We start from the raw sequence: 54,956 nt of genomic DNA, 5'->3' as shown, positions 1-54,956 counted from the left end.
CGGCCCGGTTTGCCACGGCGCTGGCCCGCACCGGGGTCTCACTCCACTTTCCGGCAGGGCGAGGGGCAGGGCGGGGCGCGCCTCCCGGCCTGCCCCTCGCCCTGGGGGGCGTGGGGATGACCCTGGAGGACCTCACGGCACTCTACGCAGGGCTTGCGCGGGACGGCGAGGTGGTGCCGCTGCGGGCCGGGGCGGAACGCCCGCCGCCGGGGGGTGGCAGGCTCCTCTCGCCCGAATCGGCGCGCCGGGTGCGCGACATCCTGCGCGAGGCCGCGCCCGCGCCGGGCTGGGTGCAGGCTGCGGACCGGCGCACGCGGGCACCCCTCGCGGTCAAGACGGGGACGAGCTACGGGTATCGTGACGCCTGGGCGTTTGGCGTCGGCGAGCGGTATACGGTTGGCGTGTGGGTCGGGCGCCCCGATGGGACGCCCATCCCCGAGCAGACCGGCCGCACAGCCGCGCTGCCGCTCCTCTACGAGGTCTTCGACCTCCTGCCCTCCGACCCGGGTGCCCCGACGGGGGTCGCCGGCCCGTCGGGCGCGACGGCGCCCCTGCTGCGCCGTCTGGAGGCCCGCGCCCCCGGCGGGGGGCTCGACCTGCCCGATGCGCACCACCTGCGGCTGGTGTTTCCGCAACCCGGCATCCGCCTGGACGTTGCCGAGGAGGGGGGGGCGATCGCTCCGGTGACCCTGATGGCCGAGGGCGGGCGGCGTCCCCTCGTCTGGCTGGTGGACGGCCGTCCGGTGGCGCAGGGTCAGGAGCGGGAGGTGTTGTGGCAACCGCTGCGGACTGGGAGCGTGCGGGTCAGCGTGGTCGATTCCGACGGACGCAGCGACGCGGCGAGCGTCACCCTGCGCTAGCCTTGGAAGGGCTTGCAGGGTTCGCCGGGTTCGCCGGGTTCGCAGGGCTTGCGGCGGCCGGCAGGGCTTGCCGGCTCGTCGGGCGAGCAGGGAGTAAGGGCCGTGCGGGACGTGCCGCTATCGAAAACCGAGGCGCGGTAGGGAGGGGAGGGAGCGAGTCATGCGGGAAAGGCTCTACGTAGTGCACGGCGCCGGGCGCGACGCGGTGGGGTTGGTGCAGCAGCTCACGCGGCCGATTGCGGAGGTCCGGGGCAACGTCGTGGACCTGCGCCAGGACGTCGTCCACGGGCTGTTCACGGTCGTGATGGTGGTGGACCTCGCGGAGAGCGACTTGCGCGCGGAGCAGTTCCGCGGCCTCGTCGCACGCATCGCCGAGGATGCCAACCTCACCCTCGACGTCCAGAAGTACACCCCCGTCCCGCGCAGCCCCGACCGCAAGAGCCTCCTGATCGTGCTCGTGGGCAGGGACCGGCCGGGGATCGTCTCCCGCATCTCCCAGCAACTCTCCGGCTACCACGTCAACATCGAGTTCTCCCGGATGGTGGCGCGCGCCGGGGTCTTCCTGATGGAGCTCCACGCGGACGTGACCCAGGCCGCATTGCCCCTGCCGAACCTGCTCGGCGTGCTGCGCGAGGAGATGAGCGCGGTCGGGATCCGCTCGATGTTCCAGGCCGAGGACGTCTTCAACAAGAAGAAACGGGCCGTGTGCTTCGATATCGGCACCAGCTTCATCGACACCCGCACGCTGACGGAGGTCCTGCGGCAGGCGGGGATCGACCGTGAGGCGGTGCGCCGGGCCTACGACCCCGCGCGGCCGGTGGACGCCGTGCGTCACGCCGCGCGGCTGCTGGAGGGGCTGCCAGCCGAGGTGGCCGCTCGGGCGTGCGGGGCGACCGAGGTCACGCCGGCCACGACCGAGCTGGTCGAGACGCTCAAGGTCATGGGCTACAAGGTAATCGCCATCACCCGCGCATTCGACTTCTTCACCGAGGTGCTCGCGCGCAAGGCGGCCCTCGACCACTGCTACGGTTTCCGGCTGCCGGTCAACGACGACACCCGCTCCCTCACCGGAGAGCCCGACCCCGGGGTCGACCCGCTCGACCGCCGACGGGTGCTCGCGGGCCTTCTCGCCGAGGAGGGTCTCGCCGAATCGGACGTGACCGTCATCGGGGAGGAGCCGGGCGAAGGGGTGGCGCCGGTCGGGATCCAGGTGGAGTTCAACATGAAGCTCGCCCTCGACTTCCTCAACCAGCGGGTGCTCAGCCGGGACCAGCTCCTCGGCCTTCTGGGTGGTTTCGGCGTCCCGCGCCTCTGAGCCCCGCAACCGGAGCCCGAAACTTGGTCATGCGCTCCGACCTCGAGATTGCCCGGGAGGCCACCCTGCGGCCCATCACGGAGGTGGCTGCAGTCCTCGGCCTCGAGCCCGACGACCTGCTCCCCTACGGGCGCTACATCGCGAAGGTGCCGGCTCCCGCCCTGGCCAACCGGCTGGGGGAACGCCCCGAGGGGCGGCTGGTGCTGGTCACCGCCATGACGCCGACCTCCTTCGGCGAGGGCAAGACCACCACCACCATCGGGCTGGGCCAAGCCCTGACAGCCATCGGCCGGCGGGCCGTGATCGCCATCCGCGAGCCCTCCCTCGGCCCTTGCATGGGGTTGAAGGGCGGGGCGGCCGGCGGCGGCTACTCCCAGGTCCTGCCCATGGAGGAGATCAACCTGCACTTCACGGGCGACCTCCACGCCGTGTCCACTGCCCACAATCTCCTGTCCGCCGTGGTGGACAATCACCTGCACCAGGGCGCGACCCCCGAGATCCACCCGCGCAAGGTCGTCTGGAAGCGGGTGATGGACATGAACGACCGGTCCCTGCGCAGCATCCTGGTGGGGCTGGAGGGACAGGGTGGCAACGGGGTGATGCGCGAGGACGGCTTCGAGATCACCGCCGCATCCGAGGTCATGGCGGTGCTCTGCCTCGCCGAGGACCTGGCCGACCTGAAGAGGCGGCTCGGCGAGGTCGTGGTGGGCTACGACAGCCTGGGCCGGCCGGTGCGCGCGGGCGACATCGGTGTGCACGGCGCGATGGCGGCCTTGCTGAAGCAGGCTATCCACCCGAACCTCGTGCAGTCGATCGAGGGCACCCCGGCCTTCGTGCACGGTGGGCCTTTCGCCAACATCGCTCACGGGTGCAACACCCTGATCGCGACGCGGCTCGCGTTGAAGCTCGGCGAGTACGTGGTGACCGAGGCGGGTTTCGCCGCGGACCTGGGGGCGGAGAAGTTCTTCGACATCAAGTGCCGCGCGGGGGGACTGAAGCCCGCGGCGGCCGTGCTCGTGGTGACGCGCCGGGCCTACGCCCGCCACGGCATCGAGAACGTGGCCAAGCACGTGGAGAACCTGGGCGAGTTCGGTTTGCCGGTGGTCGTCTCGATCAACCGGTTCCTGGACGACGAGCCGGCCGAGCTCGAGGAGATGCGTGCCCGCTGCGCGGACCTGGGGGTGCCGGCGGCGATCACGGATTTCCGGGAGGGGGGCAGCGCCGGTGGTCTCGAGCTCGCGGAGCTGGTTTGCGCGGCGAGCGACTCGCCCTCGTCGTTCCACCCCCTGTATCCCCTGGAACTGGGGATCCGTGAGAAGGCCGAATGGGTGGCACGGCGCATCTACGGTGCGGCGGGAGTGGAGCTCTCCCAGGGCGCACGCGCCGAGATGAAGCGCATCGAAGACCTGGGCTACGGGGGGTTGCCCGTGTGCATGGCAAAGACACCCGCCTCGCTCAGCGACGACCCCAAGCTCGCCGGTCGGCCGCGGGATTTCGTGCTGAGCGTCAACGGCGCGAAGGTTTCCGCCGGGGCCGGGTTCGTGGTCGTCTACACTGGCAAGGTCATGACCATGCCGGGCCTTCCGCGCCAGCCCGCGGCGCTCTCGATCGACGTGGACTCCGAAGGGAACGTCAGCGGGTTGTTCTGACGGGAGTGGGCCAGAGGCCCCGCGGGCTTTCGCTGCGCTGAAGGGGGGCACCTGTGCGCAGGTGCCTTCCGGCCCTGCGCGGCCACGGGATGGCGGGGCCGGTCGGACGATGCGCGGGTGGGATGATGCGCGGGCTGCTCTGGACAGTGGTGCAGGTTCTCGGCCTGGTGCTGCTGGCCGTCTTCGGTGTGTCCCGGGTGTTGCCGGAGCTCCTCGGAGCCTCGGCGTCGTCGGCGATACGGGGCGCCGGTTTCCCCGAGGCGGTGCTCACGGTGGAGCGCATCGGCTGGGGGGCGCTGGACGCCCGGCTTCGGCTCGGAGCCGACACCGGGGAGGGCGAGGGTGGCCAGGGCGTCGAAGGCATCCGGCTCGAGTACTCCCCGGCGGGCCTGGCCATGGGACGGGTCGACCGGGTCGCCCTCACCGGTGCGCGTCTCTCGCTGCGCGTGGGTCCCGAGGGTGTGGAGCTCCTGGGCCGGGAGGCGCACGGCGGTCCTCCCGCGGCCGTGCCCGGTTGGCTCTCGGCGCTCCGGCTACCGGTCGCAGAGCTCGCGGTCGATGACGCCGTGCTCTCGCTGACCAGCCCTCTCGGCGCTGCCACGGTCCCCTTCTCGGGCCACCTGACGAGCCCCGGCGAGGGCCGTCTCGACGGGCGTCTGGAGCTGAGCCTCGTTCCCATCGGGCCCCGGGCCACTGCGGAGTTGCGTGCCCGTTCCGGCCCCTCCGGGCTCACGGTGGACCTCGACTCGAGGGCAGGGCTTGCCGGGGCCCTGACGCTCGGGGGGGAGCCCTTCGCCCTGGACGGGGAGGCCCGGCTGAAGGCGCGCGTGCGCCACGACGGCAAGGGGCTCGACGGCAGCGCGGAGGTGCGGGTGGCGGGGCTGTCGCTCCGCGGGCTGGCCCTCACGGTGGGCGGGGTGAACGGTCTCGTCGCCCTCTCGTCCCTGGACCCGATCCTGACGCCTCCGGGTCAGTGGCTCTCCGCGAATTCCATCGACGTGGGCTTGCCCCTGACCGACGCGCTCGTCTCGTTCCAGGTCAAGCGGGGTGAGCGTCTCGCGGTTGAGCAGGCCGAGGTCCGCTGGGCGGGTGGTCGCCTGCGGATGTTGCCGGCCAGCTTCGCGGTGGGGGAGCGCCGCCGGAACCTGACCCTGGAGGCGGACGGGCTCGACCTCGACCAGGTGCTCGCCCAGTTCGAGGTGCAGGGCCTCGAAGCGACGGGGACCCTCGGGGGGCGCATCCCGGTCGAGATCGAGGGCAGCCGGGTTCGGGTCGAGGGCGGGCGCCTCGAGGCGGCCGGAACCGGGCGTGTGCGCTACGACCCGGCCGATCCCCCGGCCTTCCTGGGCGGGGGTGGCGACTCCGGCACGGCGGTGCTCCGGGAGGCCCTGCGGAACTTCCATTACGAGGAGCTTGCGCTCACGATCGACGGGGTCCTCGGGGAGGAGACGGTCGTGGGGCTGAAGTTGAAGGGGGCCAATCCCGACTTCCAGGGGGGGCGCCCGGTGGCCCTGAACGTCCGCCTGAGCGGAGCCCTGGACCGCATCCTGCGCAGCGGTCTGCGCAGTTACCAGATCCCCGACTCGGTACGGGAACGGATCGAGCAGTTGGGGACTCCAAACGTGGGTAACGCAACGCCGGGAAAGCGAAAGCGATGAACGAGCGAGAGACCTTCCGGCCGGTGCGCCTCGGCGCCCTGGCAGCAGTCGTGCTGATGGCGGGCGGGTGTAACCCGACCGTGAAGCTCGAGGCCCCGGACAAGCCCATCGAGATCAATCTCAACGTCCGTATCGAGCAGGAGGTCCGGGTGAAGATCGACCGCGAGCTCGACCAAGTCTTCGACAAGAACCCGGAGCTCTTCGGCTTGCCCAAGGAGAAGAAGCCATGACCACGCGCCGCCGCTTCGTCGCCCTGATCGGGGTGTTGCCCCTGCTCGCTGCGCACAGCCTGCCGGCATTCGCGCAGGATGGTTTGACCGGCGCCAAGGCGTCGGGCCTCGTGGGGGAGCGCACGGACGGTCTGCTCGGCCTCGTTTCCGCCAAGGCGCCGGCCGACGTGCGCGAGCTCGTCAACCGGGTGAACGAGGAACGGCGCAAGCAGTACGAGCAGGTCGCCCGGAGTACGGGCCGCGCCCTCCAGGAGGTTCAGGCCGTGGCCGGTCAACGCCTCGTCAGCGCCACCCCCTCCGGCCAGTTCGTGATGGACTCCGGGGGGCGCTGGGTCAAGCGCTAGGGGCGGCGGGGTGACGCGGCGGTGGGTCTCCTTGGCGCTGCTCGCAGCGGCGACCGTGGGGGTGCTCGTGTGGAGGGGCCAGGACGCCCCGTCCCCGCAGCGCTACCGCACCCAGCCGGTCGACCGGGGTGACGTCGTCCAGGCGATCACTGCGAACGGAACGTTGAGTCCGGTGACCCTGGTGCAGGTGGGGACCCAGGTCTCGGGGACGGTCCAGAAGATCTACGCCGATTACAACGACCAGGTCACCGAGGGGCAGGTCCTGGCCGAGCTCGACCCCTCGCTGCTGTCGGCCAAGGTCAAGCAGGGCGAGGCGACCCTGCAGAACGCCCAGGCGACGCTCGCCCTCGCGCGGAGCACGCTGCGGCGCAACCAGTCCCTCTTCGAGAAGAAGCTCCTCTCGGGGGCAGAGCTCGAGACCGCCGAGGAGCGGGTGAACGTGGCCGCCGCGGAGGTGAAGCTGGCGGAGGCGCAGCTCGAGCACGACCGCACCAATCTGCGCTACTCGGTGATCCGCTCGCCCATCTCCGGCGTGGTGGTGGCCCGCAACGTGGATATCGGGCAGACGGTGGCGGCCAGTTTCCAGACACCGACCCTCTTTCACATCGCCCAGGACCTGCGGGAGATGCAGATCGACACCAGCGTCGCCGAGGCCGATGTGGGCGGCCTGCGCGTGGGGCAGCCGGTGCGCTTTACGGTGGACGCCTTCCCCGGTCAGGGTTACCAGGGCCAGATCCGGCAGGTCCGGCTGAACCCCACCATCCAGCAGAACGTCGTCACCTACAACGTGGTGGTCGCGGCGGACAACCGGGAGGGGCGGCTGATGCCCGGCATGACCGCCCACGTGGTCATCCCCATTGCCGAGCGCCGGGACGTCCTCCGGTTGCCGAACGCGGCCCTCGGTTTCCGGCCAAAGCCCGAGGACGTCTCCCCGGGGGGGGTGGGCGTGGAGGCCCGCCAGAACGGTGAGGGGACGACGGTCTACGTCCTGGAGCGCGGGAGCCTGCGGCCCGTGCGGGTGCGCGCCGGCATCACCGACAACACCTTCACCGAGGTGGTCGACGGCACCCTGAAGGCTGGAGACGCCGTCGTCACGCGGGCCATCGCGCCCAGGCAGGAGAGCGGCGGGTCCGGCTTCCGGATCCGGATCATGTGATGCCGGCCGGCCCCCTGGTCCGGGTCGAGCGCCTCTGCAAGTCCTACGAGGTACCGGGGGGACGGAGCACGCCGGTCCTCTTCGACGTGGACCTCCAGATCCAGGCCGGCGAGCACGTGAGCGTCATGGGGCCCTCCGGCTCCGGCAAGTCGACCTTCATGAATCTCCTCGGGGGCCTCGACAGCCCCACGAGCGGCCGGTACGTCCTCGAGGGTCGTGACGTGGGCGGCCTCTCGGAGGACGAGCTCGCGGGGCTGCGCAACCGGCTCATCGGGTTCGTCTTCCAGGGCTTCAACCTGCTGAAGCGCGTGAGCGCGGCGGAGAACGTGGGTCTGCCGCTGCTCTACGCGGGCGTTGGGCGGGCGGAGCGCCGCGAGCGTGCCCTGGAGCTCCTGGCACAGCTCGGTCTGGGGGAGTACGGGGACTCGCTGCCGAACCAGCTCTCCGGTGGCCAGCAGCAGCGCGTGGCGATTGCCCGGGCGCTGGCGGCGAGCCCTTCGCTCATCCTGGCCGACGAGCCGACCGGCAACCTCGACAGTCAGACCAGCCGCGACATCATGGACCTCTTCACACGGCTCAACCGGGAGCGCGGGATCACCCTCGTGGTGGTGACCCACGAGCCCGACATCGCCCGCTACGCGGGGCGCCTGGTGCGCTTCGTCGACGGCCGCGTGGTCCACGACGGCGAGGTGGACGCGTGAGCTCCTGGCGCATGCTCCAGGGCGAGGCGTGGCGCGCGATGGTGTTGAACCCGCTGCGCACCGGGCTGACGGTGCTCGGGATCGTGATCGGCGTGGCCGCGGTCGTGCTGATGCTCGCAGTGGGGGAGGGTGCCCGCCTCACGGTGAGCCAATCCATCGCCTCCATGGGCAGCGACCTCTTCATCGTCCTCTCCGGGGCGAGCACCTCGGGGGGGCTGCGCTACGGCTCCGGCACCTCACCCACCCTGACCCTGGGCGACTCGGCGGCGCTGGCCCGCCTGGCGACGGTGAAGAGTGTGGCGCCGGTGTCCTCGAGCACGGCCCAGCTGGCCTACGGGGCGGCCAACTGGAGCACGGTGGTCTACGGCACGACCCCCGAATACCTCGAGGTGCGGGACTGGGGTCTGGAATCGGGGCAATCCTTCACGGCGGTGGACCAGCGCCGGGCCGCCCGTGTCGTCCTGTTGGGGCAGACCGTGGCCCGCAACCTCTTCGGGGGCGAGGACCCGGTCGGACGCACGATCCGGATCAAGAACCAACCCTTCCAGGTCGTGGGGCTCCTCGAGGCCAAGGGCCAGAGCCTGGACGGCAGGGACCAGGACGACAGCGCCTTCATCCCGGTCAGCACGGCCCACAGCAAGCTCTTCGGGAACCCGTTCCCCGGCACCGTCCGCTTCATCATGGTGCGCGCCCTCTCGGCGGCGGAGATGGGCGAGGCGGAGGAGGACATCACGCAGCTGCTGCGCACCCGGCACCGGATCGCCGAGAAGGCGGAAAACGACTTCACCGTGCGCAACCTCTCGGCGGCGGCCCAGACGGCCGCCGCGACCGCTCGGATCCTGTCCCTGATGCTGGGGGCGATCGCCTCCATCTCGCTCCTGGTGGGGGGCATCGGGATCATGAACATCATGCTCGTCTCGGTCACCGAGCGGACGCGGGAGATCGGGATCCGCATGGCGATCGGGGCGCGCCGCCGCGACATCCTGCGTCAGTTCCTGCTGGAGGCGATCGGGGTCTGCACCTTCGGGGGGCTCGTGGGGGTCGCCCTCGGCATCGGCGGCGCGTGGCTTCTCGCGCAGCTCGCGGGGATGGACGCGGTCGTGAGCGGAGCGGCCGTGGCGCTCGCCTTCCTCTTCTCGGCGGCCACGGGGGTCTTCTTCGGCTACTACCCGGCGCGCAAGGCGGCGCGCCTGCGGCCGGTGGAGGCCCTGCGGTACGAGTGATCGGCGCGGCCCCTAGGTCAGCCCCTGGGGGAGCAGGGACTCCGACTTGCGGTAGACGGTGCCCTGGAAGACGGCCACGAGGTCCCCTGCGTCGTCCTTCAGTTCCACGGTGTAGGTCCCGATCTTGCGGCTGCGCGCGACCTCGCGCGCCTCGGCCCAGAGTGTCCCCTCGCGGGTCGCCTTCACGATGGAGAGGGTGGCACTCACCGCCACCGCGACCGTGCCGTGGGAGTTCGACGCCGCGGCGAAGGCGAGGTCGGCCAGCGTGAAGAGCGCGCCTCCGTGGACGGTCCCGATCCCATTGTGGTGAAACGGTGCCAGCGGCATCTTCGCCCGGGCGAAGCCCTCCGAGACCTCGAGGAGCTCGATGCCGCTGTGCCGCGCGAAGCGGTCCCGTGCGAAGAATTCGGTGACGACCCGGGCGCGTTCGGCGGGATCGGTGGCCGGATGCCCGGTGCCTTCTTGCGGGTGATGGGTGGTCATGGTTCTCTTCCCCGGGGCCGTGATGGAGGTCAGCACCGCAAGTGTACTCGCGCCCGCTGTCCCGTTGCGGTCTCCCGACTTTGTTGATCGAGGTCGGTGTCCGTGTCGGGCGCGGAGGGTAGTCTCACCGGCTTTGCGAGCAGGACAGGGGGGACGGGAGCATGGACCTGGTTGCGATCCTGATGGTGATGGTCTACCTGCTGGCCACGGGCTACCTCGGCTACCTCGGGTACCGGCAGACCCGCACCGCCGCGGACTACCTCGTCGCCGGGCGCAACGCCAACCCCATCGTCATGGCCCTGTCCTACGGGGCGACGTTCATCAGCACCTCGGCGATCGTGGGGTTCGGGGGCGTTGCCGCGAACTTCGGGATGGGGCTCCTGTGGCTCGTGTTCCTGAACATCTTCGTGGGCATCTTCATCGCCTTCGTGGTTCTCGGGGACCCCGTGCGGCGCATGGGCCACCACCTGGACGCGCACACCTTTCCGGAGTTGATGGGCAAGCGGTACGACTCGCCGTTCATTCACCTGTTCAGCGCGTTCGTGATCTTCTTCTTCATGCCCCTCTACGCGACGGCGGTGATCGTGGGTGGGGCCGAGGCGTTCGCACCGACCTTCCACACCTCCTACGACGTGGCCCTCATCGTCTTCTCCGTGCTGGTCGCCGCCTACGTGATCGCCGGGGGCTTGAAGGGGGTCATGCTGACGGATGCGCTGCAGGGGGGCATCATGTTCGTCGGCATGCTGGTGCTGCTCGTCGTCACGTACGAGCAGCTCGGCGGGGTGGTGTCGGCCCACGAGCAGTTGACCGCGATGCAGGACCGGGTCCCGGGGTTCCTGCGGGCGATCGGGTCCCAGGGCTGGACCGCGATGCCGGCATTCGGATTCGCGGCCGCGGGCGAGGCGCCGCCCGCCGCCCTGCGGTACCACCTGTGGTGGCTGATGGTCTCCACCATCACGCTCGGTGTGGGTATCGGGGTCCTCGCCCAGCCCCAGCTCATCGTGCGCTTCATGACCGTCAAGTCCCGCCAGGCGCTCAACCGCGCGGTCGGGGCAGGCGGGGTCTTCATCCTCTTCATGGTGGGCGTCGCCTACGTGGTGGGCGCGCTCACCAATGTCTACTACGCGAAGCACGAGTCGGTGCTGGCGCGCGTGGTGGACGACCAGGTCTGGATGGACCCCGGCGCGGACCGCAAGGGCAAGCTCGTGCTGGTGACGCCGGACGCGCCCGCCGAGGCGAAGAATCGCGCGGTGCGCTTCGTCGCATACCAGGAGTGGTCGGCGACCGAGGGGACCGCCCTCGAGTACGTGATGTGGACTCCCAACCTGGAGATCCGGCGCGGGACGGCGGGCGGCCCCGACGAGATCCGCCCGGGACTGGTGGCCATCGAGCGAACGGTGACGCTCGGCACCACGCTGCAGGGCAATACCGACGCCGTCATCCCGCGCTTCGTGCGCGAGGCCATGCCGCGCTGGTTCACGGTGGTCTTCGTGCTGACCCTGATGGCGGCGGCCATGAGCACCCTGTCGAGCCAGTTCCACACCATCGGCACGGCCATCGGCCGGGATGTCTTTGAGCGGATCGGCAGGGTCTCCCACGAGCGATCGGTGCTCGTGACGCGTCTCGGGGTCATCCTGGGGATCGTAGTCGCCGTGGTGCTGGCGCAGACCCTGCGCGGGAACATCATCGCGGTGGCGACGGCCATCTTCTTCGGGCTGTGCGCGACGACCTTCCTGCCATCCTTCGTGCTCGGCGTCTTCTGGCGCCGGATGACGCCCGCCGCGGCCGTGGCGTCGATGCTGGTGGGCTTCGTGACCTCGCTCTTCTGGCTCGTCTTCGTGCACGGGCGGACGGCGGCCGGCCTCGGCATCAGCGAGGCCCTCGTCGGCACCCCGCACATCGTCCCCGCGCACTGGAGCCTCACCTGGACCGTGGTGGACCCGGTGGTGGTCGCGCTGCCTCTCTCCTTCCTCACGGCGGTCGTGGTCGCCCGGGTGTCGCGCCCGATGGACCCGGCCTACGTGCATTACGTCTTCGGTGGGCCAAGGCCCGATTCAGGAGCATCCGGACGATGAAAACGAGCTGGCGTTACGTTCTTGGCTTGGCGGCGGCCCTTCTGGGCGCGCCGACCCTCGCCGCCGGGCCGGCGGACACCCTGGTCCTCGAACTGGCCTCCGGCCCGGTGGTCATCGAGATGCGGCCCGACCTCGCGCCGAAACACGTGGCGCGGATCCGCGAGCTGGTGGGCCAGAAGTTCTACGACGGCCTGACCTTCCATCGGGTCATCGCGGGCTTCATGGCGCAGACCGGGGACCCGAAGGGGAACGGGACCGGCGGCTCGGGGACGAAGCTCGTGGCCGAGTTCTCCCAGGAGTCCTTCGTGCGGGGGAGTGTGGGCATGGCGCGCTCGCGCGACCCCGACAGCGCGGATTCCCAGTTCTTCATCTGCCTCGGGCCCTCGCCCTGGCTCGACGGCCAGTACACGTACTGGGGGCGGGTCGTGACGGGCATGGAGCACGTCGACGCCCTCAAGAAGGGCGACAAGGCGCGCAACGGCGCCGTCGAGAATCCCGACCGGGTCGTGCGCGCCCGTCTGGTGGGGACCCGGGGCGCGGGTGAATAAGTCGCGACTTATTGACGTGGGTCTATGTCCTGGCGTTCCGCAGGCGATACGCTCCGTCGGGTATGCGTGCGCGCCCCTCGATCATGGACCCCAACCCCGCGCCTGCGGCGCGTGGTCCCTGCCTGCGCCAGGTGAGAAAAGACCTGAGCGACCGGCGTATGGCGGCGGACGGGTGAGCGGGAGCGGGGGAGCGGCATGATGCTGGGACTGGCGGATCCCTGGGTGGCAGCGGCGTACTGGCTCTCCATTGCCAGCGCGGTGTTGTGCCTGGGGTACGGTGTCGTCAACTGGAACCGTGGCGACGAGCCAGGGCAGGAAGAAGACGTGCGTTGGGCACGCGAGGAGAAGGAAGACATCGAGTCGACACTCTGACACGCGCGGCGGGTGAGCCGCGTTCGGGGGGAAGAAGATGACGCTCAGGTCAATGGCGGTAGCGGTCGCGGCGGCGCTGGCAGCCACGGGGGTGTGGGCGCAGGGAAGCAAGACGGAGGTGAGCTATCCGTCCTTCAAGGCAGGCGCAGACCTGCGGGTTCGCCAGGAGTACTTCGAACACATCCCCTACCGGCCCGGGGGCTACGCCCGCGTCGTCGGTAGCGAGAACCCCTCCGGAGAGAACAACTACCTTCGGGTGCGCCCGAGGGTCTGGGCCCAGGCCGACCTGAGCCGCGAGGCCCGGATCTACGGCAGGCTCACCAACGAGTTCCGCAAGTTCTGGGAGCCCGATTACGAGGGCCGACAGGCCGGTTACACCTATCCGGACGAGCTGGTCGTCGACAACCTCTACCTGGACCTGAAGGGGCTCTTCAACGACACGCTGGACGTCCGCGCCGGACGCCAGGACCTCATCTACGGCAACGGTCGCGTGCTTTTGGACGGCACCCCGCTGGACGGGTCGCGCACGATCTACTTCGACGCGTTGAAGCTGACCTACCGGGGCATTCCGGACAACACCGTCGACCTGCTGCTCATCTCCAACTCGCCGGAGAACAACCTGGCGCTGCACAAGCCGAAGAACGACCGCTACCTCTCCGGCTACGACCCGACGGAACTCGAGGAGATGGAGGAAAAGGCCGCGGGGATCTACTGGAAGAGCAACAGCTACAAAGAGCTCCCCTTCGAGGCCTACTACCTCTACAAGGAAGAGTCGGAGTGGGAGGACAACTCCCAATACCCGTTCGCGGGCCGCTACAGGGCGGGGAACTGGGTGTACCCCGAGCTGGACCTGAACACCGTGGGCGTGCGCCTGATGCCGAAGTTCAGCGACAGTCTGAGCGCCAACGTGGAGCTCGCCTACCAGTGGGGTGAGCGCGGCTCCGCCGACGTGGAGGGCGGGATGGTCGATGCCGTCCTGAGGTGGTCGCCCCCGGTCCTGGAGTCGATGAAGCCGAGGCTCGGCGTCGGCTGGTACTACCTGAGCGGCGACAAGCAGGGCAGCAGCAACAAGGACGAGGGCTGGAACCCGGTGTTCGCCCGCTGGCCGCAGTACAGCGAGCTGTATGTGTTTGCCTTCGACCGGGACGGCGCCGGGCGCTGGTCGAACATGAGCATGCCCCACGTGGACCTGGAGCTCTCACCCGCCCCCTGGTACAAGGCCGAGCTCATGGCGGGTTACATGAAGGCCCCGGTGGACGACGGCGCGGGCGGCGGCCACAATCGCGGGCTCCTGTTCACCTGGTGGAACAAGTTCAAGCTGGGCGAGAAGCTCCTCACCGGCAGCGATCGGCTGACCGGGCACCTGCTCCTCGAGTGGCTGAACCCCGGCAACTACTACGACGACCTCCCCCACAACGCCGTCTTCGCGCGTTGGGAGTTGATGTACGCCTTCTGAAGGAGATCGCATGTTCTGGGATCGGGAAGTCGAGACGTTACCGAGGCCCGAGCTGGAGGCGTTGCAGCTCGCCCGCCTGCTCCGCACCGTGCGGCGGGTGGGTGAGCACGTCCCCTTCTATCAGGCCCGGTTCCGGGAGATGGGGCTCGATCCCGCCTCCGTCAGGACGCTCGCAGACCTGCGGCGCTTGCCGTTCACGACGAACGCCGACCTGCGCGCGAACTACCCCGCCGGGCTGCTGGTCAAGGGACCCGAACAGGTCGTGCGCCTGCACACCTCGAGCGGCACCACCGGCAAGCCGAAGGCGCTCTTCTTCTCTCGCAAGGACGTGGATCAGGCAGCGGAGCTGACCGCCCGCTGCCTGGTCATGACGGGGGCGTCCCAGCACGACGTGCTGCAGAACATGATGACCTACGGCCTCTTCACCGGGGCCCTGGTCATGCACTACGGCGCGGAGAAGGTGGGGCTGCTCGTCATCCCGGCGGGGCCCGGCAACTCCGAGCGCCAGTTGATGTTGATGCAGGATTTCGGCAGCACCGTCATCCACACCACCCCGAGCTACGCGCTCTACTTCGCGGATTTCCTCGAGCGCAAGGGGATCGACCCGCGCAAGGACCTGCGCTTGCGCACCGGGCTCATCGGCGCCGAGCCCTACACGGAGGAGACCCGCCAGAAGATCGAGGAGGCCCTCGGGATCACGGTGTTCAACTCCTACGGCCTTTCCGAGATGAACGGCCCGGGGGTGGCCTTCGAGTGCTCCGAGCGCGACGGCATGCACATCTGGGAGGACAACTATCTGGTGGAGGTGATCGACCCCAAGACGGGCGAGCCCCTGCCCGATGGGGAGACCGGGGAGATGGTCCTCACCTCGCTCGCGCGCGAGGCGATGCCCATCCTGCGCTACCGCACTCGGGACATCACCTCCATCGATCGGACGCCGTGCGCGTGCGGCCGCACCCACGCCCGCATCCGGCGCATCACCGGACGCTCCGACGACATGTTGATCATCCGGGGCGCGAACGTCTATCCGCAGCAGGTGGAGCGGGTTCTCATGCGCTTCCCCGAAGTCGGCCGGAATTATCTGATCCGGCTGGAAGGACTCGACGAGATGATCGTCCAGGTGGAGCTGTCGGGCGCCACCTTCGACGGGCAGCTCGAGCATCTGGTGAGGCTGCAGGACCAGATCGGCGAGAAGCTGCGCGCCGAGATCATGGTGAGGCCCAAGATCGAGCTGGTAGCGCCCGGATCCTTGCCGGTGAGCGAGGGCAAGGCCAAGCGCGTCGTCGACAACCGAAAACTCTAGGAACGGGTGCCCATGTCATGAGCGCGGTCAAACTCCTCGCCGTGTTCGCGGAGAACAAGCTGGGACAGATGGCTCGGGTGACGAAGGTCCTCGCCGACGCGGGCGTCAACATCCGCTGGATGACGATCTCGACCTCCGAGTCCTTCGGCGTGATCAAGTTCCTGGTCGACCAGTGCGATCGGGGATTCACGGCGCTGAAGGAGGCGGGCTTCACCGCCTCGCTCGTGGAGGTGCTGGCCGTCGAGATCGAGGACAAACCGGGGGCCTTCCACGAGCTCGCCCAGACCCTGACGCGCCAGCAGGTCAATGTGCAGAACTCTTCGGGCCTGGTGGCGAACAACCGGGCGATCCTGCTGATCGAGGTGCGGGACCCCCAGCAGGCGCGTGCCGCGCTGGACGGGCAGGGCCTGCGCTTCCTCAGCCAGGAAGAGGCGATGCGCCTCTGAGGGAAGCAGTGCCTCAGCGGGACTCGAGGGACGCCCACAGGGCGTAGGCCGTCTCCAGCGCCTGCTCCAACTGCTCGAGCTGCGTCTGCACCGCGCGGATCGCGCTGCCCTCACGCTGGTAGAAGGCGGGCTCGCTCATGCCGGCGAGCAACGCGTCCCGCTCACCTTCGAGGGCCTCGATCCGGGCGGGCAGGGCATCGAGCTCCCGCTGGTCCCGATACGAGAGTTTGCGGGGACGCTCGGCATCCGCCGGGCGGGGCGGCGTGCGCTCCCCCGGGGAGGGTTTCCCCTGGCGTGGCTCGGGCCGAGGCGCGGGACGCTGGCGCAGCCAGTCCTGGTATCCCCCCACGTACTCGCGGACCACCCCGGGACCCTCGAAGACGAGTGTGCTGGTGACCACGTGGTCGAGGAAGGCGCGGTCGTGGCTGACCAGCAGCACGGTGCCGGAGTACTCGACGAGCAGGGCCTCCAGGAGCTCCAGGGTCTCGGTGTCGAGGTCGTTGGTGGGCTCGTCCAACACCAGGACGTTGGAGGGCCGGGTGAACAGGCGGGCCAGGAGCAGTCGGTTGCGCTCACCGCCCGAGAGGGCCTTCACGGGCTGACGGGCCCGGTCGGGCGGGAAGAGGAAGTCCTGCAGGTAGCCGAGGACGTGGCGCCGCTGCCCGTCGATGACGACGAACTCGCGGCCCTCGCCCACGTTGTCCTGGACCGTGCGCTCCTCGTCGAGCGCGGCGCGCCGCTGGTCGAAGTAAGCGACCTCCAGATGAGTTCCGCGGCGGATCCGGCCTTCGGTCGGCTCGAGCTCTCCCAGCAGCAGGCGGAGCAGGGTGGTCTTGCCGGCGCCGTTCGGACCGATCACCCCGACCTTGTCGCCCCGCAGGATGGTCGTCGTGAGACCGCGCAGGATGGGCTGGCGGTCGTAGGCGAAGCCCACCCCCTCGGCGTCGGCCACCACCTTGCCGGAGCGCTCCGCCGCCTGGATCGCCATGGTGACCCGCCCCACCTGCGTGCGCCGAGCCGACCGATCCGCGCGCAGGCGCTCGAGGGCCCGGACGCGGCCCTCGTTGCGCGTGCGCCGCGCCTTGATCCCCTGGCGGATCCAGGTCTCCTCCCGCGCGAGTTTGTCGTCGAAAAGCGCGTTGCGGGTCTCTTCGGCGGCGAGCCATTCCGCCTTGCGTGAGAGGTAGGTCGCGTAATCCCCGGGAAAGTCGGTCAGTCGGCCCCGGTCCAGTTCGAGGATCCGGGTGGCGAGCCGCTGCAGGAAGGTGCGGTCGTGGGTGACGAAGAGCAGCGTGCCGTGCCACCCCAGCAGGAACTCCTCGAGCCACGTGATCCCGTCGATGTCCAGATGGTTGGTGGGCTCGTCGAGGAGCAGCAGGTCCGGGTCGCTCACCAGGGCGCGGGCGAGCAGAACCCGTCGCGCCACCCCTCCCGAGAGGCTCGTGAGCGAGGCTGCCGGGTCGAGACCGAGGCGGGAGATCACGGTCTCCACCCGCTGTTCCAGTGCCCAGCCCCCGGCCGCCTCCAGCTCGTGCTGGCAACGGTCGAGGTCGGCGATCCGCGCGGGGTCGCCCTCGGCGACCGCGCGGGCCAGCGTGTGGTAGCGCTCCACGAGCGCGCCGGCGGCCCCGAGGCCCTCGGCGACGGCGTGAAACACCGATCCGGAGCCGCCAAGGGGAACCTCCTGGGCCAGGCGGGCGACGCGTAGCCCCGGCGCTTTCCAGAGATCGCCTGCGTCGGCCTGGATCTCACCTGCGACCAGCCGCAGCAGGGTGGACTTCCCCGAACCGTTCCGGCCGACGAGACACAGGCGCTCTCCGCGCTCCAACTGGAGGCTCACGTCATCGAGCAGCGGGGGGTCCCCGAGGCTCAGGGTGACGCCCCGAAGGGTCAGGATGGGCATTGCTGGGTGGTTGGCAAGGTGGGCGAGCGGGGTTTCAAGGAAGTCTGCGCATTGTCCGCTATCGGCGAGTGTACCTTCGTCGGAGTGCACCGGAGGTGTGGACATGGCAGAGTCTTCGGTCGCGGCGCAAGCACGCCCACCCAGAGGGTCGGGCACGCTCAGACTGCCCCTGGTGCACCTGCGCTACCAGGGTCGACCGATCGGGCTCTACGGGATTCGGGAGATCTACGAGAAGAGCCTCGTGCTGCTGCACGGGCCCATCGTATTCCCCCCGGGCACGCACCTTATGGTTGAGGACCTGCTCGGTGTCTACGCGGGGCTGTACTCCCGAACGTTTCCGGCTACGGTGACGGACAGCGACCCCTGGGGGATGACCCTCTCTCTCTGAGGGACGCACAAACAAACACCACCTGGCAGGACGCGCGGTAACGTCCCGCCAGGGCGGGTGTTCCGGCCGCCATCCCTCCAGAGCCTCGAGCCGGACGCCAGGCTGCAGAGGGCCCGTACGTCAAGCCAGGGGGATGGGGCGGCCTTCGAGGGGCTCCCTAGCTGCCCTCGATCATCCCTTTCAGCCCCTTCAGGGCCCGCAGGCGAATCGTGGTGCGGGCGGGTCGGGAGGGGATCTCCATCGCTTCGCCGGTGCGCGGGTTGCGCCCCATGCGCGCCTTGGTGGCGGGCTTCTTGGCGCGGGTCAACTTCAGGAGCCCGGGAAGCGTGAACTGGCCCGGGCCCTTCTTCGCCAGGTGACCCTCGATGAGCGCCTGCAGCTCCGACATCACGGCCGCCACGTCTTTCTTGGCGAGGCCGACGCGCTCGGTGATCGCGTTGTAGATCTGGGCCTTGGTCATCGGCTTGGAAACAGCCGCGGCCTTCGCCTTGGGCGCGGCCTTCTTCACCGGAGCGGCTTTGCGGCTCACGGGAGACTTCGCGGGTTTCTTTTTTGTTTTGGGGGCCACTTTTGCCACGGTTTGACTCTCCTGTCGCAGGCTCGGGGACTCGAGCTCTGAGAAGATTCTAGTGAACAAAATGCAAAACTGCACAGAGTGGCCGCGCGGCTCAGCGCGGCTCAGCGCTTCTTCCTGGGGACGGGACCGCTCCGCGTCGAGCAGGGAAAGGACTCGGCGAGTGCCCGGTGCACTACGACGCGGGCGGGCTCGCTCAGCCCCTCCGGGTGTTCCTCGAGCCACGCCATCACGAGGCGGACGGCCTGGGCCATGTCCAGTCCGGTGGGCGGCAGACAGATGGTGGGGCGGGCGCGGGCCGCCCGGGGCTCGATGTCCTCCTCGGCGACGATCAGGCCATCGAGCAGGCCACCGATGTACGCGACGCAGTACACGCCCTCGATGATGGAGTCGATGTCGAGGCCCTCGACACCGAGGACGTTCAGCCGCAGGGCCTGTTGGCACTGCCCTGCAAGGTCGCGGCCGTTATCCGCTGGGGCGGAGAGTGCGCCCAGGCACAGCGCCGCTGTCAGGACTCTCCGGGTTGCACGCATGGGTTTCATGACCATCCCTGTCTTTGGACCCGTCAGCACGGACTTTCCCGAAGGGGGTGCTGCCGGCCCGGGCGATGGGTGAGGGGCCTTGGTTCCGGAAAACATCGAAGTATGACCGACTCGAGCCCCCACGCGTAGCCCGTGGGCAGGGAAAAACTCGGGAGGCCCCCCAGGGCGTCCCCGGACCCTCGGGCGCGGTGCCGCCGGCTGGAGAACGCCTCAGCCTCAGGCCCGGCCGTTGGCGCTCCGTTGGATGAGGAGGTCGATGCGTCGGCGGTCGGCCCCGCCGTCGGCCACTCCGTGCAGCTCTGGGCTCGGCTCGACGGCGCTGCGTCCCTCGGCCCGCAGTCGCTCGCCTGGAACGCCCTGCTGGCGCAGATAGGCGGCCACCGCCTCGGCGCGCCTGCGCGAGAGTTGGGCGTTGTAGTCCCGGGGACCCGAGTCGTCGGTGTGGCCGACCACCCGGACGACGAACCCCTCCAGCCGGCTCAGGACCTCGGCCAGTCGGTCGAGGAATGGCCGGGACTCGGGGCGGACTTCAGCAGAGTTGGTGTCGAAGGGGACCTGACGGCGCAGGTTCACGTGTACGGTTCCATCCGGGAGCAGCCGCACGCTGACGCCGAGGCCCGCGAGCTCGTGCTCGGCGTTGGCCGTGTCGGGCGCCGGGCCCGATGACTGCTCGGTCTGGACGATTTGCGACGAGGGCTCCGGCAGAGGAGAGGGGCCGGAGCGAGGCGAGGGGACGCCTTCCCCTGTCGGCGGGGTCGGCTCCTCTGCCGCAGGGGCCGGGGGCAGCGCCGGAGAGGCGCTGGCCGGTATCTCGTCGGAGGCTTCGCGAGCCACTGCACGGACCTCGCGCGGGGCCTGCGGAGCGGGGGGTAGAGGTGTGCTCGCCGGCAATGCGGTCGCTGCCGTGGGTGTGGGCTCTGTCTTCGTCTCCACGCCCTTCGAGGTCCCCTCGGCCCGCGGTGATGTCACCTCTTCGGGTCCTGACCGGCGGGCGACGGAACCGCTGGTCGAGGGTGGGGCGGGGCTCCGCAAGACGGGGAGAGCGGCCAACCACTCGCTCACCTGCGTCTGGAGTCTGCCAGCGAGCTCCGGGGAAAGGGCGAGCAGCAACGGAACGGCGGCGAGACCGACCAGTAACAGCGCGAGCACCCGGGCCGCGAATCGGCGGCGGGGGCGCTCCCGGGGCACAGGGGTGCTCGCCGGCTCCGGCGGGGTGGGGATCGGTGTGGCCATCCACGCGTCCCGCTCCCGGGCTACGGCACGCGGCGGGGCCGCCCCAACGGAGGGAACGGGGGGGGGCGCCGGCGGCACCGGCCGCGGCTGACCGGTAGGGGACGGGGCGGCCGCCTGGGGCCCGCCTGCGGCTCTCGCGGCGGGCGGTGGGGCGGTACGCGGCGCCCTCTGGGGCTGCGGTGCCGCAGGCTCGGGCTCGACGTCCGCTTCGGTCCCGGGGATGGCCAGCGAGCCCCCCGCGCGAGGGGCTGGGGGGGCGGAGGCAGGCTGCGGGCTTACAGGTTCCGGCCTGGGCGCTGGAGGGAGCTCGCTCGGGGGCGGCTCGGGCTCCTTGGGAAGGGATGCCAGCAGGTCCCGAAGCTCTTCCGGTTCCGCCACCTCGGCGGGCGCCAGGAGCTCGGCGCGCAGGTCCTCGATGACCGCCAGGGCGTCGTTCCCGTCCAGGCGGTGACGGTCTTCCGCCGCGCCGTGCAGGAGCAACCGGCTGCAAACCTGGTTGATCCGGCGGGGGACGCCGGCGCTGAACCGGTGCACCAGTTCGAAGGCGTCGGAGGTGATGCGAGGGTCCCCGCGCCACCCCACGCGCCGCAGCCGGTGCTCCACATAGGCCCGTGTCTCCTCGAGGTCGAGAGGCCGCAGGTGGCACGCCGCGATGAGCCGCTGGTGGAACTGCTCGAGCTCGGGCCGCTGCACGATGTCCCGCAACTCCTCCTGCCCCACGAGGAAGATCTGGAGGATCGGCCGAGCGTTCTCCTGCAGGTTGGTGAGCAGGCGCAACTCCTCCAGGGAGGATGCGTTCAGCCCCTGAGCCTCGTCGATGACCAGCAGGGCGCCGCGGCCGGTGCGTGCCTGCTGAATCAGGAAGCGCTCGAGATGCAGGAGCATGGTGGCCTTGTCGAGCCCCGCGACATGGAGCCCGAAGGCGTAGGCCACCTTGCGCAGGAGCTCGTCGGGCCCCAACTGGGCGGTCACGAGACGCGCCGCGACCGGCCCGTTGCCCGAGAGCCCCGTCAGCAGGCTCTCGACGAGTGTGGTCTTGCCGGTTCCCGGCCGGCCCGTGACCATGATGAAGCCCTCGGCGCGCCGCAGGGCGTACTGCATGTACTTCCGGGCGCGGGAGAAGCTCGGGTGCTCGAAGCAGAACCGCGGGTCGGGACTGAGCCGGAAGGGGTCGGCGGAAAGGCTGTAGTACGTCTCGTACATGGCGGCGGCCTATGGCTGATCACCGCCAGTATCGGCCCCGGGGGAGCCTTCTGTAGCGCGCAGACACCGGGGTCGCCAAAGGACGGCAGCCCCGGCCGGAGTCCCGCCCCTCTGCGGCCCTCAGGACGCGCCGCGCTCGAACAACTCGACCTCGCCGAGGACGTTGACGCCCTTGGACTGAAGGAGGGCGGCAGCGCGGTCGGCGTTCTCGAAGCGGAAGATCAGCACCGCCCGGTCTCCTCGGCCGAAGGTGAACGCGTACATGTACTCGACGTTCAGGCCGCCTTCGTCCACGTGGGCCAACACCTCGGCGAGTCCCCCGGGACGGTCCCGTACCTCGAGGGCGACGACATCGCTCAGGTGGACGACGTAGCCTGCCTCTTCGAGCGCGGCCTTGGCGCGCGCGGGCTCGCGCACGATGAGCCGCAGGATGCCGAACTGCTGGGTGTCGGCGAGGGACAGCGTCAGGATGTTGATGCCCCGGTCGGCCAGTATCTGGCACGGTGCGCGAAGGCGCCCCGGGCGGTTTTCCAGGAAGATCGAGATCTGGGTCAGTTTCATGGGTTTCGAAGCCCCGATGTTGCCATCCTCGTGCTTGCTTGTGGGCCCGTGGGCCCGTGGCGCCTGGCGCCTACTTGGCCCGCTGGTCGACCACCCGCTTGGCCTTGCCCTCGCTGCGCGGGATGGAGTGGGGCTCGACCAGGCGTACGCCGACGCGGATCCCCACGATGCGCTCGATGGCCTGGCCGATGCGCTTGCGCAGGTCCTCCATGACCCTCACCTGGTCGCTCGCCACCTCGGCGCTCACCTCCACCTCGACGCCCATCTGGTCGAGGCCCTTGTCCGTCGTGAGCACGATCCGGTAGTGCGGCAGGGTGCCCTCGACCGTGAGCAGGGCCGTCTCGACCTGCGAGGGGAAGACGTTGACGCCGCGGATGATGAACATGTCGTCGCTACGCCGGCCGATCCGGCGGATGCGGCGGATGGTGCGCCCGCAGGCGCATCTCTCCGGGATCAGCGCCGTGATGTCGCGCGTGCGATAGCGGATCAGCGGCATCGCCTTCTTCGAGAGCGTCGTCAGCACGAGCTCGCCTTCGGCCCCGTCGGGGAGCACCGCGCCGGTCTCGGGGTCGATGATCTCCGGATAGAAGTGGTCCTCGAAGACGTGCAGCCCGTTCTGCTCGCGGCACTCCGCCGCGACGCCCGGCCCAACGATCTCGGACAGGCCGTAGATGTCGAACGCGGTGATTCCCGCGGCACGCTCGATGTGCGTGCGCATCCCGTCGCTCCAGGGCTCGGCGCCGAACACGCCGACCCGCAGGGGCAGTGCCTTCATGTCGACACCGAGCTCGGCGGCGCGCTCGATCATGTGAGTGAAGTAGCTCGGGGTGCAGCAGATCGCGGTCACCCCGAAGTCGCGCAGCAGCATGATCTGCCGGTCGGTGTTGCCGCCGGAGGCCGGGACCACGGTGGCGCCCAGGGCCTCGGCGCCGTAGTGGGCGCCCAGTCCGCCGGTGAACAGGCCGTAACCGTAGGAGTTCTGGACGATGTCGCCGCGGTGCAGGCCGTAGCAGGCAAACGCCCTGACCATCGCCTCGGTCCAGACCGCGATGTCCTCCTCGGTGTAGGCCACGACGATGGGCTTGCCCGTCGTCCCGCTCGAGGCGTGCAGCCGCACCACCTCGCCCATGGGGCTGGCGAAGAGCCCGAAGGGATAGTGGTCCCTCAGGTCCGTCTTGACCGTGAAGGGGAGTCGGCCCAGATCGCTCAGCGTGTCGAGCGAAGCAGGCGAGACAGCGCGCTCCTCCATGCGGCTGAGGTAGAAGGGAACGTTCTCGTAAGCCCGGGAGACCACCGCCCTCAGCCTTCGGAGCTGCAGCTCGTGCAGCTGGGGCAGCGGGAGGTAGTCCGGAGCGCTCACCGGGTGGAACCCGGTCCCGACGTCGTTCCAGTTCTCGGTCAGCATGGCGAAGTCCCCGGGTTGGCTATTCTTCCCCCGCGGCCCGGCGCCCGAGGGCGAAGGCCTCGAGGTTCAGTCGATGATGCTTCTCGGGCAGCAGCCCCTGGATCGCGGCGACCCAGTGTTCGTGCGGGATCTCCAGGTGCACGGCCAGTGCCCCGAGGAGCGCCACGTTGACGCTCTTCTGGTGCGGCTTCACGCCGGCAGCCTCCAGATCGGCGGGGGAGACGAGGACCCCCCCCGGCTTCAGCATCGGACGCGCGACCTCGACCTGGTCGGGGGCGACGACGACCACGAAATCGGCCTCGCCCCGGGGGATCATCGGACTGAAGACCTGGCGCCCGAAGCGCACGTCGCTCGACACCGAGCCACCACGCTGGCTCATGCCGTGCAACTCGCTCTTCTTGACGTCGAGGCCCGCGCGAAACGCCGCGTCGGCCAGGATGTCGGAGGCCTTCACCACGCCCTGGCCACCGAGGCCGGCAATCAGCACGTTCACGACCCGATCCCCGCTCATCTCAATTCACCTCGGGGGCGGTCGGGTGATCCGCGGCCCTCTTCTCGGCCGCGGCCTTCTCCCACTGCCGGATCTTGCCGGCGGCGAGGATGCAGGCTCGCCGGGCGATGATGACGGCAAGCTCGCCGCTCTCGAGCGCGGCGCGGATCTCCACCTCCATACCGTCTTCGTCGGCCATCGGGTCCAGCACCACGACGTGCCGGACCCCCATGGCGCGGGCCACGTCCTCGAACACGACCTTGCCGGTCGGGTCGTGGATCAGGTTGCGCCCCGTGCCCGCGTGCTCCTGGGCGCCCGTCATGGCGGTGGTGCCGTTGTCGAGGATCAGGAGCACGTGCCCGGTGGGCGGGGGGTTGTAGACCATCTCCGCCAGGCCGGTGAGGCCGCTGTGCATGAAGGTGCTGTCGCCGATGACGCTGACGACCCGCTTGGCCTCCTCGGGGGGCAGCACGTGGCGCAGGCCGAGTCCGACCCCGATGCTCGCGCCCATGCACACGCAGGTGTCCATGGCCTCGAACGGAGGCAGGACGGCGAGCGTGTAGCAGCCGATGTCGCCCGCGACGATGCAGTCGAGCTTGCGCAGCACCGTGAACACGGAGCGGTGCGAGCACCCCTCGCACAGCATCGGCGGCTTGCCGCGCACGGGCGGCGGCTCGGGCTCCTGGTTCCCGGTGAGGATGCGCCGCACACGATCGACCGTGAGCTCGCCGAAGCGAAAGCGCTCGGGCTTGCCCTCGACCGGGATACCGGCTGCGCGCAGGTCGTGCTCGAGGATGGGGTCGCCCTCCTCGATCACCAGGACCCGGTCGACGCTCGCTGCGAAGTCGCGCACGAGCCCCATGGGCAGGGGGTAGGTGACGGTCAACTGCAGGACGGCCGCCTGGGGCGCTGCCTCGCGGACGTGGACCGTGGAGACCCCCGAGGTGACGATACCGAGTCTGCGGTCGCCGTCGATCCGAGGATTCAGCCCGGAGATCTCGTTCCAGGCCGCGATCCGCTCCAGCTTGTCGCGCAGCCGCACGTGCGCGGGGCGGGCGTACGCGGGGACCATCACCCGCGCCGGGATGTCGCGCTCGAAGTGCGGGTCGTGCGGGGGCTTGTCCAGCGGCACGCGGCGCATGATGGTCTTGGAGTGGCAGACCCGCGTGGTCATGCGCAGGATGACGGGGATGGAGAATCGCTCGGACAGCGCGAAGGCCATGCCCGTGAGTTCGTACGCCTGCTGGGAGTCCGCGGGCTCGAGCATGGGCACGCCGGCTGCGCGCGCGAAGTGGCGGTTGTCCTGCTCGTTCTGGCTGGACGCCATGCCGGGGTCGTCGGCCGAGACGATGACGAACCCCCCCGTCACCCCCGTGTACGCCGCGGTGAAGAGCACGTCCGCCGCGACGTTGAGGCCCACGTGCTTCATCGTGACGATGGCTCGGGCGCCGGCGAAGGCGGCGCCGAGGGCCACCTCCATCGCGACCTTTTCGTTGGGCGCCCATTGGGCCTTTCCGCCCAGCTGCGCGAAGGTCTCCAGGATCTCGGTCGAGGGAGTCCCGGGGTAGCCGGTGCCGAGCCGGACTCCTGCGTCCAGACAGGCGAGGGCAACGGCTTCGTCACCGGATACGAGCAGGCGGTCGGGGGTCGTGGCCAGGGCAGTCACGGTGGGCTGATGCCTCTGCGGCGACAAGGAAGGAAAAGCATTATAGGTTCTGGCAAGCTACTGTCACCTGCCGTGCGTCAACGCTGAGCGCGGCGCGCTCCAGGAGCTCGAACGATGTCACAGATCAAACTGGGCATCCCGAAAGGGAGTCTCGAACAGGCCACCATCCAGCTCTTTGCCCAGGCGGGTTGGGATATCCGGGCGAGCAGCCGGAACTATTTTCCGACCATCGACGACCCGGAGATCCGGTGCGCCCTGGTCCGGGCGCAGGAGATGGGCACGTATGTCGCCAGCGGCGTGCTCGACCTCGGCCTCACCGGTCTCGACTGGATCCTCGAGACGGGTGCCGACGTGGAAGAGGTCTGCGAGCTCGTCTACTCCAAGAGCTCGGACCAGCCCGCCCGCTGGGTGCTCGTGGTGCCTCAGGACTCCCCGGTGCAGCGCATCGAGGACCTCGAGGGCAAGCGCATCGCGACCGAGCTGGTGCAGTTCACGCGCCGCTATCTCGCGGAGCGCGGCGTCAACGCCACCGTGGAGTTCTCCTGGGGGGCGACCGAGGGCAAGGCCGCTGAGGGCCTGGTCGATGCCATCGTCGAGATCACCGAGACCGGGAGTACCATCCGGGCGCACGGGCTGCGAATCGTGGGCGAGCTCCTGCGCACCCACACGCGGCTGATCGCGAACCGGGCGGCGCTGGCGGACCCCTGGAAACGGGCCAAGATCGAGCAGGTGGCGTTGCTGCTGCAAGCCGCGCTCAACGCCCGCCACAAGGTCGTGCTCAGCATGAACGTGCCGGCGGGGAGTCTCGACGCCGTCGTCGGAATGCTGCCGAGTCTGCACGCGCCCACGGTGAACCACCTCTACGACCGGGCCTGGGTTGCCGTGGAGACGGTGGTCGACAGCCGCCAGGTGCGCGACCTGATCCCGCGCCTGCGGGCGGTGGGTGCCGAGGGGATCCTGGAGTACGCCCTGCGCAAGATCGTTCCCTGAGGGGCGCGGGGCCCCCGGCTCGCGCTCAGGCGAGCTGGATCAACTCCTCTTCGCCAGGGCCCGGTGCTGCCTCCGCAGGACCGGAAGTCTGGGGGGCCCAGGGGGTGCGCTCTCGCGGTGCGCCCGCCTCCAGCAGAAGGCCGAACTCGCCATTGACGCTGAGCACCCGGAATGTCATCCACTCCAGGGCTCCCGAGCCCTGGAGCAGGCTGGCGCCGGGGGGTGGGGTCGGCGCCAGCACCAGCAGGCGGGCGGGCTTGCGGTAGGGGCTCAGCAGTTGGGCGGCCAGCTCGCTGGAAAGGGCCTCCATGCAGGTGAGTCCGTTCAGCAGGGCGCGGGAGGCATCCTCGCCGTCGAAGCTGACCATCACCAGCTCGTTGTGCGCGTCGACGGCTCCGAGGCAGCCGTCGTCCAGGCCCGGCATGTCGTCCCACGGACGGGTGCCCTCCCCGAGCATCTGGGTCAGGTTGTCGACAACCAAGTCTCGTAGCCGCTGGGGGCTCACGCTGGTGGCAAGCCGGATCGCAAGGGACATGGCGTGGTCTCCTGAAGGGATTCGACGGCCCCAGCGGGGCCTTCCGTCCGCCGGTGGCCGGAGACGTGGTGGCCCGGCCCGGTCCGATCCGGGCGTCAGGCATCGATTTCCAGTGGCGGCTCTTCGTGGGACTCCTTTACCACCCAAACCCGGCGTTCGGCGACGGCCTCAGCCGAGCAAGCGGTTACAATCTGGGTTGCACGCGGCAACCCAGCCGGCGCCGCGCGGTTCGTCGCGCCGGAAAGCCCGGGTGTCACCACGTTTCCGCCAGGAGCGACGTACCGATGACCAGCCTTCCCCACATCATCGTTTCACGGCTCGACCTCGGTCGGCTGCAGGCCCTCCTGCGTTCCTCGTCTGCCGACGCCCATCCCCAGCTCGACAGCCTCCGGGTGGAGCTCGACAGAGCCGAGGTGGTGGAGGACGAGGACATGCCGCCCACCGTGGCGACCATGAACTCGAGCATCCGGTTCGTGATCGAGCCCATGGGCAAGGAGTTCGAGCTGACCCTGTCCTACCCGGAGGATGTCCGGGGCGACCCGCGGCGGATCTCCGTCCTTGCGCCGGTCGGCAGCGCCCTGCTCGGCCTTTCGGTGGGACAGGCCATCGCCTGGCCGGTTCCGGGCGGCAAGACGATTCAGGTTCGTGTGCTGGGTATCAGCTACCAGCCCGAGCGGGACCGTGACGTTGCCCCCTGACGGCGGCGCGGCCCCCGCCGCGCTGCCCCTGTCCCCGGAGGTGGCCAGCGGCAGCGCCAAACGCCGCAGACCGGCGCGGGTCGAGATCCAGTTGCTCGGCCGTGAGCACGAGGTCGCCAGCAGCGTCCACTACCGCCGGGCGGTGATCGGCGCGTGTGCTGTCGAAGCGGCGATCTGCGCGGGCGGCTTGGGTGCGGCGGGGAAGCCCAACGAGGACGCGCTGTTGATCGTGCCCCCCGATGCACCGGGTGAGCCGGCACTCGTCGTGGTGGCGGACGGCCATTTCGGCGCCGACGCGGCGGAGCTTGCCGTCGCTGCCGTGGGAAGGGCATGGGCAGACGCCTCGCCGGAGGTGAGAGAAGGCTCGGACGAGGCGCTCGTGCGCCTGGTCCGGATGGCCCAGGCGGCGATCACCGAGGCCGGGACCGAAGGGGAGACGACCCTGCTGCTGGCCGTGATCCACAACGGAACTACCCTGCGCTGGGCGAGTGTCGGCGACAGCTACCTCTACCGATTGCCCCCGGGGCGGGGGGGGCGGCGGGCCAACCGTCTCGACCGCGTGTGGCTCGGCCCCCGCCTCACCGTCCCGGTGCACGAGGTGACCCGCCGGGGACGTTTCGAGCTCGCGCCCGGCACGCGTGTCCTGCTGACGACGGACGGGATCCCCGAGGCGATTCGGAACGTGCCGACCCTGGGAGCGCGGCAGATCCGGGCCGCGCTGGACGGCGGCGGCGACCAGCCGCTCGATGCGCTGGTGCGTACGGCCCTGGACCGCGGCGGAGAGGACAACATCGCTGCCGTCCTGGTCACGGTGGCGGGCGAGGGCTGCACGGCGAGCAGCAAGCCTCCCCGGGGGGCGCGCTGGGCCACGGTGTGGCGCGCGCTGCGCCGCGGCTAGACGGCCGCTTCAGGACTGCGCGCGCTGACGGGTGTTGCGCGGGGGAGGAGGCGAGTCGGGGTCTCGGGCAGCCGAGGCAGCCTTGGCCGCGGATTCGGTCATTCGGGCCTGCCAGTCGATCGAGTGACAGACCTCCCCGGAGACGCGCGCGAGCAGCATCAGCAGGCTCTTGTCCCCCTGACTGAAGCGCTGGCCGTGTTTCTTGTTGAGCACCTCGATCACCCCGAGGACGCTCCCTCCACCCACGATGGGTACGGCGAGGATGCTCTCGGTGCGAAACTCGAAGGCCCAATCGATATCGGGGTAGAACCGCCCGTCCTCGCTGGAGTTGTTGACGATGACCGGCCGCCGGCTCGCCGCGACCCAACCGGCCACGCCCTGGCCCGCCGGGATGCGCCGACCGAGGAGAGCGTCCTCGGGCACGTCCCCCGCCGTGAGAAGGAACGCCAGTTCCTGGGACTCCGGGTCGAGGACGAGCACGGAGCCGTCCTTTGCCTGGATGATCTCCATGGCGTCCTTCAGCATCTGCCCGAGGAGGTCCAAGATGTCCGGGCTGCGGTCCGGACTGTCGGCGGAGGAGAGCAGCCGCTCCAGTGACCCTACGAAGCGGCTGAGGGTCTGGTGCTGCTCGCGCAGTGTGAGATAGGCATGCTCCAGGCCCAGCGCCTCGTGCTGCCAGTCCTGTCCCTTCCTGTCCATTACGAGCCCCCTGCGGGTCGCTTCCCGCCCATCGGGCCACCGGACGATGCCTCGGACAAGAATAACCCCAGTGACCCGTGCCGTCGACCCGAACGCGGCAGAACATATGCCATGGCAGATGGGGGCGCTGCCGTCCCGGGCCCTGGAGGGAATGGGCCGCCTCATCCCCCCGGGGGGGTGGGGGGGCGTCATCCCCCCAAGGGCCCGGAAAGGGTCAGGGCCGCCGCGTATGCCGCCACGAGCCCGACCAGAAGCAGTCGAACCGAGCTTTCCGGGACGTCGCCCTCTGCCCCGTATCGCGGGACCTCGTGGGCCATGAGGGAGACGACCCGGTCCTTGACCTGATCCCGCATCACGTAACGCTGCTGGCTCTTCATGTCCGCTCCTCCCGAGACCCGGGCCCCGGCGGCCCGGCGAGTGCTATCCGAGCGAGAGTATAGACGAGAAGAGAACCAAACGAGAACTCTGAACAAAGAGGCGTCTGCGCCCCTATAATCACGAGGCGATTACGACGCTCCGATCACCCAAGGGCGAGGCGAGGTGCGCTTGCCGTTCGGGTCCACCCTGGAGGCTGCACGCCCTTGAACATCTGCCCCGTCATCCTGGCCGGCGGTTCCGGTACCCGGCTCTGGCCTCTGTCCCGAGAGCATTTCCCGAAGCAGTTGCTGCCGCTGCACGGGGAGGGGAGTCTGCTGCAGCAGACGGCAAGACGCCTCGAAGGCTTGGACGCTGCCGGGCGTTCGGTGCACGTCGCGGAGCCGATCGTGGTCTGCAACGAGGAGCACCGGTTCCTCATCGCGGAGCAGTTGCGCGAGGCCGGTCGCAAGGCCCAAGCGATCCTGCTGGAGCCGCTTGCGCGCAACACCGCGCCGGCCCTGACCCTCGCCGCCCTGGCGGCGTCTCGCGGGGGCGCCGACCCGATCCTGCTGGTGATGCCTGCGGACCACGTCATCGGCGACGCGGCGGCCTTCCACCGGGCGGCGCTCACGGCGAGCGCGGCCGCCGAACGCGGGATGATCGCGACCTTCGGTGTCGTCCCCGACCGGCCCGAGACCGGCTACGGCTACATCGAGCGCGGGGCGGGACTCGAGGGTGTCGCGCCTGCAGGGGCTCCGGAACCCAGCGTTCTCGCGGCCTTCGTCGAAAAGCCGGACCGGGCGACGGCCGAGGGTTATCTCGCCAGCGGGCGCTATCTCTGGAACAGCGGGATGTTCGTGGTGAGGTCTTCGGTCTGGCTGGCGGCGGTGGAGCGCTACCAGCCCGGGATCGCCGCCGCCTGCCGGGGTGCGTTCGAGGCCGGGCGCTCGGACGCGGATTTCTGCCGGGTCGACGCGGGTGTCTTCGAGTCCTGTCCGAGCAACTCGATCGACTATGCCGTGATGGAGCCGCTGGCCCGGGATTCCGCTGCCGGGCAGGCGGTGGCGCCCTCCGTGGTCGTGCCGCTGCAGGCCGGCTGGTCGGACGTGGGCGCCTGGTCCTCGCTCTGGGAGATCAGCCGCGCGGACGATCACGGCAACGTGGTGCGGGGCGACGTCTACGCCCTCGACACGCGCGACTCGCTGGTCCTCTCGGAGCACCGCTTCGTCGCGACCGTGGGCCTGCGCGACGCGGTGGTCATCGAGACCCCCGACGCCGTACTGGTGGCCGACCGGGCGCACGCGCAGGACGTGAAGAAGGTCGTCGACTGGCTCAAGCTCCGGCGCCGGGACGAGAGCCGCACGCATCGCCGCGTCTACCGGCCCTGGGGCAGCTACGAGTCGATCGACGCAGGGGACCGCTTTCAGGTCAAGCGCCTGCGCCTGCACCCGGGGGCGGCCATCTCCCTGCAGATGCACCACCACCGCGCCGAGCACTGGGTCGTGGTGCGCGGCACCGCGATGGTGACGCGGGGCGAGGAGCGCTTCCTGCTGACGGAGAACCAGTCGACCTACATCCCCATCGGCGTCACCCACCGGCTGGAGAACACCGGCAAGGTGCCCCTGGAGATCATCGAGGTCCAGTCCGGCAGCTACCTCGGCGAGGACGACATCGTGCGTTTCGAGGACCGCTACGACCGCCTGCCGGCGGCCGGCCAGAAGTAGGCCGTTCCTCAGGCAGCGGTCCCCTGCGCTACGCCCCGGTGGGGAGGAACCGCATCGAGAGGTCCACCGCGCGGACGTGCTTCGTGAGGCTGCCGGCCGAGACGTAGTCCACGCCGGTCTCGGCAAACGCGGAGACGTTCTCGAGGTCCACGTTGCCCGAGGCCTCCAGCCGGACGCTGCCCGCGGCCCGCTGGACGGCCGCGCGCAGGCCGGGCAGGTCGAAGTTGTCGAGCAGCACGATGTCGGCACCGGCGGCGAGGGCCTGATCGAGCTCGCTCAGGTTCTCGACCTCGACCTCGACCTCCAGTGCGGGAAAGAGCCTGCGGGCCGCCACCACCGCAGCGGCAATCGAGCCGGCCGCCAGGATGTGGTTCTCCTTGATCAGCACCAGGTCGTAGAGACCCATGCGGTGGTTGAGGCAGCCGCCGCATCGGGTAGCGAACTTCTGGGCCGAGCGTAGCCCCGGCAGGGTCTTGCGGGTGTCGAGGACCCGCGCGCGGGTGTGCGCGACGGCCTCGGCGTAGCGGCGCGCCGTGGTGGCGGTCCCCGAGAGGGTCTGCAGGAGGTTGAGGGCGGTGCGCTCTCCGGTGAGCAATGCGCGGGTCGGGCCCGCGAGCTCGCAGAGCGTGTCGCCGGGGGCGACGGCGGCGCCGTCGGCGACCCGCCAGGCCACCTGCACGGCCGGGTCCAGTTGCCGGAACACCTCGTCGAACCAGGCCCTTCCGCAGAGCACCGCAAGCTCCCGGCTGATGACCCGCGCCCGCGAGTGGGCGTCCGCGGGAAGGAGCTCGGCGGTCACGTCGCCGCTGCCCACGTCCTCGGCAAGCGCCCGGGCGACGGTCTCGGAGAGGTCCTGCGGCAGTTCGCTCATGGGGGTCTCGTTCCTGGGTGGGCTGCCGTGCCGCGCCTGCGTGGCTAGCGTGGCTAGCGTGGCGCCGCGGGCGCGACGCGCCCGCTGGGACTATCCTCTCGGACTATGATGACAGAGTTCCGGTAGGCGCGGACGGGGCCGGCGGCGGGACGGGCCGGCCCGGGGGCAGCCAACGCTTGCGCGACCCCATGGCACCGCTGCGGCACCTCCTTTCCGCCAGCCTGGACAGCCTGCGGGACCTGGTCCCCATCGTGCTGGTCGTCGCCTTCTTCCAGCTGGTCATCCTGCGTCAGCCCGTCCCGAACCTCGCCGGCATCCTGGTCGGGAGCCTGCTGGTGGTGGCAGGGCTCACGCTCTTCATGCAGGGGTTGACGCTGGGGCTGTTCCCGCTCGGAGAGACGCTCGCCTATGCCTTCGCGCGCAAGGGCAGCGTCGCGTGGCTGCTGAGCTTCGCCTTCGCCCTGGGGTTCTCCACGACCGTCGCGGAGCCGGCGCTCCTCGCCGTGGCCGGCGAGGCGGCCGAGGCCGCCGCGAAGGCGGGTGTGATCGAAGCGGGGGAGGAGGCGCGGGTCCTCTACGCCCTCGGTCTGCGTTACACGGTGGCCGTCGCGGTCGGCGTCGCCCTCGTGCTCGGGGTGCTCCGGATCCTGCGCGGCTGGCCGGTCCACTACCTGCTGTTGGGGGGCTACCTGGCGCTCGTGGGGATGATGCCGTTCGCCCCCCCGGAGGTGCTCGGCGTGGCGTTGGACTCGGGGGCCGTGACCACCTCGACGGTCACCGTGCCGCTGGTCACCGCGCTTGGCGTCGGGCTTGCCTCGAGCATCGAGGGCCGCAACCCCATGGTGGACGGCTTCGGGCTGATCGCCTTCGCCTCCCTCACGCCGATGGTCTTCGTCCTGCTGTTCGGGCTGCTCGCGTGACGGCGCTGGTCGAGAAGCTCTGGGCCTCGGCGCTCGCCACGCTCTGGAGCGTGCTGCCCATCGTCCTCATCATCTTCGTGTTCCAGTTCCTGGTGATCCGCCGCCGGATGCCGAATCCCCGGCGCGTGCTTGCGGGCTTCGCCTTCGTCCTGGTGGGTCTCACGCTGTTCCTCGTGGGCCTCGAACAAGCCCTCTTCCCCCTCGGGAAAGCGATGGCACGCCAACTGACGGACCCGGCGTTCGCCTTCGGGCCCGGGGGCATTCCCCCGCAGGGCGCGGACTGGTCCGACTACCTCTGGGTCTATGCCTTCGCCGCGGCCCTCGCCTTCGCGACCGCAGTGGCAGAGCCGGCACTGATGGCGGTAGCCCTGAAGGCGGAACAGGTCTCGGGCGGCGCCGTGGGGTTCTGGGGCCTGCGTCTGGCGGTCGCCTTCGGTGCTGCCCTCGGAACGGCCCTCGGGGCCTTTCGCATCGTCAGCGGGGCGGGGCTTCCCGAGCTGACCATGGGGCTCTACCTGGTGCTCGCGCTGCAGACCCTGCTGGCCCCCCGGGCCATCGTGCCGCTTGCGTTCGACTCGGGTGGGGTGACGACTTCCACGGTGACCGTCCCGATGGTGACCGCCCTCGGCCTCGGGCTCGCCGGCACCATCCCGGGCCGTAGCCCCCTGTCGGACGGATTCGGGCTCATCGCCTACACCTGTCTCTTTCCGATCATGACGGTGATGGGTTACGCCCAGCTCGCCGCCTGGCGCACGAATCGCCGAAGGCGCCTGGGCCGCAACGAGGAACGTTGACCATGCATTTCAAGCTGATCATTGCCTTCGTCGAGGACGACAAGACGAGCGCCGTGCTCGATGCGGCGCGCGAGGAAGGGGCCACGGGCGCCACCGTGATCAACAGCGCCCGGGGGGAGGGCAGCGAGCGCGAGACGACGTTCTTCGGCCTCACCCTCACGACCCCGCGCGACGTGCTCCTGTTCCTCGTCGAGGAGCACCTGAGCCGGCGGATCCTCGAGCGCATCCGCGAGGTGGGCGGGTTCAGCAAACGAAAGGGGGCCGGCATCGCCTTTCAGATCGACGTCGAGGACGCGGTCGGCGTGCACCACCAGGCCGAGATCCTGAAGGGTGTGGTGGAGGAAAACCTATGAGCGAAGAGAAGGTCATCCGTGTGCGCGACGTCATGAAGACCGAATTCGACGTGGTCGACAGCATGGCGCCGGTGCAGGACGCGTTGCTGAAGATGCGGCACATCGAGAACAAGTGCCTCATCGTGCCGAGGCGTGACGCAGACGACGAGATCGGCATGCTCCTCATCTCGGACATCGCGCGCCTCGTGCTGGCGAGGGACCGCTCGCCGCATCGCGTCAACGTGTACGAAGTCATGGCGAAGCCCGTGATCACGGTGCATCCGGACATGGACATCCGGCACTGTGCTAAGCTGCTGACTCGCTTCGATCTCTCACGGGCACCGGTGACGAGTTGCCGGGGCGAGGTGATGGGAATCGTGAGCTTCACCGACCTGGTGATGAAGGGGCTGGTGCAATGGGATTGAGCGGGCGGCTGTGGCTGAGCCCCACGACCGGATGGCTCTCCGGCGTGACGCGCCTGCCCTCGCCGAATTTCGACGCGCGCCCGGCAGGCAGCGGGGTGGAGCTCGTCGTCATCCACAACATCAGCCTGCCGCCCGGGGTGTTCGGCGGGCGCGACGTCCGACGGCTGTTCACCAACACCCTGGACCCGGCCGCGCACCCCTATTTTCGCGACATCGCCCACCGGCCCGTCTCGGCGCACCTCTTCGTCGGCCGCCGGGGGGCGGTCACGCAGTTCGTGTCGATCCACGACCGGGCGTGGCACGCGGGGGCGTCTTCCTTCCGCGGGCGCCCGGGGTGCAACGACTTCTCCGTGGGGATCGAGCTCGAGGGCACCGACGACATTCCGTACACGGATCCCCAGTACGAGCGCCTGGCTGCGATCATCCGGCTCCTGCGCCGCCGGTGGCCGGGTCTCTCCGACGAGCACCTGGTGGGCCACAGGGACGTCGCGCCCGGCCGCAAGACGGACCCCGGCCCGGCGTTCGACTGGGAGAGGCTGCGCCGCTCGTCGGCGTGAGGGGGGCACGTGCATTGTCGGCGTGTGGGGGGCACGTGTGGCCCGGCGAGCAACGGAGGTGAGGGGTGAGCGCCGTCTTCTACGACCTGCTGCGACACGGTCTGCCGGTGGGCGGACACCGATACCGGGGGCAGACGGACGACCCCCTGAGCGAGCGGGGCTGGGCCCAGATGTGGTCCGCGGTCGGTGACGAGTGCCCCTGGCAACGGGTCATCACCTCTCCGCTATCCCGCTGCCGGGACTTCGCGTACGCCCTCGGCGAGCGGCACGGCGTGCCGGTCTACGAGGACCCCCGCCTGAAAGAGGTCCGTTTCGGGGTCTGGGAGGGACACACGGCGCTCGAGATCGATGCGGGCGACCCCGGCGCGGTCGCCCGCTTCCACGCCGACCCGGTGCACCACCGCCCTGCGGGGGCCGAGCCCCTGGATGCGTTCGCGGCGCGTGTCGCCGAGGCTTGGCAAGACTGGGCGGAGCCGGCCCGGCGCGAGCCGACCCTCGTTGTGACGCACGCCGGCGTGGTGCGGGCGGTCATGGCCGAGGTCCTCGGGATCCCCCTCGAGCGCCTCTACCGGCTGCAGGTCGCGAATGCCGGCCTGACGCGGATCCGGCTCTCCGACGACCGGCCCGCGACCGTGATGTTCCACGGCGGCTGCCTGACGCCGGGCGGGGAGGGGTGAGGAACGAGGTGAGAAAAGGGGTGAGGGAAGGGGTGAGGGAAGGGGGCTAACGAATTCGCGCAGAAGGGCGCGGGCTCAAGTTCGCCCCTCTGCTCCTGGACCGGCCCCGATCCGTCCGTCGAGCTCCGCCACCCGGGTCAGCTGGGGGCCCGTCCGGTCCCAGACCAGCACGCTGTCCCCTTCGTACCAGTCCCCGAGCACGATCCGCTCGGCGTGCATCCCTTCGACCCCCAGCGGATAGACGCCGGGGCGGTGGGTGTGGCCGTGGACCACGCGGGATACGCCGTGCGCCCGTGCCGCCAAGGCCACCGCGACGGGGTCGACGTCCATCACCTCGGGGGGCTTGCGCGGGGTGAGCGCAAGGGTCCGCGCCCGGATGCGGGCGGCCTGGTCCCGGCGCAGAGGCAGGGGGAGCGCCCGAAAGAGCATCTGGGCGACCGGGTTGCGGGTGAAGGTGCGCCAGCGTTGGTAGGACCGGTCCCGGGTGCAGAACGCGTCCCCGTGACTGAGGAGCACGCTTTCGCCGTGGATCTCCACCCGCGCGGGGTCCGGCAGGATGCGGCACCCCGTGTCTCGAGCGAATTTCCTGCCGAGCAGGAAGTCGTGATTGCCGTGCTGGGCAAACAGCCCGACACCGGCGCGCCCCAGTGCGGCCAGGGCAACGACGGCCTCGCCGTTCGGGGGGCCGAGGTCGTCGTCGCCGAGCCAGAGGTCGAACAGGTCGCCGAGCAGGTAGAGCGCCTGCGCACGCCGCGCGGTGGTCGCGAGGAACTCCAGGAACCGGTGGACCTGCTCAGGGCGGTCCGCGCTGAGGTGAACGTCGGAGACGAAGAGGGTCGTCAACGCTGGCTCAGTCCTCGACGACGGAGGCCCGATCGATCACGACGTCCTCCGCCGGCACGTCCCGGTGGCCGGCACGGCTCGTCGTGGCCACGCCCTTGATGCGGTCGACCACGTCCATCCCCTCGGTGACCCGGCCGAAGACGCAGTAGCCCCAGCCCGCGTCGGTCTTGGCCTTGAAGTCGAGGAATGCGTTGTCCGCGACGTTGATGAAGAACTGGGCGGTCGCGGAGTGCGGGTCGGGGGTGCGGGCCATGGCGATGGTCCCCCGCTGGTTGCGCAGGCCGTTGTCGGCCTCGTTCGCGATCGGGGCGCGGGCGCTCTTCTGCTGCATGCCCGCGGCAAAGCCGCCGCCCTGCACCATGAACCCGTCGATCACCCGGTGGAACAGGGTGCCGTCGTAGAACCCGTCCCGGACGTACTGCACGAAGTTCTCCACCGTCTGCGGGGCCTTCTCGGCGTCGAGGGAAAGGATGATGGCACCGTGGGTGGTCTCTAAGCGCACGTTCATGGCGTTGGCTACTGGAGTCGGGAAATGGAGGGGAGAGGGTACGCGATCCCCGGGTTCCCCGCGATAGCCGCCCCGGACCCACTCGGTGATAATGGCGGCCCCTCACATCGTCGAATCCCGTGCCCGCCGCCCTGAAGACCCGCTTCGCCCCGAGCCCGACCGGACGCCTGCACCTGGGCAACGCCCGCACCGCGCTCTTCAACGCGCTGCTCGCTCGGTCCTCCGGTGGGACGTTCCTCCTGCGCATCGAGGACACCGACGCCGAGCGCTCGCGCCCGGAATACCTGGAGGCCCTCGTCGAGGATCTGAGCTGGCTCGGGCTGCAGTGGGACGAAGGCTACGGCGTGGGCGGACCGGCTGGACCCTACCGGCAGTCCGAGCGCGGCCCGCTCTACGGGACGTTACTCGCTAACCTACTTGAGAAGGATGTTGCATATCCTTGTTTCTGCAGCACTGAGAGGCTGCAGAGCGTCCGCAGGGCGCAGATCGCCCGCGGCGCCCCGCCGCGCTACGACGGGGCCTGCGCGCGGCTGGCGTCGGCAGAAGCGCAGCGCCGGCTGGCCGCGGGGCAGGGGGCGGCCCTGCGTTTCCGGGTGCCCGCGGGCGAAACGGTCGCGTTCGCGGACCTCGTGCGCGGGGCGCAGCGGTTCGAAACCGACGCCATCGGCGATTTCGTCGTCCGCCGCACCGATGGGAGCCCGTCCTTCTTCTTCTCCAATGCGGTCGACGACGCCTCGATGGGCGTGACTCACGCCCTGCGGGGGGACGACCACCTCTCGAACACGCCCCGCCAGCTCCTGATCCTGGCGGCCCTCGGGTGGGACGCGCCGCGCTACGGGCACCTCCCGCTCATCCTCGACGAATCCGGCGCCCCGCTCTCCAAGCGCGAGGGCAGTCTCGCGCTCGGCGTCCTGCGCGAGGAGGGGTACCGTCCGCTCGCGGTGCTCAACTATCTCGCCCGGCTGGGACACCACTACGGAGACGACAACTTCATGGGGATGAATGAGTTGTCGTCAGGATTTCATGTGGAATCTCTGGGAAGCTCACCCTCCCGGTTTGAACTGGGGCAGCTTCGGCACTGGCAGCACCAGGCGCTGGTGAGCGAGCCCCAGGACGCCCTCTGGGACTGGATGGGGAAGAGCGTTCACGGCTGCGTGCCGCCGGCCCTGCGGGGGCCCTTCGTCGACGCCCTGCGCGGCAACGTCCTCTTGCCGGTCCAGGCGCGGGACTGGGCGCACAGGCTCTTCGGCGACCGTCTGGCGTGGGACTCGTCCTCCCAGGAGGCGCTGGCCACGGCCGACCCGGGACTCTTCCCCGCCGCGCTCGATGCGCTGGACCGCTCTCCGCTCGACTACCACGGCTTCATCGCAGCCCTTCGCTCGCGCACCGGGCTTTCCGGCAAGTCCCTGTTCCGGCCGCTGCGGGCGGCCCTGACCGGGACGCACGAAGGGCCGGAGCTCGCCCGACTCTTCGACCTGCTCGGCGAAGACCGCGTGCGGGCACGGTTGCGCGCGGCCACCCTCACCCACCAGGACGCTCGTCGATGATCCAGCTCTACAACAGCCTGACCCGGCAGAAGGAGACCCTGCAGCCCATCGTCCCGGGCCAGGTCCGCATGTACGTCTGCGGCATGACGGTCTACGACTTCTGTCACCTGGGGCACGCCCGGGTGATGGTGGTGTTCGACGCGCTGGTGCGCTACCTGCGCAGCCTCGGCCTGCAGGTGAGCTACGTACGCAACATCACGGACATCGACGACAAGATCATCCACCGCGCCAACGAGCGCGGCGAGCCGTTTCACGCCCTGACCGAGCGCTTCATCGCGGCGATGCACGAGGACAGCGACGCGCTTGGCGTGGTGCCGCCGGACGAGGAGCCGCGGGCGACAAACCACATCGACGGGATCGTCGCGATGATCCAGGACCTGATTGCGAAGGGCCACGCCTACGCCGCTGCCAACGGCGACGTGTACTACGACGTCAGCAGCTTTCCCGGCTACGGGCGGCTCTCCGGCAAGAAGGTGGACGAGCTCCGCTCCGGCGCGCGGGTGGAGGTCGACGAGGCCAAGGACGACCCGCTCGACTTCGCGCTCTGGAAGGCGGCGAAGCCGGGAGAGCCGAGCTGGCCCTCACCCTGGGGCGCGGGGCGGCCCGGGTGGCACATCGAGTGCTCGGCGATGTCCACTCACTGTCTCGGGAACCACTTCGACATCCACGGGGGCGGCATGGACCTCATGTTCCCCCACCACGAGAACGAGATCGCCCAGTCCGAGGGGGCGACCGGCGAGCCGTTCGTGAACCTCTGGATGCACAACGGCTTCGTGCGGGTGGACGACGAGAAGATGTCGAAGTCGCTCGGCAACTTCTTTACCGTGCGGGAGATCCTGGCGCGCTACCCGGCCGAGGCGGTCCGTTACTTCATGCTGACCGCCCAGTACCGCAGCCCCCTCAACTACACCGAGCAGCACCTGGACATGGCGCGGGCCGCGCTCGTGCGCCTGTACACCGCCCTGCGGGGCGCCCCGTCCGGGGCGGCCGCGATCGAGACGGAATTTTTGGAGCGCTTCCACGCGGCGATGGACGACGACCTCAACACCCCGGAGGCACTCGCCGTCCTCTTCGACCTCGCCCGGGAGTTGAACCGTAGCCGCGAGGAGGGGAGCCCGCGCGCCGTCGCGCTGGCCGCCACCCTGCGGTACGTGGGCGGAGTCCTGGGGCTCCTGCAGCAGGATCCGGAGGCGTTTCTGCGGGGTGCTCCGGGGCGGGGCTCAGGGGGGGGGGCGGAGGCTGCTGCCGGTCTTGCGGAGGAGCAGGTCGATGCGCTCATCGCGGAGCGTGCGGCGGCCCGCGCACGCAAGGACTGGAAGGAGGCGGACCGGGTCCGCAAGGTGCTCTCCGACCAGGGGATCGTGCTCGAGGACGGGGCCGGGGGCACGACCTGGAGGAGGGGGTAGGACGCGGGGGATGCCGTAGGACCTGGAGGAGGGCGAAGGATCTCGGGGGGCGAAGGGCCTGGGGGGGCGAAGGGCCTGGAGGAGGGCGAAGGGTCTGGAGGAGGGGGTAGGACGGGTTAGAGGCCCTGCAATTCCACGGCGATGAGGGTGTTCTGGAGCAGGGTGGCGACGGTCATGGGGCCGACGCCTCCCGGTACGGGGGTGATCCAGGACGCGCGCTCCCGGGCGGCCGCGAACTCCACGTCGCCCACGATCTTGCCGTCCGGGCCCCGGTTGATCCCCACGTCCACCACGACGGCCCCCTCCTTGACCCATTCCCCCCGGATCAGCCCCGGCTTGCCGGCCGCGGCCACCAGCACTTCGGCCTGGCGGACGTGGTGCGCGAGGTCGGTGGTGAAGCGATGGGTGACGGTCACCGTGGCTCCGACCAGCAGCAGCTCGAGGGCCATCGGCCGCCCCACGATGTTGGATGCCCCCACGACCACCGCGTGGCGGCCCAGGAAGGACTCGCCGGTGCGCTCCAGGAGGGTCATCACCCCCTTCGGCGTGCAGGGCCGCAGGCGCGGGACGCGCACGGCCAGCCGGCCCACGTTGTAGGGGTGGAACCCGTCCACGTCCTTGTCGGGGTCGATGCGCTCGATGACCGTCTCGGGGTCGATGTGCGCGGGCAGCGGCAGTTGGACCAGGATGCCGTTCACGGCGGGGTCCCGGTTCAGCCGATCGATGTGTGCGAGCAGGCCCTCCTGGCTGATGTCCGCCGGCAGGTCGTGGGCGTAGGAGCGAACCCCCACCTCCTCGCAGGCCCGGCGCTTGTTGCGCACGTACACCTCGGAGGCGTGGTCCGCGCCGACCAGCAGCACCGCGAGCCCCGGAACGTGGCGCCCGGCACGGGCGCGCTCCTCGATGCGGGCGCGGAGGTCGTCGCGGATCTCGCTGGAGGTGGCCTTTCCGTCGAGCAATCGGGCGGTCATGGGGCGGGGATCCGTGATGGGGACTGGGCGGGCGGTTTGCGCCAGGCGAATGATACCTCCATCGAGGGGGACCGCGGCCTCGGGCGAGGCATTTCCGTAATTGACGCCGTGGGCTGCCGAGTGTACTTTTACGCGCCTTACGCGGTTGTTTCGCGGGCGTCGGTTACCGCGGGGTATGGCGCAGCCTGGTAGCGCACCTGCTTTGGGAGCAGGGTGTCGGGGGTTCAAATCCCTCTACCCCGACCAGACGGGAGCACGCCGGGCGGGAACCCGGGCCTGCGCGGGGATAGAGCGCCCGTAGCTCACCCGGATAGAGCATCGGCCTTCTAAGCCGAGGGTAGCAGGTTCGAGTCCTGCCGGGCGCGCCAACCGGAGGGGACGCAGAGAGTTGATGGTGGGCGTAGCTCAGTTGGTAGAGCCCCGGGTTGTGGTCCCGGTTGTCGCAGGTTCGAGCCCTGTCGCCCACCCCATGTTCTGAAGTGAAGGGCCGTTAGCTCAGTCGGTAGAGCTGCTGACTCTTAATCAGTAGGTCGGAGGTTCGAGTCCTCCACGGCCCACCAAAAGCAAAGACCTACCCCTGAAGCCATTCCGCGGCGAAGGGGTTCTCGGGTCCGATCTTCTCCACCGTCACACCGTAGGCGTCACGGAAGGCCCGCCCCGCGGCGGGTCGGCCCGACCACTTGATCTCGAAGCCCCTCAGGCGATCGCCCTGTTTCACCACCAGGTCGACCTCCGACTGCGCGCGGGAGCGCCAGAAGAAGAGCTCGGCGGGGGCGCCGAGCAGCGCGTTGCGCTTGGCGATCTCGGCGATGACCCAGCTCTCCCAGAGGGCGCCGATGTCCGGGCGCAGGGCGTCGGCGGAGAAGGCGTTCAGCAGGGCGTTGCGGATCCCCGTGTCCCAGAAGAACACCTTGCGGCCCTTGGCTATCTCCTTGCGCGGGTTGGTGCTGAAGGAGGGCAGGCGGAAGATCACGAAGGTCTGCTCCAGCAGTTCCAGGTATCGCTCGACCGTGGGGCGCGCCATCGAGAGCTGCGTGGCCAGCTCGTTGATCGACCCCTCCGCGCCGGCCTGGTGAGCGAGCAGCAGGAGCAGGCGCCTGATCAGGTCCGGTGTCTTCACCAGCCCGGTCTGCAGCACGTCCTTCCAGAGGTAGTCGGCGCTGAGCTCGCGCAGCAGGGCAATGGGGTCGGGGGTCAGGATCACCTCGGGATAGCTGCCGAAGGCCAGGCGCTGCAGCAGCCAGGCGCGCAGCTGCGGGGCGAAGTGCCGGCAGAGGTGCTCGCGGGGCAGCTCCGAGGTCGCCCAGGTTTGGGTCGCGAGGGTCTCGGAGAAGAGCAGCGGTGGCAGCACCAACTTGCGGTTACGCCCGGTGAGGCTCTCCGCGGCCTGGTCGAGGAGGTCGAGCGAGGAGGAGCCGAGGAGCAGGACCTTCAGCGGCAGGCGGGCGTCGTGCCAGCCCTTGACGATGCGGGACGCCTCCGGGAGGCGCTGGGCCTCGTCGATGACCAGCACCGGGGGGCTGCCGAGGGCGCGCAGGGCGTCGGCAGGGGGCAGGGCCGCCGCGGCCCGGAAGCGGGCCTTGTCGACCTCCACATCGAAGTTGAGGAACAGCGCCCTGCGGCCCTGGAGCACGTGCTCGACCAGCGTGGTCTTCCCGACCTGGCGGGCGCCCAGCACGATGCCGACCTTGGTGCCGGCGAGGAGGTCTTCAAGGGCCTGATCGGCGTACCTTTTGATATACATGAATGAAAGAATAACCGTTCATTCTGTATATCACAACGAGCGGTCGGGGGAACGACCGCGGGACGCCGCTGGCTTGTCGCAGCCGCCTTGGCGGTAGGAGGCGACCCAGGACTACTTCCGACTACCGTGCCGCGGCCAGGGCCTCGCGCACCATCGCCGGGTCCACGAGCCACGCCGTCCAGAAGGCCACGTGGACCGCGACGATCAGCCAGAAGGTGACCTGGTAGGAGATCTTGACCGTCTTGTGCCGCATCGTTTGCTGGGCAACGTAGGCACCTGGCCAGCCACCGACCAGTTCCAGAAGGTGCAGCGTGGACTCCGGCACCCGCCAGTGCCCCTGGATCGCGCGGTACTTGTCGTAGGCATACACGAGAAAGGCGAGCGCGCTGGCGACGGGGTAGGCCAGAAGGGGAATGGGGCTCGTGCGCAGCACGCTCGCTGCGCCGGCCAGATAGAACAACGCAAGGCCGGCAACGAGCCAGGTCCGGGTGTCGAGCGGCAGAGGGCGCAAGCCCGTGCTCCGGGCGCCTTGGCCACCGCCGGTACGCTCCGTGCGGGGACGGATGAACCCGAATCCCTTGTCCCCGGTCCCTCGTACGATGCGGCCCGCGTTATCGCTCATGCGAGTTGCCCTTGACACCCTGTCGGAATCCTCACGCCACCACGAGCGCCAGACGGTACCGCGTACCGGGTCCCGTGCCCAGCGCCGCGTCTGGCGCGGCGTCGGGTCGATCTTGCGTCAGCGCTTGCCCATGCGGGTGACCCCGAAGAGGCTCTCCTGCCCGGCTGGTTGGCAGCGCCAGTACTGCCGCGGGGCGCTCACCTGGCCGCCGAGTTTGGCTGCGGCGTGCCAGGGCCAGCGGGGGTCGTACAACATGCCGCGGCCGAGGGCGACGAGGTCGGCCTGCCCCTGCAGGACGATGGCCTCCGCGTGCTCCGGCTCGGTGACGAGACCTACGCCGACCACGGGCAGTGCGACTCGCTCGCGGACCTGTCTCGCGAAGGGGATCTGGTAGCCGGGCCCTACCGTCATCTTCTGGTCCGGAGACAGGCCCCCGCTCGAGACGTGCACGTAGGCACAGCCGCGCTCTTCCACCGCCCTGGAGAACGCGATGCTCTGGGTGACGTCCCAGCCGCCGTCGACCCAGTCAGTCGCGGAAATGCGGACGCCCACGGGCTTGTCGGAGGGGAAGGCCGCGCGAATCGACTCGAAGACCTCCAGGGGGAAGCGCATGCGGTTCTCCAGCGAGCCCCCATAGCGGTCGGTGCGCCGGTTGCTGAGCGGGGAGAGGAATTCGTGCAGCAGATAACCGTGGGCGGCGTGCACCTCGACGAGGTCGAGCCCGAGGCGTGCGGCGCGCGCGGCTGCCTGCGCGAAGGCCTGCCGGATGCGCTGCAGGCCCGCTTCGTCCAGGGCCGCCGGAGGTGTCTCCCCGGGGGAGTGCGGGACCGCCGAAGGGGCGACGGTGGGCCAGCCGCCTTGGGCGGGTGAGAGCAGGGCGCCTCCATCCCAGGGGGCCTGACTGGATGCCTTGCGTCCCGCGTGGGCGAGCTGGAGCCCCAGCCGGATGTCCGAGACCGCGCGTGCCGCCCCGATGACCTTGCCGAGCGCCTCCTCGGCCGTGTCCGAGTAGAGCCCCAGGTCGAACGGGGTGATCCGCCCCTCGGGAGCGACCGCCGTGGCCTCGATGATCAGCAGGCCCGCGCCGGAGGCCGCCAGTTGCCCCAGGTGGATCAGATGCCAGTGCCTTGCGCATCCCTCCTCGGCCGAATACTGGCACATCGGTGCGATCACGACCCGGTTCGGCACTTCCAGCTGGCCGACCTTCAGGGGAGAAAAGAGCATGCTCATGCGGTAGGTCCTGTTTCGCCGTCGTCACCGAGTGTGACGAGGGTACGATTCGCGCTCTTGGCGCTCAAGCGTGTGCGCCGCCCGGCCGATGAGGAGGTGGTCCTTCCTCGTTGCCAGCAGGGTGTGCCGCATGCGCAAGGGCTTCTCGTCGACGCAGGGACCCCGCTCGCTGGGGTCAGCCGCTACGGCAGGGCTCCTCGGGGTTTGCCTGGGCCTGTGGGCGGCTGCCGCAGTCCCCGCGAGCCTCGCTCCCCAGAGGGCGCGATTGTCGGCGGTGACCGCCGCCGGAGAGTTGCATCCGGTCGGTGAAGTCCTCGGAACACCCGAGGGGCGAGGGGTATTGGGCGTGCGCCTGCCGAGCTCTGCCGCGCTCGACGGTGCGCGGTTCATCGTGGTGGAACTTCTCGACCCATCCGGAGCCTCGGCACCCGGGGCGTTTGCCCCGCTCCCGGCTGGCGCCGGCGGGGCCATCGACCTGGGGACGCCTTCCCCCGCGCGGGTGCAGTCGCTCGTGGCGGCCCTGGGGAGCGCGGAGACGGACGACCCGCTCTTCCTCGCCTATTGCCTGCTGGTGCTCCGTGCCCCCGGCGTGTTGCCTTACGCCCAATTCTTCGGCCCCCTGGTCCGGGAGGCCATCCTGGGCCACCAGGGATTCGCGGCGGAAATGGATGGACCGGGCTCCCCGAAAGGCAGTCTGTCCGCGCGGCTGGCTGAGAGCGTGCTGGCCGCGATGGCATCCAGGAAGATCGACCTCGGGGCGTGGCTTGCCGCGGGGAACCCTTCACCCGCACAGGTCGAGGTGATGGGACGTGAGCTCGGTGCGGCACTCGCCGAGGCGGGCAGCCGGGCCGGCATCGGAGCCGCCACCCTGAAGGCGGCTCACGGGCGAGCGTGGGAAGTGGTCAGGACCCGGGGCCAGAGGGAACTGCTCGGGTTGCTGCCCCGGGACGTCGGCGCCTCGGTCGAGGGGGCCTTCCGAGCCCTCGGTGAGGGCCTGGCGGTCACCGGCGACCGGGCCCCGCCGATCCAGCTCGGGGCCCGGTTGCGCTGAGGGGCGCTGCGATACCGGTGCTTTAGAGGTTGTCTTCCGCGGGCCGAGCCCGCGCCGCCCTCACTTCTCCCGTTCGCGACCGGCAGCCTGCGGGGTCGGGAGCACTGCGTCCCCTTCGTGCCCGTGCCCGTGACCGTGACCGTGGGCGTGCCCTGGCCCGTGCCCTGGCCCGTGACCGTGCGCGTGCCCTGGCCCGTGGTGGTCTTCGTGCCCGCACTCGCAATCGTGGGCGCGATCGTCGTCGTGAGGGGCCGCCGGTGCGAGCGTCCCGGCCAGGTAGTCTCGGACCGCCTTCCGGGGCTCGGTCTCGGCGGTCTGCACGACGGTGATGCCGCGCGCCCCCACGCGCCGGACGAAGCCAGGGCCCGCACTCCCCACGATGACCACACTCGCGACGTCGATGGGGTGGGGACCGTCACTGTGGAACTCGTGGAAGGTGAGCTCCCTGGGAAGCTCGATCCAGTCGAGTTGGGTGGGCTCCGAACCGGCCCCGCCGACCTCCCACACCGAGAAATTCCGCGTACGGCCCGCGTGGGCCGTGACGGTCCTGCGATTCTGGCTACCCACCGCGATCTTCATAGGGTGTCCTCATGCATGTTCGGTTACTGATTGAACTCTGATTTACTGGGCCAGGCTGAGGAGGTGCCGGCCGTAGGCCCGCACGTCGTCCCAGTCTGTGTAGTCGATGACGGCCCGCCGGTCCGTCGGGCCGTGCGTGATCTTCATGATCATCTGGATCATGAGGACGTCGTACCAGGGCCAGGCCGGGTAGTCGACCTTGCCCGCGATGACCTTCGCCTCCTTGGGCTTCCAGGCCGAGCGCTCGAGGAACTTCTGCATGTAGCGGTTGCCCTCGACCGTCGCCTTCGCGGGCGTGCGGGCGACGACGGAGAGGTTGAAGAAGCTGTTGGGCTTCGAGTCGAGGATGGTCTTGTTTTCCGCCACGAACTGGAACACCTCTTTGGAGTAGGTCCCGTAGATTACCGGCGCCCCGACCGCGACCACGTCGTATCGGGACCAGTCCACCCCCTCGTGTACGGCCTCGCGGATCTCCATCATCTCCGCCCGGCCGCCGCTGGCGGTGATGCTCTCGCAGATCGTCCGCGCAACCCGGGCCGTGTGGCCCCGGCGGCTGCCGTACAACACCAGCACTGATTTCATTGGGTCTCTTCCGTCCTGCAGGGTGCTTGTGCCCCTTACGGGCACTATGATGTCTCATTGACCCACTCCCGGCCAGCCAGCGGGTTGATCGCTCGACGGGGCCCTGGGTCCGGTGCGGTCGGCGAGGACACCAGGCAGGGTTCGCCGGCCAGAGACTCGTTGCCAGTGCGGGCGGTGCCCGCGGAGGTCCTTCTGCCATGCGTGCCTCGATTGCCATTCTCGCCCTCGCACTCTTCGCCAGCACCGAAGCACTCGCCCTCGACGTGGGCGGCGTCACGCTGCCCGACTCCGTCCAGGTCGGCGGCCAGACCCTTGCCCTGAACGGCGCGGGGTTGCGCAAGAAGATGTTCGTGAAGGTGTACGCGGGGGGGCTCTACCTGAAGTCGAAGGCGACCGACGCCGACTCCGTCGTCTCCGCCGACGCGCCGATGGCCGTACGCATGCACTTCATCTATGACGGGGTCTCCCCCGCGAAGCTGGTCGAGACCTGGACCGAGGGCTTCACCGCCAGCACCGGCGGCAACACCGCGCCCATCGCCGATGCCATCGCCGCCTTCAACGCCCTGTTCGACAAGGAGGCGAAGAAGGGGGATGTCTACGAGGTTTCCTACGCCCCCGGCGCGGGTGTCCAGGTGTCCTTCAATGGGGCGGTCCGGGGCACGGTCAAGGGTGACCTCGCCTTCAAGAAGGCGGTCTTCGGGATCTGGCTGGGCAGTCAGCCGGCGGACAAGGGATTGAAGGCCGGCATGCTGGGCGGCAACTGAGCCGGCGTGGGCGTGTTCGGGCTCGGCTCTCTGCCGGCGCGCCAGCGCGCGCGGGCAACCCCTTCTGCCCGCCGGCGTGGGTGGTTCCTGCTCCTTCTGGGGATGGCGTGGCCCGGCATCGCCGGTGCGGAGGTTGTCAACGTGCAGGAATGGGTCATTGCGGACGTTGCGACGGGGGGGATGCGGTCTTCCCTCGGCACGACCTGGGGGGCCGTCACCGACACCGTGATGGGCGGTGTCTCCCGGGCCCGAGTGGGTCTCGAGGAGGTCGACGGGCGCCGCTGCCTGCGTCTCACGGGCGAGGTCCGGCTGGAGAACAACGGCGGGTTCGTCCAGGCCGGACTCGACCTCGACCCCGACGACGCGCCGCTCGACGCCTCCGGCTTCACCGGGGTGCGCCTGCGGGTGCGGGGCAACGGGGAGACCTACGGCCTGCACCTGCGCACCCGCGACCTCTGGTTCCCCTGGCAGTCCTACCGTGCAAGCTTCACGGCACCCCCTGCCTGGACCGAGGTCCGCCTGCCATTCGCGGCGTTTACCGCCTATCGCACTGGCAAACCGCTCGATAGCTCGCGGCTGGCGCGCCTCGGCGTGTTCGCCATCGGCCGCGCGTTCACGGCGGACATCTGTGTGGCGGAGGTGGCGCTCTACCGCTGAGCGGGTGGAACTGCCCCCCGAGAACATCGAGGCCGGTTGCTTCGCTCACGAGCAACTCCCAGGCTGTGTCCGTTGGCCTGGTCGTCCCCGCATGAGCGGCGTCAGTCCCCCGAGGGCGGGCGCACTTTGAATGCGGCAAAAGGTCTCCCAGACCGCCTGCTACTTCTCCGGATGGATCCGCGTGATCTTCGAGCCCTGGATGCCGATCCCGAGCATCAGGCCCTCCTGGCCAAAGATGAACGCGTACACGTCGTCCCGGGCGGTCGTGGTCGAGATGTTCTTCGCGACCCCCTCGTCCACCACGACGAGCGAAGGACCGATCCCGAGCTCCCAGCCTTCGCTCTTGTCCAGGTACTTCAGCGCCGACTCGTTCACGAACAGGAGGGCGTACCCGAAGGTCTGCACCCCCGCCTGCAGCCCGTAGGAGACCGCCTTGGAGCTGTAGAAGCCTTGGGCCTGGTCCGCTTTGAACAAGGTGCCTTTGCCGTAATGGCCGCCAATCAGTAACCCGCCTTTGATGATGTCCGGGAACACCAACACGGCGCTCGCCTTCTCGCCGAGGAGCTTGGCGGCTGGCACCGTGCGGTAGAGATTCGCCAGCGCCGCGCGGGATTCACGCTCGATGTCGGCCGCGGTGTCGGCGGCCACAGGAAGTGCCAGCGCGAAGAGGGCTGCGGCGGCAAGGCCGAACAGGATTCTTGTCAGAGGACTGCGTGCGTTCATTGGCTTGTCCCGTAATGAAGAAGTCGAATGTGAAATCCTCAGAGAGAGCCCGCCCCAAGTACCCCGAACCGCTACGCCGACGAGTCCGGTGAATGTGACTCTGTCATTTCCGAAACTTTTACGGCCCCGGGGCTCGGCGGAACTGCCCCGGAGTGTGGGATACCGTCCGTGCGGTCGTAACCTCGAAGAACTACGGGCTCTCCAGGAGTCCCGGTCCCTGACCTCCCTGGCGGAACTGGGCAGAACCGTGCTGGTCACGCGGTAGCGGTGGGCTTCGACCCAGTTCTCCTGCGTGTAGCCGACGGCGAGGCCGGCACCTGCCTGGTGCGGGCTTCGCGCCGGGGTTGGGGGCGACTCGCATGAGCGGGCGACGCGGAACGCCATGAGCAACCTCGACACCCTTACCTCGCTCTTCGAGACCGGCGGCATCGAGCTCCGCCGCGGGCCGCTCTTCGACGAGACCCCGCCGACGCTGCCCCCGTCCCCGCGGCTTCGGGACCGTGTGCAGGAGACCCCGACCGACAACCCTAACCCTTAACCCGAGCCCACCGAGACCTGAAGTGGACAATAACGGTGGCCCCGGGCGTGGACAATAAAGCTGGCCCTTGACACCGCGACGAAGCGGGCAAGACCTCTCCGCGCCGGGAGGGGGATCGAGCGTCGAGGAATTCGACAGGCGCGGCTAGGGTCTGCGCACAACTCATTCGCTTACTAGACCGGCAGGGGCTGCCGGCAACCGCTGCCAGACGTGGCTGAAAGGGGGCGGGTGGGTGCGGCTGAGGCGGTTCATGCGGCCTATACTCCCTATACGCAGGGCGACTCTCATCCTGCTGGGCCGCTCGGCGCGGTGCCGCCAGACCGCCTGCATGCGTAACAGTTGCCTCCTCCCGCTGAGGTCCTCTCTTCTTGCTTTGGTCATGGCGTGGCTCGTTGTCGCCTGCGCCGGCGGCGGGGGTGCGGGTGGAACACTGCCGGTTGGAACCGCACCGCTCCTGGTGTACGTCGCGGCTCCCGATTCGCCGCCGGGTTTTCGGGGGGCCGCTGAAGCCGCCTCGACGGCGGCCTTCGAGCACGCCAGGTTAACCTTCAATCCGGACGACGCACCGGCATCTGCCGTGCGGATCGACCTGCGGCTGGACTACCGCAACCTGACGGAGACGGAATTCGAGACCATCTGGCGCGCCACTACTATCCTGCTCCTCACCCTCTATCCGAGCACATGTGGGCACCGCACCTATGACCTGACGGCTACCGTCACCGGCCCGGGCGGGGCATCACGCACCTATGCGCAGACCGACTCGACGGTGTCGTGGCTGTGGCTTCTGCAGGCACCGCACTGCGGCGAAACCCCGACCCCAGAAGAAATCGAGTCCGCCACCGCTCGCATGCTCGCGGCAATCTACGAGGACATGAGGCGGGACCGGGCTCTCGATACGATTGCGCTCGGCATCAGGGGGCCGGACGGCCCCCTCGTGCGAATCTTCAGCAATCGGGCGAAGGAACTGGTGGAACGGGTCGCGCGGGTCGAGCGACCCTTCGATCGCTGGGCGCTCACCGACTATGCCAGGGGACCGGAAGATTATCTGGTGGATCTCGACTTTGACGTGCGGCATGGCAGCTTCAGCATTGGCCGCGGCTACCTCGCTATCGCGACTGGCGGGCTCTCCACGCTCCTCGGCGGACTCTGTACCGCCTCGACCATCACGCTCACCGCCAACTTCATCGGACCGGACCCGGCGCGCACGCGTGGCTACGCGTTCTCCGAGTCGGTGTCCACCCGTGCCACGTCCGGCGGTGGATGCGTGGGCGTCGACGAGGGGACGCAGCCGGACGCGTTCACGGACCTGGTGCACCGCCTGTTCGAGCAGATCCAGGACGATGAGCTCATCGCCGCGCTTGCACCGCACGCTACGGTTGCGCCCGTACCCCCGCTGGTGCGCGTTGACATCTCGGGGGCTGCCAGCCCCGTGCGCCTCGCCATGGTCAAGGCGATGCCTTTCCCGCGGTTCGTTTTCGGCGCACCGGCAGGCCTTGCCCCGTCCGATTACGTTCTGACCGTGGCCATGGAGACTGCGGGCGGCGGGCGCAGGGAACCGGGCACCATGGGTGCGTACGGGTCCGCTTTGGTGCTGGGCCTGACCGGAATGAACCTGTTCTGCAATCCCACGACGTTCATACTGCGCGCGCGGCTCTCTGATAGCAGCGGGCGGGAGGTCCGCAACTATGAGCTCGCTCGCGAGTTCGGCTATGTCGGAGAGGGTGACGATCACGGGTGCCACGACAACGAGCACTCAAACCCCGGGGCAATCGACGAACTGATGCGCGAGCTCTTTCAGCGCATGCAGGATGACGGAACGTTACGGATGCTCTCGAGTTCTCTGGCCACTGGCGGCGGAGAATCGGCATTGCGCACAGGTCGAGGACCCAGCGCGGCCGCGCCTGGAACTGGCGTGAATCAATCAGATCGGCGAGCAGCAGACCAATGAGCTCCGTGCGCGTGATGCCCCGCTCGGCCGTCAGTTTGTGACCCTGGCCTGGCCGCACGCCGTCGCGTTGGGTCCCGCGCAGTGGCAAGGTCGCCAAGCTCTCGCAGTATTCCACGATGGCATCCATGCAGCGTCGGGCCACCGCAGGTGAGCCGTGCTCGGCGATGTACTGATGAAGCTACAGCAAGCTGTCTTCGGCCTCGCGCGAGTGGTCTCCGGACGAAGTCAATGGGATTGAATCCTGCGCCAGGGGGTTGGCTGGCGCCACTCCACTGGCTGCCCTGCCCAGAGACCGCGCACTCACTGAGATCGGCCCGAGCTCAGAACTTCCAATTCAGGGTCGCGGCGAGGAAGAACATGCCGGCGTTCTCGAAGGAGCCCTTCAGGTCGCCCTGACCGCCGAGCGCCACTGGTGCGCGAGTCTGCCCGTCCACGTCCAGGGTGCCGGTGTAGACGTACGCGCCGGAGACGCTCCAGCTCAGGGTCTTGCTCACCTCGTTCTGCGCGCCGACGCCGAAGCGCCAGGCGGAGTTCGCCGGGAGCGCGGGCGAGACGTCGCCGCTCTGGAACTTGGAGTCGTAGGCCACGCCGAAATGGAGCAGCCAAGGCTCGCTCACGCGGTACTGGGCGCCCACCGCGGCGTGCCAAGTGTCCTTGTAGTCCAGATCGGCGGTCACACTCTTGGGGTTGTCGGTGTCCGAGATCCCGACGTCCACCCTCCCGAACTCCGACCAGTCCTGCCAGCCCACGCTGCCGAGGAGCGCCCAACGGTCGTCGAGCTGGTGGTACACGCTGCCCATCAGCCCCTGGGGCACGCGCATCCCCAGGTCAATCTTCGCGTTGAGCAACCCCCGCGCGCCGAGGAGCCCCTGCAGCAACGGCTCCAGGTTGGAAAACTTGGCGTCCGACTGGAAGCTGAGCACTACCTGGGAGTTGTAGACGAGGCCGAGGCGGGTGGCAGGGTCGATCTGGTAGAGCAGGCCGAGATTGACGCCCCAGCCCCAGTCGCTGTCGTCCACTTTGAGCTGTCCGTCCTCGGGACTCAGCGGATTGTTGATCGCGACCTTTTGCTCCATCTTGCTGTACATCGCGTTGATCGACGCCCCGAGGGAGAGCTGCTCGTTGATGCGGTAGGCGATCGAGGGGAGCAGCGAGACCCCCATCAGGGTCGCCTCCTGCACGTAGTACCGACCCACCCAGTCGCTGTCGTACTCCAACGCGAGACCGAAGGTACCGGCGAGGCCGAAGCCGACACTGAGGTCCGGCGAGACGCTGTGGCTGAAGAACGCGCTCCCCCCGGGGAACCAGCCGACCGGGTTACCGCCGTCGCCGCCGGTGAGCGCCCCCGAGGTGCCGGCGCCGGACGAGAACTTGAGGTCGCCGTAGAGCATCTGGGCCCCGAAGGCCGCCTGGGAACCCGTGAGCCTCGTCATCCCCGCCGGGTTGGCCAGCACCGTGGAGGCGTCCTGGGCGCGGGCGCCGTAGCCCGCCGCAGCAAGGCCCACGTCGACCGTGCCGACCTCGTAGAGGATGACCCCGCCCGCGGTCGCGGACGTCGGGGTCAAGGGCCCCCCGCCTGCGAGCGCGACCAAGACGACCCCGCGCGCCCACCCCCTAATCCCGATGGCAATCGTCATCTCGGTCTACCTCCGCGTGGTCGGGTGCGCTCTCAGAGTGTCGGGAAGGCGCGGTAGTGCAAGCCGTTGGCGCCGTCTCTCACTCGCTCGTCTTGTTGTCGCGCTGAGCCATCTCAAGCTTCCTAACGCCCATGAGGGAGTGCCCCACACCCCCCAGCATGAAAGCCACTTCCACGCTAATGTCCTCGAGCGTTAGCTTCGACCGGTCGATCGTCAAGGTAGTCCTTTCGGGGCTCGGTGGCGAGTTGCCACCGAAGGCCGGTGGACATCGACCGGGACCCTCCAGGGTGCTATTGAGGGAGTGTTCTAGGGTGGGCGTGTAACCCTGAGTGTCACGCTTCGTGACGGCCGGTTCGTCTCCTCCTGGCCGGTCGGGCCCCTTGGCCCCGGCTGCGCTGATTGCGGGGTCCGGGTCCGCCCTGTCGGAGAACTCAACACTTGCCTGCCGGCGGCGGGTCCTGGTCGGTGCCCAGCCGGCGTCGGCCGCCACACCCTGCTGGCCGGCATTATCCGCATGGTCGGGCACGCACAGGGCTCGAAGGCGCGCGACGGAGCACCGGGCGTGTAGACGGGCGTCAACCACCCGGCTTGAACCCCGCGCTCGTTCCTCCCACACTCGGCTTGCCGCGTGGGGCGAAGGTGCCCCCCAAGCCCGTTCCCCGGCCCTCGAGCCGGCGCGAGAACCAGAACAAGATCTCGGGCGATGCGGCGACTGGCCCGCCGGGCGGATGGCCGGCGGGCGCTTTGCTTTGGGCCCGGCTCGAGCGTCTCTGCCTGAGCACCCCACCGGCGAACCTCCCCCTCAGGTCGACGAGAGCCGTGGCCCGCGCCCGCCAGTCGCGCCGGCGCCGGAACCCCCACGGAGGTGATGTGCCCACGATGAGCCCCAATTACGTCCACGGCTACACACCGCGCGAGGCGCAACGCCTTCTCGACCAGGCTGGCACCCTCGCGGAGCTGCTGCACCACGACACCGGCTACCCCGCCGGCTCGCTCGTCCTGGAGGCCGGCTGCGGCGTCGGCGCGCAGACCGTGGAGCTCGCGCGACGCAGCCCCGGTGCCGCGATCACGGCGGTTGACATCTCCGCCGAATCCCTGGCGGCCGCCGAACGGCGGGTCTGCGAGGCCGGCCTCTCCGGCGTGCACTTCCAGCAGGCCGATCTGTTGCACCTGCCCTTCGCCGAGGGCGCCTTCGACCACGTCTTCTTGTGCTTCGTCCTGGAGCACCTGCCGGACCCCGATCGGGCGCTGCGCAGCCTCGCCCGGGTCGTCCGTCCCGGTGGCACGGTGACCGCGATCGAGGGCGATCACGGCTCCACCTTCTTTTATCCGGACGACCCCTACG

General features: G+C 69.6%; 57 protein-coding genes and 4 tRNA genes (1 of these 61 running past the window's edge). 38 read left to right on the top strand and 23 right to left on the bottom strand.

Annotation, left to right across the window (positions count from 1 at the left end; all coding sequences use genetic code 11):
* From pbpC to KA217_09260, 9 genes are all read left to right on the top strand, one after another.
* Positions 1-860, top strand: partial view of a penicillin-binding protein 1C gene (gene pbpC / locus KA217_09300; protein MBP7712640.1) — the 3' portion only. It extends 1,249 nt beyond the left edge of the window; 860 of the gene's 2,109 nt are visible here — the last part of the coding sequence; its start codon lies off the left edge, out of view; it ends in the stop codon at positions 858-860.
* Between the two features lie 160 nt (positions 861-1,020).
* A complete protein-coding gene (locus KA217_09295) occupies positions 1,021-2,175 on the top strand; it encodes a hypothetical protein (protein ID MBP7712639.1) in 1,155 nt (384 codons plus the stop codon).
* A gap of 29 nt (positions 2,176-2,204) precedes the next feature.
* On the top strand, positions 2,205-3,824 hold the full coding sequence (locus KA217_09290) for a formate--tetrahydrofolate ligase (protein MBP7712638.1): 1,620 nt from the start codon (positions 2,205-2,207) through the stop codon (positions 3,822-3,824).
* A gap of 53 nt (positions 3,825-3,877) precedes the next feature.
* Positions 3,878-5,482, top strand: a complete 1,605-nt coding sequence (locus KA217_09285; protein ID MBP7712637.1) for a YdbH domain-containing protein — start codon at positions 3,878-3,880, stop codon at positions 5,480-5,482.
* A complete protein-coding gene (locus KA217_09280; protein MBP7712636.1) occupies positions 5,479-5,712 on the top strand; it encodes a YnbE family lipoprotein in 234 nt (77 codons plus the stop codon). The genes KA217_09285 and KA217_09280 overlap by 4 nt, the downstream gene beginning before the upstream one ends.
* Positions 5,709-6,056, top strand: coding sequence for a YdbL family protein (locus KA217_09275; GenBank protein ID MBP7712635.1), 348 nt, complete (start codon positions 5,709-5,711; stop codon positions 6,054-6,056). Before KA217_09280 ends, KA217_09275 begins: the two co-directional genes overlap by 4 nt.
* Positions 6,057-6,066: 10 nt before the next feature.
* The gene (locus tag KA217_09270; GenBank protein MBP7712634.1) at positions 6,067-7,212 is read left to right on the top strand and encodes an efflux RND transporter periplasmic adaptor subunit; all 1,146 of its coding nucleotides are present in this window, start codon (positions 6,067-6,069) and stop codon (positions 7,210-7,212) included.
* Positions 7,212-7,913, top strand: a complete 702-nt coding sequence (locus KA217_09265) for an ABC transporter ATP-binding protein (GenBank protein ID MBP7712633.1) — start codon at positions 7,212-7,214, stop codon at positions 7,911-7,913. Before KA217_09270 ends, KA217_09265 begins: the two co-directional genes overlap by 1 nt.
* A gap of 11 nt (positions 7,914-7,924) precedes the next feature.
* Entirely contained in the window at positions 7,925-9,136 is a 1,212-nt protein-coding gene (locus KA217_09260; protein ID MBP7712632.1) for an ABC transporter permease, read from the top strand.
* Positions 9,137-9,148: 12 nt separating this feature from the next.
* On the opposite strand, the gene KA217_09255 is transcribed toward KA217_09260, so the two are convergent.
* Complete coding sequence (locus tag KA217_09255) at positions 9,149-9,619, bottom strand: PaaI family thioesterase (GenBank protein MBP7712631.1); 471 nt, start codon at positions 9,617-9,619, stop codon at positions 9,149-9,151.
* Between the two features lie 161 nt (positions 9,620-9,780).
* Here KA217_09255 and KA217_09250 point away from each other — a divergent pair, with 161 nt between their 5' ends.
* The 6 genes from KA217_09250 to KA217_09225 all read left to right on the top strand — a co-directional run bounded on the left by KA217_09250 (position 9,781) and on the right by KA217_09225 (position 15,819).
* Positions 9,781-11,694, top strand: coding sequence for a sodium:solute symporter family protein (locus KA217_09250; protein ID MBP7712630.1), 1,914 nt, complete (start codon positions 9,781-9,783; stop codon positions 11,692-11,694).
* A complete protein-coding gene (locus KA217_09245; GenBank protein MBP7712629.1) occupies positions 11,691-12,242 on the top strand; it encodes a peptidylprolyl isomerase in 552 nt (183 codons plus the stop codon). Before KA217_09250 ends, KA217_09245 begins: the two co-directional genes overlap by 4 nt.
* A gap of 195 nt (positions 12,243-12,437) precedes the next feature.
* Positions 12,438-12,614 (top strand): hypothetical protein, encoded by a 177-nt coding sequence (locus tag KA217_09240; protein ID MBP7712628.1) that lies wholly within the window; start codon positions 12,438-12,440, stop codon positions 12,612-12,614.
* A gap of 37 nt (positions 12,615-12,651) precedes the next feature.
* Entirely contained in the window at positions 12,652-14,070 is a 1,419-nt protein-coding gene (locus KA217_09235; GenBank protein MBP7712627.1) for an alginate export family protein, read from the top strand.
* Between the two features lie 10 nt (positions 14,071-14,080).
* Complete coding sequence (locus KA217_09230) at positions 14,081-15,373, top strand: phenylacetate--CoA ligase (protein ID MBP7712626.1); 1,293 nt, start codon at positions 14,081-14,083, stop codon at positions 15,371-15,373.
* A gap of 17 nt (positions 15,374-15,390) precedes the next feature.
* Complete coding sequence (locus tag KA217_09225; protein MBP7712625.1) at positions 15,391-15,819, top strand: ACT domain-containing protein; 429 nt, start codon at positions 15,391-15,393, stop codon at positions 15,817-15,819.
* 13 nt (positions 15,820-15,832) lie between these two features.
* On the opposite strand, the gene KA217_09220 is transcribed toward KA217_09225, so the two are convergent.
* On the bottom strand, positions 15,833-17,722 hold the full coding sequence (locus KA217_09220) for an ATP-binding cassette domain-containing protein (GenBank protein ID MBP7712624.1): 1,890 nt from the start codon (positions 17,720-17,722) through the stop codon (positions 15,833-15,835).
* A gap of 103 nt (positions 17,723-17,825) precedes the next feature.
* Between KA217_09220 and KA217_09215 the strand changes: the two genes are divergently transcribed.
* Complete coding sequence (locus tag KA217_09215) at positions 17,826-18,110, top strand: hypothetical protein (GenBank protein MBP7712623.1); 285 nt, start codon at positions 17,826-17,828, stop codon at positions 18,108-18,110.
* A 157-nt stretch (positions 18,111-18,267) separates the two neighbouring features.
* On the opposite strand, the gene KA217_09210 is transcribed toward KA217_09215, so the two are convergent.
* From KA217_09210 to KA217_09180, 7 genes are all read right to left on the bottom strand, one after another.
* Positions 18,268-18,570 (bottom strand): HU family DNA-binding protein, encoded by a 303-nt coding sequence (locus tag KA217_09210; protein ID MBP7712622.1) that lies wholly within the window; start codon positions 18,568-18,570, stop codon positions 18,268-18,270.
* Positions 18,571-18,788: 218 nt separating this feature from the next.
* Entirely contained in the window at positions 18,789-19,226 is a 438-nt protein-coding gene (locus tag KA217_09205) for a hypothetical protein (GenBank protein ID MBP7712621.1), read from the bottom strand.
* A gap of 216 nt (positions 19,227-19,442) precedes the next feature.
* Complete coding sequence (locus tag KA217_09200; protein MBP7712620.1) at positions 19,443-21,662, bottom strand: AAA family ATPase; 2,220 nt, start codon at positions 21,660-21,662, stop codon at positions 19,443-19,445.
* Positions 21,663-21,782: 120 nt separating this feature from the next.
* Entirely contained in the window at positions 21,783-22,223 is a 441-nt protein-coding gene (locus tag KA217_09195) for an ACT domain-containing protein (protein MBP7712619.1), read from the bottom strand.
* Positions 22,224-22,293: 70 nt separating this feature from the next.
* Positions 22,294-23,628 carry a phenylacetate--CoA ligase gene (locus KA217_09190; protein ID MBP7712618.1) on the bottom strand — a complete coding sequence of 445 codons (1,335 nt, stop codon included), beginning with the start codon at positions 23,626-23,628 and terminating at the stop codon, positions 22,294-22,296.
* Between the two features lie 19 nt (positions 23,629-23,647).
* A complete protein-coding gene (locus KA217_09185) occupies positions 23,648-24,139 on the bottom strand; it encodes an indolepyruvate oxidoreductase subunit beta (protein MBP7712617.1) in 492 nt (163 codons plus the stop codon).
* 1 nt (position 24,140) lies between these two features.
* Positions 24,141-25,775 (bottom strand): thiamine pyrophosphate-binding protein, encoded by a 1,635-nt coding sequence (locus KA217_09180; protein MBP7712616.1) that lies wholly within the window; start codon positions 25,773-25,775, stop codon positions 24,141-24,143.
* A 123-nt stretch (positions 25,776-25,898) separates the two neighbouring features.
* Between KA217_09180 and KA217_09175 the strand changes: the two genes are divergently transcribed.
* Positions 25,899-26,774, top strand: a complete 876-nt coding sequence (locus KA217_09175) for an ATP phosphoribosyltransferase (protein MBP7712615.1) — start codon at positions 25,899-25,901, stop codon at positions 26,772-26,774.
* A 25-nt stretch (positions 26,775-26,799) separates the two neighbouring features.
* On the opposite strand, the gene KA217_09170 is transcribed toward KA217_09175, so the two are convergent.
* Positions 26,800-27,309: a hypothetical protein gene (locus KA217_09170; GenBank protein ID MBP7712614.1), complete on the bottom strand. Its 510-nt coding sequence runs from the start codon at positions 27,307-27,309 to the stop codon at positions 26,800-26,802.
* 284 nt (positions 27,310-27,593) lie between these two features.
* On the opposite strand from KA217_09170, the gene rnk reads away from it, so the two are divergent.
* Positions 27,594-28,007: a nucleoside diphosphate kinase regulator gene (gene rnk, locus KA217_09165; protein ID MBP7712613.1), complete on the top strand. Its 414-nt coding sequence runs from the start codon at positions 27,594-27,596 to the stop codon at positions 28,005-28,007.
* On the top strand, positions 27,991-28,905 hold the full coding sequence (locus KA217_09160; GenBank protein ID MBP7712612.1) for a protein phosphatase 2C domain-containing protein: 915 nt from the start codon (positions 27,991-27,993) through the stop codon (positions 28,903-28,905). The genes rnk and KA217_09160 overlap by 17 nt, the downstream gene beginning before the upstream one ends.
* 9 nt (positions 28,906-28,914) lie before the next feature.
* Here the strand turns inward: KA217_09160 and KA217_09155 are convergent, their stop codons facing one another.
* Positions 28,915-29,604 (bottom strand): GAF domain-containing protein, encoded by a 690-nt coding sequence (locus KA217_09155; GenBank protein ID MBP7712611.1) that lies wholly within the window; start codon positions 29,602-29,604, stop codon positions 28,915-28,917.
* A gap of 188 nt (positions 29,605-29,792) precedes the next feature.
* A complete protein-coding gene (locus KA217_09150; protein MBP7712610.1) occupies positions 29,793-29,981 on the bottom strand; it encodes a hypothetical protein in 189 nt (62 codons plus the stop codon).
* Between the two features lie 204 nt (positions 29,982-30,185).
* On the opposite strand from KA217_09150, the gene KA217_09145 reads away from it, so the two are divergent.
* Complete coding sequence (locus KA217_09145; protein MBP7712609.1) at positions 30,186-31,685, top strand: mannose-1-phosphate guanylyltransferase/mannose-6-phosphate isomerase; 1,500 nt, start codon at positions 30,186-30,188, stop codon at positions 31,683-31,685.
* Between the two features lie 28 nt (positions 31,686-31,713).
* Here KA217_09145 and KA217_09140 read toward each other — a convergent pair whose 3' ends face one another.
* Positions 31,714-32,556, bottom strand: a complete 843-nt coding sequence (locus KA217_09140; GenBank protein MBP7712608.1) for a carboxylating nicotinate-nucleotide diphosphorylase — start codon at positions 32,554-32,556, stop codon at positions 31,714-31,716.
* 188 nt (positions 32,557-32,744) lie between these two features.
* Between KA217_09140 and KA217_09135 the strand changes: the two genes are divergently transcribed.
* The 6 genes from KA217_09135 (at position 32,745) to KA217_09110 (ending at position 36,261) form a co-directional block, all read left to right on the top strand.
* A complete protein-coding gene (locus tag KA217_09135) occupies positions 32,745-33,476 on the top strand; it encodes a DUF1538 domain-containing protein (protein MBP7712607.1) in 732 nt (243 codons plus the stop codon).
* Complete coding sequence (locus tag KA217_09130) at positions 33,473-34,270, top strand: DUF1538 domain-containing protein (GenBank protein ID MBP7712606.1); 798 nt, start codon at positions 33,473-33,475, stop codon at positions 34,268-34,270. The genes KA217_09135 and KA217_09130 overlap by 4 nt, the downstream gene beginning before the upstream one ends.
* 2 nt (positions 34,271-34,272) lie before the next feature.
* Positions 34,273-34,623, top strand: coding sequence for a P-II family nitrogen regulator (locus KA217_09125; protein MBP7712605.1), 351 nt, complete (start codon positions 34,273-34,275; stop codon positions 34,621-34,623).
* On the top strand, positions 34,620-35,027 hold the full coding sequence (locus KA217_09120; protein MBP7712604.1) for a CBS domain-containing protein: 408 nt from the start codon (positions 34,620-34,622) through the stop codon (positions 35,025-35,027). The genes KA217_09125 and KA217_09120 overlap by 4 nt, the downstream gene beginning before the upstream one ends.
* Positions 35,018-35,584 (top strand): 1,6-anhydro-N-acetylmuramyl-L-alanine amidase AmpD, encoded by a 567-nt coding sequence (gene ampD, locus KA217_09115; GenBank protein ID MBP7712603.1) that lies wholly within the window; start codon positions 35,018-35,020, stop codon positions 35,582-35,584. Before KA217_09120 ends, ampD begins: the two co-directional genes overlap by 10 nt.
* 65 nt (positions 35,585-35,649) lie before the next feature.
* A complete protein-coding gene (locus KA217_09110; GenBank protein MBP7712602.1) occupies positions 35,650-36,261 on the top strand; it encodes an alpha-ribazole phosphatase family protein in 612 nt (203 codons plus the stop codon).
* A gap of 75 nt (positions 36,262-36,336) precedes the next feature.
* Here KA217_09110 and KA217_09105 read toward each other — a convergent pair whose 3' ends face one another.
* Together KA217_09105 and KA217_09100 are read right to left on the bottom strand one after the other, a co-directional pair.
* On the bottom strand, positions 36,337-37,104 hold the full coding sequence (locus KA217_09105) for a UDP-2,3-diacylglucosamine diphosphatase (GenBank protein MBP7712601.1): 768 nt from the start codon (positions 37,102-37,104) through the stop codon (positions 36,337-36,339).
* A 7-nt stretch (positions 37,105-37,111) separates the two neighbouring features.
* Positions 37,112-37,612, bottom strand: coding sequence for a peptidyl-prolyl cis-trans isomerase (locus KA217_09100; GenBank protein MBP7712600.1), 501 nt, complete (start codon positions 37,610-37,612; stop codon positions 37,112-37,114).
* A 119-nt stretch (positions 37,613-37,731) separates the two neighbouring features.
* Between KA217_09100 and gltX the strand changes: the two genes are divergently transcribed.
* Together gltX and cysS are read left to right on the top strand one after the other, a co-directional pair.
* Positions 37,732-39,159, top strand: a complete 1,428-nt coding sequence (gltX, locus tag KA217_09095; GenBank protein ID MBP7712599.1) for a glutamate--tRNA ligase — start codon at positions 37,732-37,734, stop codon at positions 39,157-39,159.
* The gene (gene cysS / locus KA217_09090) at positions 39,156-40,565 is read left to right on the top strand and encodes a cysteine--tRNA ligase (GenBank protein MBP7712598.1); all 1,410 of its coding nucleotides are present in this window, start codon (positions 39,156-39,158) and stop codon (positions 40,563-40,565) included. Before gltX ends, cysS begins: the two co-directional genes overlap by 4 nt.
* A gap of 116 nt (positions 40,566-40,681) precedes the next feature.
* Here cysS and folD read toward each other — a convergent pair whose 3' ends face one another.
* Positions 40,682-41,536 carry a bifunctional methylenetetrahydrofolate dehydrogenase/methenyltetrahydrofolate cyclohydrolase FolD gene (folD, locus tag KA217_09085; protein ID MBP7712597.1) on the bottom strand — a complete coding sequence of 285 codons (855 nt, stop codon included), beginning with the start codon at positions 41,534-41,536 and terminating at the stop codon, positions 40,682-40,684.
* A gap of 169 nt (positions 41,537-41,705) precedes the next feature.
* Here folD and KA217_09080 point away from each other — a divergent pair.
* From KA217_09080 to KA217_09065, 4 genes are all read left to right on the top strand, one after another.
* A tRNA-Pro gene (locus KA217_09080) sits at positions 41,706-41,782 on the top strand.
* Between the two features lie 45 nt (positions 41,783-41,827).
* Positions 41,828-41,904 (top strand) — tRNA-Arg (locus tag KA217_09075).
* A 26-nt stretch (positions 41,905-41,930) separates the two neighbouring features.
* Positions 41,931-42,006 (top strand) — tRNA-His (locus tag KA217_09070).
* Between the two features lie 14 nt (positions 42,007-42,020).
* A tRNA-Lys gene (locus KA217_09065) sits at positions 42,021-42,096 on the top strand.
* Positions 42,097-42,107: 11 nt separating this feature from the next.
* On the opposite strand, the gene KA217_09060 is transcribed toward KA217_09065, so the two are convergent.
* The 3 genes from KA217_09060 to KA217_09050 all read right to left on the bottom strand — a co-directional run bounded on the left by KA217_09060 (position 42,108) and on the right by KA217_09050 (position 45,132).
* Positions 42,108-43,280 carry an ATP-binding protein gene (locus KA217_09060; protein MBP7712596.1) on the bottom strand — a complete coding sequence of 391 codons (1,173 nt, stop codon included), beginning with the start codon at positions 43,278-43,280 and terminating at the stop codon, positions 42,108-42,110.
* 121 nt (positions 43,281-43,401) lie between these two features.
* Positions 43,402-43,902: a DUF1294 domain-containing protein gene (locus tag KA217_09055; GenBank protein MBP7712595.1), complete on the bottom strand. Its 501-nt coding sequence runs from the start codon at positions 43,900-43,902 to the stop codon at positions 43,402-43,404.
* Positions 43,903-44,019: 117 nt separating this feature from the next.
* Positions 44,020-45,132, bottom strand: coding sequence for an NADH:flavin oxidoreductase/NADH oxidase (locus KA217_09050; protein MBP7712594.1), 1,113 nt, complete (start codon positions 45,130-45,132; stop codon positions 44,020-44,022).
* Positions 45,133-45,478: 346 nt separating this feature from the next.
* Between KA217_09050 and KA217_09045 the strand changes: the two genes are divergently transcribed.
* Positions 45,479-46,183 (top strand): hypothetical protein, encoded by a 705-nt coding sequence (locus KA217_09045; GenBank protein MBP7712593.1) that lies wholly within the window; start codon positions 45,479-45,481, stop codon positions 46,181-46,183.
* Positions 46,184-46,243: 60 nt separating this feature from the next.
* Here KA217_09045 and KA217_09040 read toward each other — a convergent pair whose 3' ends face one another.
* Positions 46,244-46,762 carry a nitrogen fixation protein gene (locus tag KA217_09040; protein ID MBP7712592.1) on the bottom strand — a complete coding sequence of 173 codons (519 nt, stop codon included), beginning with the start codon at positions 46,760-46,762 and terminating at the stop codon, positions 46,244-46,246.
* A gap of 42 nt (positions 46,763-46,804) precedes the next feature.
* Positions 46,805-47,344: a menaquinone-dependent protoporphyrinogen IX dehydrogenase gene (gene hemG, locus KA217_09035; protein ID MBP7712591.1), complete on the bottom strand. Its 540-nt coding sequence runs from the start codon at positions 47,342-47,344 to the stop codon at positions 46,805-46,807.
* 197 nt (positions 47,345-47,541) lie between these two features.
* Between hemG and KA217_09030 the strand changes: the two genes are divergently transcribed.
* Entirely contained in the window at positions 47,542-48,108 is a 567-nt protein-coding gene (locus KA217_09030; GenBank protein MBP7712590.1) for a chalcone isomerase family protein, read from the top strand.
* A 180-nt stretch (positions 48,109-48,288) separates the two neighbouring features.
* A complete protein-coding gene (locus KA217_09025; protein ID MBP7712589.1) occupies positions 48,289-48,765 on the top strand; it encodes a CIA30 family protein in 477 nt (158 codons plus the stop codon).
* Positions 48,766-48,924: 159 nt separating this feature from the next.
* Here KA217_09025 and KA217_09020 read toward each other — a convergent pair whose 3' ends face one another.
* Positions 48,925-49,488, bottom strand: a complete 564-nt coding sequence (locus KA217_09020) for a twin-arginine translocation pathway signal protein (protein ID MBP7712588.1) — start codon at positions 49,486-49,488, stop codon at positions 48,925-48,927.
* Between the two features lie 382 nt (positions 49,489-49,870).
* Here KA217_09020 and KA217_09015 point away from each other — a divergent pair, with 382 nt between their 5' ends.
* The gene (locus tag KA217_09015; protein ID MBP7712587.1) at positions 49,871-50,026 is read left to right on the top strand and encodes a hypothetical protein; all 156 of its coding nucleotides are present in this window, start codon (positions 49,871-49,873) and stop codon (positions 50,024-50,026) included.
* A 457-nt stretch (positions 50,027-50,483) separates the two neighbouring features.
* Positions 50,484-51,974, top strand: a complete 1,491-nt coding sequence (locus KA217_09010; GenBank protein MBP7712586.1) for a hypothetical protein — start codon at positions 50,484-50,486, stop codon at positions 51,972-51,974.
* A gap of 320 nt (positions 51,975-52,294) precedes the next feature.
* Here the strand turns inward: KA217_09010 and KA217_09005 are convergent, their stop codons facing one another.
* Positions 52,295-53,539 (bottom strand): outer membrane protein transport protein, encoded by a 1,245-nt coding sequence (locus KA217_09005; protein MBP7712585.1) that lies wholly within the window; start codon positions 53,537-53,539, stop codon positions 52,295-52,297.
* Positions 53,540-54,490: 951 nt separating this feature from the next.
* Here KA217_09005 and KA217_09000 point away from each other — a divergent pair.
* The coding region (locus tag KA217_09000; protein ID MBP7712584.1) for a methyltransferase domain-containing protein at positions 54,491-54,956 on the top strand (466 nt) is incomplete at its 3' end.

The organism is Gammaproteobacteria bacterium (assembly GCA_017999615.1).
Taxonomy (GTDB): domain Bacteria; phylum Pseudomonadota; class Gammaproteobacteria; order JAABTG01; family JAABTG01; genus JAGNLM01.
This window is presented reverse-complemented; position numbering and strand designations above follow the sequence as displayed.

Coding starts and splice junctions, on each gene's coding strand:
- KA217_09295 (MBP7712639.1), top strand. CDS start 1,021: ATGCGGGAAAGGCTCTACGTAGTGCACGGCGCCGGGCGCGACGCGGTG.
- KA217_09290 (MBP7712638.1), top strand. CDS start 2,205: ATGCGCTCCGACCTCGAGATTGCCCGGGAGGCCACCCTGCGGCCCATC.
- KA217_09280 (MBP7712636.1), top strand. CDS start 5,479: ATGAACGAGCGAGAGACCTTCCGGCCGGTGCGCCTCGGCGCCCTGGCA.
- KA217_09275 (MBP7712635.1), top strand. CDS start 5,709: ATGACCACGCGCCGCCGCTTCGTCGCCCTGATCGGGGTGTTGCCCCTG.
- KA217_09265 (MBP7712633.1), top strand. CDS start 7,212: ATGCCGGCCGGCCCCCTGGTCCGGGTCGAGCGCCTCTGCAAGTCCTAC.
- KA217_09260 (MBP7712632.1), top strand. CDS start 7,925: ATGCTCCAGGGCGAGGCGTGGCGCGCGATGGTGTTGAACCCGCTGCGC.
- KA217_09255 (MBP7712631.1), bottom strand. CDS start 9,619: ATGACCACCCATCACCCGCAAGAAGGCACCGGGCATCCGGCCACCGAT.
- KA217_09250 (MBP7712630.1), top strand. CDS start 9,781: ATGGACCTGGTTGCGATCCTGATGGTGATGGTCTACCTGCTGGCCACG.
- KA217_09245 (MBP7712629.1), top strand. CDS start 11,691: ATGAAAACGAGCTGGCGTTACGTTCTTGGCTTGGCGGCGGCCCTTCTG.
- KA217_09240 (MBP7712628.1), top strand. CDS start 12,438: ATGATGCTGGGACTGGCGGATCCCTGGGTGGCAGCGGCGTACTGGCTC.
- KA217_09235 (MBP7712627.1), top strand. CDS start 12,652: ATGACGCTCAGGTCAATGGCGGTAGCGGTCGCGGCGGCGCTGGCAGCC.
- KA217_09230 (MBP7712626.1), top strand. CDS start 14,081: ATGTTCTGGGATCGGGAAGTCGAGACGTTACCGAGGCCCGAGCTGGAG.
- KA217_09225 (MBP7712625.1), top strand. CDS start 15,391: ATGAGCGCGGTCAAACTCCTCGCCGTGTTCGCGGAGAACAAGCTGGGA.
- KA217_09220 (MBP7712624.1), bottom strand. CDS start 17,722: ATGCCCATCCTGACCCTTCGGGGCGTCACCCTGAGCCTCGGGGACCCC.
- KA217_09215 (MBP7712623.1), top strand. CDS start 17,826: ATGGCAGAGTCTTCGGTCGCGGCGCAAGCACGCCCACCCAGAGGGTCG.
- KA217_09210 (MBP7712622.1), bottom strand. CDS start 18,570: ATGACCAAGGCCCAGATCTACAACGCGATCACCGAGCGCGTCGGCCTC.
- KA217_09205 (MBP7712621.1), bottom strand. CDS start 19,226: ATGAAACCCATGCGTGCAACCCGGAGAGTCCTGACAGCGGCGCTGTGC.
- KA217_09200 (MBP7712620.1), bottom strand. CDS start 21,662: ATGTACGAGACGTACTACAGCCTTTCCGCCGACCCCTTCCGGCTCAGT.
- KA217_09195 (MBP7712619.1), bottom strand. CDS start 22,223: ATGAAACTGACCCAGATCTCGATCTTCCTGGAAAACCGCCCGGGGCGC.
- KA217_09190 (MBP7712618.1), bottom strand. CDS start 23,628: ATGCTGACCGAGAACTGGAACGACGTCGGGACCGGGTTCCACCCGGTG.
- KA217_09185 (MBP7712617.1), bottom strand. CDS start 24,139: ATGAGCGGGGATCGGGTCGTGAACGTGCTGATTGCCGGCCTCGGTGGC.
- KA217_09175 (MBP7712615.1), top strand. CDS start 25,899: ATGTCACAGATCAAACTGGGCATCCCGAAAGGGAGTCTCGAACAGGCC.
- KA217_09170 (MBP7712614.1), bottom strand. CDS start 27,309: ATGTCCCTTGCGATCCGGCTTGCCACCAGCGTGAGCCCCCAGCGGCTA.
- rnk (MBP7712613.1), top strand. CDS start 27,594: ATGACCAGCCTTCCCCACATCATCGTTTCACGGCTCGACCTCGGTCGG.
- KA217_09155 (MBP7712611.1), bottom strand. CDS start 29,604: ATGGACAGGAAGGGACAGGACTGGCAGCACGAGGCGCTGGGCCTGGAG.
- KA217_09150 (MBP7712610.1), bottom strand. CDS start 29,981: ATGAAGAGCCAGCAGCGTTACGTGATGCGGGATCAGGTCAAGGACCGG.
- KA217_09140 (MBP7712608.1), bottom strand. CDS start 32,556: ATGAGCGAACTGCCGCAGGACCTCTCCGAGACCGTCGCCCGGGCGCTT.
- KA217_09135 (MBP7712607.1), top strand. CDS start 32,745: ATGGCACCGCTGCGGCACCTCCTTTCCGCCAGCCTGGACAGCCTGCGG.
- KA217_09125 (MBP7712605.1), top strand. CDS start 34,273: ATGCATTTCAAGCTGATCATTGCCTTCGTCGAGGACGACAAGACGAGC.
- KA217_09120 (MBP7712604.1), top strand. CDS start 34,620: ATGAGCGAAGAGAAGGTCATCCGTGTGCGCGACGTCATGAAGACCGAA.
- ampD (MBP7712603.1), top strand. CDS start 35,018: ATGGGATTGAGCGGGCGGCTGTGGCTGAGCCCCACGACCGGATGGCTC.
- KA217_09100 (MBP7712600.1), bottom strand. CDS start 37,612: ATGAACGTGCGCTTAGAGACCACCCACGGTGCCATCATCCTTTCCCTC.
- cysS (MBP7712598.1), top strand. CDS start 39,156: ATGATCCAGCTCTACAACAGCCTGACCCGGCAGAAGGAGACCCTGCAG.
- folD (MBP7712597.1), bottom strand. CDS start 41,536: ATGACCGCCCGATTGCTCGACGGAAAGGCCACCTCCAGCGAGATCCGC.
- KA217_09060 (MBP7712596.1), bottom strand. CDS start 43,280: ATGTATATCAAAAGGTACGCCGATCAGGCCCTTGAAGACCTCCTCGCC.
- KA217_09055 (MBP7712595.1), bottom strand. CDS start 43,902: ATGAGCGATAACGCGGGCCGCATCGTACGAGGGACCGGGGACAAGGGA.
- KA217_09050 (MBP7712594.1), bottom strand. CDS start 45,132: ATGAGCATGCTCTTTTCTCCCCTGAAGGTCGGCCAGCTGGAAGTGCCG.
- KA217_09040 (MBP7712592.1), bottom strand. CDS start 46,762: ATGAAGATCGCGGTGGGTAGCCAGAATCGCAGGACCGTCACGGCCCAC.
- hemG (MBP7712591.1), bottom strand. CDS start 47,344: ATGAAATCAGTGCTGGTGTTGTACGGCAGCCGCCGGGGCCACACGGCC.
- KA217_09030 (MBP7712590.1), top strand. CDS start 47,542: ATGCGTGCCTCGATTGCCATTCTCGCCCTCGCACTCTTCGCCAGCACC.
- KA217_09025 (MBP7712589.1), top strand. CDS start 48,289: ATGCGGTCTTCCCTCGGCACGACCTGGGGGGCCGTCACCGACACCGTG.
- KA217_09020 (MBP7712588.1), bottom strand. CDS start 49,488: ATGAACGCACGCAGTCCTCTGACAAGAATCCTGTTCGGCCTTGCCGCC.
- KA217_09015 (MBP7712587.1), top strand. CDS start 49,871: ATGAGCAACCTCGACACCCTTACCTCGCTCTTCGAGACCGGCGGCATC.